Genomic DNA, 57294 nt, shown 5'->3' on the forward strand with positions numbered 1-57294 from the left:
GGTCACGGATAATCTGCTCCTGCCACGGGAGAAGCCAGAACCGCTTCCCAGCCCACTTGCCTTTGGTATGACGGAGCATCTCGATAAACTTCACAGCCCGATCTGCCTTGGTCGGATCGTAATGTGAAGTCGGAAGCATGTACTGGGTCGGATGATAGTCTGTGAGCTTTGGCATATCTGCGGGACGTTCCTCGCTTGCCATTACGAATCACCTCCCAGCAGATTTTCCATCTCATCAGTCGGTGCGGTATTCCCCTCATCCGCTATGAGGCGGGACCGGGAAGCAGGCGTAAGACCGAACTCTGCAGCGAACTTCCCCATCTGCTTCATATAGGTCTGTGCAATGGATACCTGTGGCACCTGTTGCCAGTATCCGGAAGGCGTCCGGACGATGGATCCGTGCTGGCTGATGAATTCCTCGGCTTCCTTCCATCTCGCATAGGACTGGCAGTAAGCAGCGAAGGCAGCCATATCAACCTCGGTGAGGATGCCGAGGGCTTCCATCTTCTTTGCGAGCCTGTGCCACTCCTTTCTTGCATCCTTGTCGAGCCACTTCGGACAGGATGGTGCTTTCCGCTCTGGCCTTGGTTCGTTTTCATTCAATTTCCGTTTTCCGGGATTTCCTTCCAGCTCCTTGATTGCTGTCGGAGTCGGCTTTCGACCTCTCGTCGCCATAGGAACACACCTCCTTCCTGCGTGCAAAACAAAAGGACCGCCGAAGCGATCCCGTTCCATGTGGTCTGTATCTGTACGAGAGAAAGAGCCATGCGGCCCTCTCTCGGAATTTTCATTCTAAAATGTAGTGCTACTTTGTAGTGTTTCCGGCAGTGCCGGTGTTAGTTGAATTCCTTCAGCAGGATGGCGTAGGCCAACTGACTTGCTTCATCCTCGGGCTCGATATCCCAGCCCCTGTCATAGTTCAGTGTCATTTCTCCGTTTACCGTAATCGTCAGCTTGCTGATCCTACCGCCGTCGATCCCGTAAGCCTCGCTTGGCTCATCAAAGTGCTTCACTCTGTATTTGCAGACGGTGTAGGTTCCGTCTCCGTTCGGTTCTGCAATGCTTCCCTCACTCCACATGGCTGTCTCCTTCCTTCAGGCAATGCTCATCTTGAAGGCGTGTCCCTTTTCGTAGCCCTTGCCCCAGAGGTCTTTCCGGAGGTTGATCTCGACCATCTCGCCGATGATGCAGCCGGCCTGCTTGAAAAGCCATAAGGTTTCAATGGCGTCGGTTGCCTGGCAGGAGTAGGTGAAGGCCTTGATGCCGTTCTCTCTCATGCAGGTGGTCAGGGCTTCGACATCCCGGTCCCAGATGATGTCGTTGAAGTCGAGGATCTCGTTCTCGTTGTCTCTTGATTTCTCGTAAGCCCTCCAGATCTTGCAGGCGATGTCGCCCTTCGCTGCCATCCGGTCCTTGGCTTCGCCGTAAGCCTTCTCTGCGGCATCCTGCCCCTCGTCGGTTGTGGCCTCCGCGTATGCCTTCCTTGCTGCTTCCATCGCCTCGTAGGTTTCTTCGAAAATGTTCATCATGGTTTTGTCCTCCTTGCTATGTGCTTGTTGCCTTTTCCTTTGGCATGTACATATATCACTCTGAATCCCTTTTATAGCAAGGAAATGTAGATCATAATCTGCACAAGATTCTTGTGCGAAAACTGTGTATCTTAGACCTCGCCCTTCATGATGAAGTTCGCGTATTCCTTCGCATGATCCATGAGGAAGATCACCAGCTCATAGTAGCCAAGGCGGTTAGCAATGCTCTGTACCATCGGCACATCGAACATGTTCGTCTCTCCGGTATCCCGGATTGCAAGGATCTGGTCCCGGACAGTCTTCGTGAACTCCCCGACCAGCAACCGACAACGGTCTGCTCCGTAGGCGACGTTCAAGGAAGACCCGTTGTCCCAGCGGACCATTATCGATCCGGCATCGTCTACCCCGATGACTGTTCCCTTGGTCCCTACAGGCGGTGCCTGTGGATCCTCCATCTGGATCATCTCAACCCTTGCTCCTGCTGGGTAGTGCTCCCGCAGTTCTTTCAGTTCTTTCTCACTTGGAAATCTCATAGTGGTTTCTCCTTTCCGAAGGGATACCCTTCTACCACCTTAAGCCCGCGACTCTCGCGGGTAAGGTAGCCGAAGGCTGTCTCTTCGGTTTATGCAACTCTTCCGTTTCGGAAGGAAGTGTCGCCTGCAAGGTTCCTTGTGAGGATTTCCCTTGCGGTTTCAAACTCGTCCCCGATGAAGCCCATCCGAAGGAGCCAGGTGCGCATCGCGTATTTCGGATTTTCGTGCTGCGGCTCTTTTGGGCTTGCGCTCTTCTGGATCTTCGCCGCTGCAGAAAGGGCGAGGCAAAGCTGGATGTAGCTCTTTAATTCTCCGGCGTGCAGGCCTCCGCGCTTGCCGTTTCCGGCGTCTGCAAACTGGAAGAGGCGGAATTCGATCGTGCCCTTTGTGAAGGTTGCGTGGAGGTTCAGCATGTGATAGCGGCTGGCATTGTAGTGCTCCCTTCTTCCGTAGCTTGCGTGGTTCTCTTCGTACCAGATGTCTGCAAGCTGCTGCATGGTTTCCGGCTTCTTCTTGTTGAGGCGGTTCAGGAATCCCTTGTCTACTGTCTGGCAGTAGCGGTCGATGCGGCTTCTGTCCAGCCGGAGGGCGCTGATCAGGAGGCTCTCGTGGCTTGCCATCAGGTTTGCCAGTGTCCGGAGCGTCTTTGCGTTGTGGCCGTTCGCACCGATGTGAATGTGAACTCCGCACATGTGGCTCGGGTCGCTCTTGGCTCCTGCGTGGCGAAGCTGCCGTACCAGTTCCTGCAGGCTCTCGATATCGTCCCAGGTGAGGATCGGCGTCACCATCTCGCAGGATTCTTCATCCCTTGCTGCCCGGATGCTGGCGTCCCGCTGGAATTTCCATTCCCGGCCCTGTGCGTCCCAAGCGCTCCATGCTCTGTATCCGTTTCGTCTTGAGGTATCCTCGTGTCTTCCGGTTCCGAAGAAGGTGGCGGCAACCTCAGCTGCCCTGCTTCTTGCGATTCCGTACATCTCGACCTCAACTCCGATCGTCTGCTGCTTCATGGTTTCGATTCTCTTCTCTGTATCCTTCATGGTTTGCCTCCTTGTTGGCTTATGTGTTTTCCCTTTTGCATGTGTATTAATCACTCTGAATGGCACTTATATCCAGTCAATTCGGAGGTGTATATCTCACAAAATCCCGGAGAAGAAATCGTGTATTTATTCCGGCTTGCTGCCGTTCCGGAAGGCGGAATTGCCGGTAAGATTCTGAAGCAGGATCTTCCTCGCCGGCTTGTATTGCGGTCCGATAAAGGCCATCCGGAGAAGCCATGTGCGGAAGGCGTACTTCTCGTTGTCTGTCTCTATCGGCCTGCTGCTCGCATGCTTCAGTTCCTTTGATAGCTTGCAGAGCTGGCTGATGAAAAGCGTGTAGGCCTTTGCCTCATCGGCGGTGAGCTCCCGGGTAAACCAAGGAAACTCGATCTTGTTTTCTGTCACCCGGATCCTTGTGTCGGTGATTCCGAGCGCCTTCTTGATGAGGCTGTCCTTGGCGCTGATCAGGTTGGTAAGCGTTCCGACGTTCGCAGCTGAAAGCGGCAGGCTGATCGTGAGCCCGGTCGTTTCTCCCTCAGGCTCCTGTGCCGGCTCTATGGCTTCCTGTACGGTTTCCTGCCCGGGCTCCGGGTCTGCCGGCTGCTCCGCATCCGGGTAATAACCCATCTGGCCAAGTCGAACCATCACCCTACCAAGCTTCTCTTCATCCTCGCAGATGACTGCGCCTTCCTTATCAACCGTGATGTTTCCGATCTTGTAAGCGCAGGTCGGTACGAACTGATACTCGGCTGCCTCTCCGGTGATCGCGGCAATGGCATCCACCAGCGCCTTCCTTTCTTTTCCTGTCATGTTGTAGTTTGCTCTCATGGTATGTACCTCCTTTGGTACGTACATAGATCACTCTTTCGGCGGCACATATCAACTCATTTCTGTAATAAGATTGCACAAAATTAAGTCGTCCTTATCGACGCGAATGTATACGTCTTCGAGGCAGTTCAGGATAATCGGAGCATCCTCTCCCATGTAGGGAAGAGCACGGATCGTGTTGTAATTCACCCATTCGGCAGCATCCTCATAGGACCAGCCCTCCGTATCCATCAGCCACTCAACCATGAGCTCATAGTCATAGACGGCTCTGCCATCATCGGTCACACCGATCAGAGCATCGTCGTAGCTGTAGTTCGTGAGATACTTGACTCCGTCATAGCCATTCTCCAACAGTCGCTCCTCGGCATTCATGCGGATTCCTCCTGCGGCATATCTGCTGCCGCCTCCTCAAACGTGAGCTTCTGGCCATCACGCATCACATACACATCCGATGTCTTGCCACCTTCGTGCTCGATGTATCTCTTGACGATCACGTCGACGAATTTCGGATCCAGCTCAATGCCTCTACAGATCCGGTTGGTTTCACAACAAGCGATCAGCGTACTGCCGGAACCAAGAAACGGATCCAGCACGATACCATTTGTCGCGGAACTGTTCCGAATCGGATAACTCATGAGCACCACCGGTTTCATCGTCGGATGGTCCTTGGAGGATCGCGGCTTATCGTATTCCCAGACCGTTGTCTGCTTGCGATCGGAGTACCACTTATGAGTTCCCTTCTGCTTCCAGCCATACAGGCACGGTTCATGAATCCACTGGTAAGGGCTGCGTCCCAGCACCAGACTGTTCTTTTTCCAGATGCAGCAGCCGGAAAGATAGAATCCGGCGTCCTTGAATGCCTTCCGGAAGTTCAGTCCTTCGGTATCTGCATGCCAGACGTAGATCGAACCATCATCGGCGAGGTTATCATGCATGCAGGTATAAGCTGAAAGCAGAAACTTGTAGAAATCCTCATCGGCCATGTTGTCATTCAGGATCTTGCCTGCTGTTTCTTCAACGTCTACGTTATACGGAGGATCGGTCAGCACCAGATTTGCCTTCTGACCATCCATCAAAGCAACATAGTTCTCTTCATTGGTGGAATCACCACAGAAGACTTTGTGCTTTCCAAGAAACCACATATCGCCGGGCTTACTCATGGTCGGCTTATTGAGTTCCTCATCCACATCAAAGCTATCTTCTTCCACCTCTTTATCGCAGACCTTATTGAAAAGCTGCTCCATCTCCGGAGGCTCAAATCCGGTGAGCGCCGTGTTGAAGTCGGACGCTTCGAGGTCCTTCAAGAGATCGGCGAGCAGGTCTTCGTCCCATGCGCCGGTGATCTTATTGAGGGCAATGTTCAGTGCCTTCTCGCGGGTCTTATCAATATTGACGACAGCGCACGGAACCTCAGTATAGCCAAGGTCCATCGCTACGGTCAGTCTCTGATGTCCGCCGATGATCGTCATATCGGAATTCACGACCAGCGGATCAGCAAAGCCGAACTCCTTGATGGAGTTCTTGATCTTCTCATATTCCTTATCACCCGGTTTCAGCTTTTTTCTCGGGTTGTATGCTGCCGGTTTCAGTTCCGTCACCGGTATGTTCTTTAGGATTGGTGTTTCCATTCTCTTCCTCCTTCATTCGTTTTCTGTGCCGCCAGCTGTTGTAAGCCCAGCGACATCTGTCTGAGCAAAACACCCGTGGCCTGCCCATCGGATTCCGTCCCATCGGCTTCCCGCACCACGGGCAGAACTGCTTTGCACAGGACGCGAGGAATTCCGAGAGGTCAGGTGTTTCAAAGTTCTCATCCATCACGCCCTCCCCGGCACCGCCGGATTCTCCGTACTCGAAAGTCAGAACGTACTCGAAAGTCTGCCGAGCGTGGAATGGAAATTTCTGCGCGAAATTCCAAGCTACTGCCGCGTCATTCCGCGCACGAAAAAACCGCAGAGAAGGCGCTTGTTTCCACGCTTTTCTGCGGTTTTGGTATGTAAATTTGTATCTGCCCGGGCGGGCCTTAACCCCCGGGGTATCAATTTCGCGGATTTCAACGGAAGAGGGGCCGGCGGTCCCTGGGGCCTCTGGCTTTAGAGATTTTTACCTCCCCCGCCTCGCTTAAAATCAGTAGCGATACGTTGGTGTCTCGTCCTGATTTCTCGTCTTCTTGTCGTGACACTTCTTGCAGAGTGCCTGCCAGTTGGAACGATCCCAGAACAGCTTTGCATCACCTCGATGCGGAACAATGTGATCCACGACCGTTGCCGGTGTTGCAATGCCTTTCTTCAGACACTCCTGACAAAGCGGGTGGAGCTCCAAGAACTTCTTGCTCTCGCGTCTCCATCTTGCGTTGTAGCCTCTTGCCGCTGCGGACCTTGTCTCCTCTGGGTGCAGGCTCTTGTGTTCCTCGCAGTACTTCTGCCCGGGTGGCACGAGGTTCGGACACCCCGGATGTCTGCAGGGGACCATTGGTTTGTATGGCATGTCCATCACCTTCGCTTCCCATAACAAAAGCCCCGGAGGTTTTCCCTTCGAGGCTTCCTTCATCCTATCTTGCTGATTCTACTATATCATAAGTGCCACCCTGACTTCCCAGGACAAAACCGGCACTTTTCAAAATTTATGAAAAAAGTTTTATTCGCCCATCTCTTCTGCACTCTCTGGCACCACCACATGCGTAAGAGCCCGTTCATGCCACCGGCGAATGGTCCGGTCGCTGACGCCAAGCTCTATACTGATCTCTGACCAGCTCATGTTCTTGAGGTATCGGTATGTGAGAACAAGACGCTCGTCCACATCGTTAACCTTGGACAGTACCTTGAGGATCTCCTGCTTTAAGAGAATCAGCTGACTGAGCTCTGTAGAGATCTTCTGCTCCATTTCCCAGATCCGCTCCAGTGTCTTCACGAATGGTGCGTCGGTCGGATGATTCGGATTGTTGTGCTCATCGAATCCGGGACTTCCGACACTTGCGGCAAGGGTCTTCAGGTTATCGAGTTCTGACTGCTCCAGCTGAATCCTTTGATCCAGCCGGTACGCCTGTGAGAGATATTGCTCCGCTGTCATCATGCCGCCACCTTCTCTCTCAGCTTCCGGATCAGATAATCCGGATCCACACCGGTCAAGACTCCGTACCAGCCGGAGTGGAAGAACTTCTCAAGCCGCATGGCTTCATCCATCGCCGTCCTGTTTTCCGGATTCTTTTTGAGCCTTCTCAGTGCAGTCAGATAGTCACGCGCTGCCTGTGCCACGATGGCATTTGCCAGATTTTCATACGGGTCGGATCCGTAATTCTTGTTCATATGCAGCCTCCTTGAAATACGTCACTTCAGTTCCTCGGATTGGCATATGTTTGTCGTTGATTTTCTCTGATTGACTCTGATTGGCTTACTTGAGACGTGCCTTTACGGCCCGGATCAGATTCTCCTGTGTGGTGTTCTTCCCATCCAGTGCTTTCAGGACATCCTCATCAATCGTGCCCTTCGTCACGATGTTGTGAATCGTCACGACCTCGGTCTGTCCCTGACGGTTGAGTCTCGCATCTGTCTGCTGTCGCATTTCCAAAGACCAGCAAAGCGAAAACCATATCAGGATATGACCGCCGTGCTGCAGGTTCAGACCATGCCCGGCAGAGGCCGGTGAAATCAGGGCAATCGGGATCCTGCCTGCATTCCAGTCAGCCATATCCTCTGCCGTCTTCAGATCCCGGACTTTATATCCCTGCTCTGAAAGGTATTCCAATATCCTCGACCGGTCATGCTGGTACCAGTAGGCAATCAGGACATTCTGGCCAACCGCCTCCTCGATAAGATCAGACAGCATTTCCAGCTTCCTGTCATGGATCCGGATCACGTCATGGTCCTCGTTGTAGACTGCGCCGTTCGCCATTTCCAAGAGCCTGCCGGAGAGAACGGCTGCATTGGCGGCATCGATCTCGGCATCACCGACCGTAAGAACCAGATTTGCTCTCATTTTGTCGTACTGCTTTTTCTCGGCAAGACTCATCTCTACGGTGTGAGTGACAGTCAGGCACTCAGGCAGATCCGGAAGATAATCCTTAGATTTCATCGATACACTGATGTCACTGATCTTCTTATAGATCGCCTCCTCGGCACCCGGCAGAGGGATGTATTCATAAACCACTCCGGTGTAAGGATTCTGTCTGCCGGGCTTGAAGTACGCCTCCCGATACCGGCTGATGAACCTGCCGAGGCGCTTGCCCTGATCGATAATGGCAACCTCACCGAAAAGATCCAGAAGCCCATTCGATGCCGGGGTTCCGGTAAGGCCCACAATCCGCTTCATGAACGGTCGGACCTTCCGGAGGTACTTGAACCGCTGTGATTTGTAATTCTTGAAGCTCGACAGCTCATCGATGATACAGAGATCGAACGGCCACGGCTGATGGCGCTGCTCAAAGCACTCTACCAGCCATTTGATGTTCTCCCGGTTTATGACATACACGTCTGCCTGCTTCTGCATGGCTGCAGACCGCTCCTTTGCCGATCCCACGATCACCGACATCTGAAGGAACCTTGTGTGCTCCCAGGTATCCCTGCATTCCTCCGGCCACACATCCCTTGCCACCCTGAGCGGTGCTACCACCAGTGTTTTATGGACCTCGAACGAATCAAACATCAGGTCCAGAACCGCAGTGAGGGAGATCGCCGTTTTTCCAAGACCCATGGAGAGGATCAGAATCGATTCCGGGTGGCTCTCAATGAAATTCACGCAGTAGTTCTGGTAGTCATGGAGCTGCTCCCGCTTCAACATCGGCGCACCTCCGCTCCTATGAGGCAGGTGATTTTGCCGACCGTATGGGAGATTGCGCTCCGGTCGAGATCCTTCTGGCAGATCAGATCCGCCAAGGTACCAGCCTCTGTCCGGAGCTCTTCCATCAACTGCTTATGGTGTGCGTGGTCCTCGCTGATCAGCTCGTTCAGCTCATGGATGCATTCCTCATCGTCTGCATGCTGCAAATCAATCTCGTTCATCCACTCGACGACTGCCTCTTTCATCTCTTGCCCCATCTGAGTTTCGATAAGATACAGGAGATCCTCACCAGAGAGAACCGTCGCGATTGTTCCATCTTTCAGCCTGATCAGATTTCCCATCATGCACCTCCCGCAATATCCGCAAGTATCTCCGGAATCTCATCCGGATCATCAAGGACGTAGACCCTGAAGCCGAGGGTCCGGAGGCGGATGTGCCTCCGGATCTGCAGCTTTCTCGGTTTCTGTCCCGGTGCCTTCACTTCCACAAATCCCATCTTGCCTTGCGGCATCAGGACGATCCGGTCCGGCATGCCATTGGTGCCGGGAGAGATAAACTTCGGACACCAGCCGCCTGCTGCCTTCACGGCAGTGACAAGGCGCTGCTCGATATCCCTTTCACACATGCCATCCATCTTCACCCTCCGTGTCGATTCCGTTCATAGCATTTGCCATGTGGTAGATCGAATCGTCGGCATCCGCCAGACTGTCAAAAACCGCAATCGGCATCCGGACCTGATCCTTCCCGGTACCACGGACGGCATACACGCAGGCCTTGCCGCACTTCATCTCGCTGGAGATCACGCCATCAAAGCGGTCCAGATTCACAATGGTTCCCATCTGTGTATAAGCAAACATTATTTTCTTCCTCCTTTGAACAGTGACTCGGACAGTTCATGTGCCATCTGCACCACTTTCCAGTCGACTTCGTTTCTTGTATCGTTTCTGACATCTCCGTAGAACACGTCGATGTATTCATTGCTGAGATCCGGGTGTTCCAGAAACATGCGATCCTCTGTATCGGAACAGACCTGATTCACTTTATCCATCGCCCGGACGATCTTTTCTACGTCCTTTTTCGGCATCACCTCTGACAGGGTGGTGATCACCTCGCCATATACCGTCTTGAACAGACGCAGCGCGGCTCCCGCTCTCATGTACCTCTCTACCGTTCTGTCTTTACGACTCTGCATCGTCATTTTTCCTTCCTTTGGGACAAACGGATGGACAACGGGTCAAAAATCCCCTTACGCGCGTATACGCGTATGCGCCCACATGCGCCCGTCCTTTTATTACTAAAATATTCATTATTTTGTGCTATATAGAAAAGAAACAGGGTTGTGCCATTTCAGCTCAGAAAGGCCCGTAAATAAAGGCTTTTCTGCCGGACAACCAGATTGGGACAAGGTGGATCTCTGCTTGTCCCGTCTGCCTCGTCCACGGGCTGCTTGTCCCATGAGATGTCACTCTTCGTCCGTTTTTCGGATATACACCCGCTGGCGACCATACGCATGATCAGCCCTCCTCTCACCTGTTTTTTCCCAGTTCTCCATCCGCTCCATGATGGCAGCGATGGCATAACTGTCTTTGGGCTCAATGTCCGCCTGCTTCTTGCCGAAGCATTCGCACCAGATCTCGATATTGCTCACGACCTGACGCTGAACCTTGCCCTGTGCCCGAAGAGGATCGTCGCCATAGAGGAAGTAGTTCCTTCTCTCGTCGATGGCCATCTCCTCCCAGTTCTCCGGAAGGAGGGTATCCAGATACTCTCGCACCATGCCTTCACGGTCGTCCTGTTCCATGGCTTCCTTCTGCTCGCCCTCGGCATAGCCCTCAAGATCCGCAGAAAGGTACAGCTTCTCATCCGGCTCCAGCACTTTGACCTCAGCCCAGATCTGATCGATGGTTTCCTGATTGAGGTCCCACGGGTGATACTTTCCCTGCCCGGTGACCTTCACGTTCCAGTAGCGCCGGTTTCCGGTGATATCCCGGAGATACCCTTTCTCTGCATTCGTCGTTCCGAAAAAGACACACTGCCTCGGATGGGGCTCGACCCTGCGTCCGAAACTGGCACGATACTTATCGTCCCGTCTGCTGACAAAGGACTTCACCTTGTCGAGGTCCGCTTTCCGCATACCAGCGAGCTCTCCGATCTCATGGATCCAATAGCCCTGTAGCTTCTCAGCAGCCGTCTTGTCGTTCATGTCCGACATACTGAGAGAATCCGAGAACCACTCCATCCCGAGCTTCGAGATGAGGGTGCTCTTTCCAATGCCCTGCGGTCCGTTCAGAACGATCATGTTGTCGAACTTCGCACCGGGATCCTTGATCCTGCGGAGAGCAGCGCACAGCTCTTTCTTCGTAACGGCATGCACATATGCGTTATCCTCAGCTCCAAGGTAATCGACAAGGAGAGTCTCCACTCTGGGAATTCCGTCCCACTCCGGAAGTTTCTGGAAGTAGTCCCGGATCGGGTGGTAGCTCCTATCGTCCGCCGCCTTGGTGACTGCAAGATCAAAGTTCCGCTGGGAAAAAGTTCCATAGTGTTCATCGATGTAACAGATAAGCTGCGCATCATCCGCGTCCCGCCAGTAACGGCCCGGATGTTTCCACGGAACATCACCGGCAATTTCCATGCCGTCTGCCAGCTGGTTGAAGACAATATTCTTCATATACGGGTCGTTCTTCATAATGAGAAGAAGGTTATGCAGGTTTCCGAGAAGTTCTCCTGTCCTCTTGTTCCGCTGGAGTTTCTTCATCCATTTGGTGTCGCCATTCGGGCTCTTGGCGCTGCCAGAACTGCCTGAACTACCAGCGCCACCGGAATCGCCAGAGCCAGAGTCGGAAGTTCCCTCTTCCTCTTCAGAAAAATCACCTACGGCTTCCTGCTTCCTCCACCGCATGGCTTCTTCCTGCGTCGCCTCATCGTTTGCCGCAAACTCCGTCATCTTCTGAAGAGACTTCTTCGGGTCGTCATCGCCAAAAAGGTGCACCCGCACAAGGTCAAAACTATTCAGCAGCTGACCACAGGCAGGATCCGAGGCGTGGTGGCTGTAGGCAAACTTATCGTCGTAGACCACCACTCCGGCAGAACTGGAGGCACCGATATAGTGCCAGCGGTCATCCCGGTCGCCCGGCTCATAGATGTTCTGGAGAATATGTTCCATGACATCCGTGATGGAGTGCGCCCGGCAGAAGTTCCCGACAAGACCATTCTTGGTCAGGGGATCCTCCTGCTTTTTCTGCTGCCTTGCAAACTCTCTCTTCTCATCCGGAGATACCGGCAGGGTTGTGACATCCCACCATTCCGGATGCGCTGCAAGGAAGGTATCCGGATTCAGAACGTCTCCGTCAAATACCTCGCAGATATACTCGCCATCGGACGGGCACGTCGGCCAGAACATGAGCTGATTGATCTCAAACGAGCAGACATCCACCTGACTCATGCCAAACTCCGCAGCCAGGTACCGGGCAATCGCGTTCGTCTCATCCGGTGTCATAGGGCGTGTCGTAGGAATCACAATCCGGCCTCTCGGCTTTTCCGGCGTGTGGCTGTGCGTCGTGTAGAACACCGAGGCATACTGGTGATGTTCCCGGTACCAGTCAAGGAAGCCGAGCTCCAGCTTATCCTCGTCCAGCGTGATCGCTGTGCGATACAGGACCTCTTCCTTTTTTCTCCGCTTGCCCTTGAAGATGCCTGCGACAAAGCCGCCTTTATCCTTGGCCTCATCACGCTCTGCCCGTGACATCTTCTGATATTCTGCGACCATCTCTGCTGTCCGGATCGGCTCCTGCAGCTTCTCGCAGAGATCGCCAAAGCTGATTTCCATCGGATTCCATGTGCCTGCCTTCCGGCTGTTTCCGACACTGATCTTCAGCATCAGGTCTTTAGGGTCGGGACTGTCCCGCCCGGTGTCCGAAGTTGTCCCGACTGTAGGTTCCATTACTGCTTCCATACTCAATCCTCCATCAGATATTCCTTGGCCTGATAGGCTTCCGGATTGTTGCGCTGTCTGCCTTTCCGGTACGGCTTGATCCATACCTCCCTGCCACTCTTGTAATGCCGCATGTGGCCGATAACACCCCAGCAGGGGCAATTCATATGCCTGATCGGGGCCGCATAGCGTCTTAGTTCTTCGTCATCAACGCGGATCATTCGGACCGACCGCTCCACGTGTTTCTTTGGAATATATTCACCGCTGTTGCCACACATCTGCTTTCTTCCGGTCGATGTATAGAACACAGTCGGGCGATGCTTTAAGGCACGCTGAATTGCGAGATATGACATCTTGATCCCCCGGAAAATCTCAAGCAGTTCCGGATTGTATCTGTCTTCCGCGATCATGCAGCCTTCCACAGTATCCGGATTGATCCAGTGAACATCCTGCCCGGTTGCGGTCATGGAATCTTTCCCTAGATGGATCCTTACCGCGTAGATCGTCAGGACAGCATCGATGGCATCGGTCTTATCGAAAGACAGATACGCATCGATGACGGGCTTTGTGATCTGCGTGCAGTCGTCTCCGACTGGAATAGTGACTGTATCCCTCATTGCTGAGCGCTTAAAGCGCACGAGCACCGAACGCGGATTCCTAAGCGGTGCCGGCTCACGGGCGCTTAATGTAAATTCTGGAAGTGCGGGTTTCTCCAGCAGATCAATACCGCGATCCTCCATAGTTTCAAACATGGCCACCATGTCATACAGGGCCTCTTCCGAGGTGTGGATCGTATCGAGCTTTTCAAATCCGGTCGGATGTGACCACGTGGCTAGTGCCCTTTTCTGATCCGCCTCTGTGTTGTCAAATCCAGGTGCCATCAGGGTCCGTTCCATGTTGATCATCCGACTACCTCCCGTCTCTGTTCATCGAGCACCTTTATCACAAACTTCAGAGCATTGATGATCGTGGTAAGCTCCGAATCTCCTGCCATCTCCAGTACAAATCCATCCACGTTGCCATCGCTGTCATGAGTCTCCTTCACTCTCATGTCGGTATCCATGATGTTCTGCAGGCGAATGTAGGTCCGGGAAGCGTGTCCATAGCTGTCTCCCTTATATCCATTCGTACCCGCCTCGACTTCGAGGATGTTTTCGCCAGATGCGACCTGCCTTTTGAATGTGTCAACCGCTACACGATTGACGTCTCTTTCTCCGCTGATTACTTCGTACATATCCATTCCTCCTGCCCTGTGGGCGTTATTCTGCGGACCGGTATTCCGAGCTTCTCTGCTTCCTTCATCTCCCGCTTCATTCCACCAGAGATCTCATCTCCGAAAGCCCAGAGCTCGTCGCATCTCTTTAAGAGAGCGAGGTCCATTTCGATTGCGGCATCTCTTTCCGTCTCTTCATCCAGAAAAAGCGGCAGGTAGAGATGCGGTGTTACGGGGATTGCTCCCCTGTCCACAACCATCCGGCTGTAGATCTTTGCCCGTTCCGTATTTAGGGAGATGTTTCCTGAATATGGCGAGCAGACGTATACAATCTATTTCTCACGCACATGAGTGCCTCCTTTCCGGAGCAACAAAAAGACTCTTATCTGTCCCTCCATAACTCACAGGACAGAAAGAGCCCATTTGAACAAAATCTGATGGTATTTTTTAGAAAAAATCGCTGTCCCGCTGGAACTTGTCCCGGGTCCCTCAGTCTTTCATGTAGAAATCGCAGGTGTAACCATCTGCCCGAAGGATAAGTCCCGGAATCCAGTCCGGCGTTTGTCCCATGCGGTCACAGATCTCATCGAGAGACACCGACTCTTTGCACTCAATCACCAGCTCATCATGGATGTGTGCGCAGATGAAAGTCTCCTGCAGATTCTTCATGGCATTGCAGAGAATATCTCGGCAGACCGCCTGTGTGATGTTCTCGACGAGCTTTGGGCCATAGGTCTGGACGCGATTCCAGTGCCTTGTGGAATCAAGCCCCATGTAGGTGATGCAATCGCTGCCAAATTGGTTGATACCGATCCTTGGCTGTACATAGGACAGCATCCGCCCAGACGGCAGCGTAATGAAAAGCATCCCGGACTTGCAGATAAAGCGGAACCCCCGCACCTCTGTGGCGGTGTGCTCCCGAACAGCTTTCATAGCCGCTTTATCGACGTCCCACCAGAATCGGACAACATGTGGATTTGCCTTACGCCACGCTGTCACGATCGGCTGCAGCTCTTCTTCCTTCAGGCCCATGTCCAGAGCTCCCATCGCCTTAAGAGCCCCCACAGAGCCGCCATATCCACAGGCCAGCGTCGCGATTTTGCCTTTTTGTCTGAGCTCGCCGTTGATGCCATGCTTCACGACCGGTTTATGGAACATTGCCGATGCGGTCGCGCAGTAAATGTCCTCGCCCCGGGCAAAGGAATCCATGGTATGCTGCTCTCCTGCGAGATACGCGAGCGTCCTTGCTTCGACACTGCTGTAGTCCGCCACATAGAATTTGTACCCGGGTTTCGGAACCAGCGCGGTACGGATGAGCTCTGAGAGAACTTCCGGCACAGAGTCATAGAGCATTTCCAGAGCAGCATAGTTTCCCGTCCGGACAAGCTCTCTCGCCTCTGCCAGATCCGGCATGCTGTTTCTTTTGAGGTTTTGGAGCTGGACAAGTCTCCCGGCAAACCGCCCGGTCCTCGGTGCGCCCATGAACTGGAACATGCCTCGAATCCTTCCGTCCGGGCAGACAGCTCTCTCCATCGTCTGGTACTTCTTGATGGATGACTTGGCTGTCTGCTGGCGGAGTTCCAGAACCTGCTTTACATGGTCTGGAGCTTCATTGATCAGGGCTGCCACCTGTTTCTTTCCAAGTGTATCCGTCTCAACACCCTGCTCCGCCAGGTATCCTTTCAGCTGCTGCACGGAACCGGGATTCTCAAGACCAGTGAGCTCTGTCATCTCCTCCATGTAGGCATCGTGCGTTTTTGCATCGATGGCGATCGCATTCTTCACAAGCTGCATGTCAATTCTGGTGCCCCGGTCGTTAATCATCTGGTCGATCCGGTATTCATCCCAGACGGAATCCGGCACTGGGTATTTCTTCAGCCGTTCCTGAATGGCGACTTCCACCTCCACATCGCGGATGTTGTAGGACTTGAATACAGCCCACTTATCCGCAGCATCGGAGGACCTGTTTCTTGTTCTGCCGCCATTCGATGTGGTCGGCTTGCAGGGCGTGCAAAAGTATCGGATGAGATCCTTGCCCTCGGTCATCTTCTGATCCTCGAGCTTTAACACTGCGCCTACCTGTGCCAAGGACATCGGAAGCCCCAGATAGGCAGACCAGACCATGGAGCAATGCCATGAGGTCGGATCAAGGTAATCTCCCACGGTATCCTCCGGGGAGCTGTAGCTTTTAAAGTACCGAGGGTATTTTCGACGCAGGTAGGTGGAAAGACACACGCGCTCGAAGTTGCAGTTGAATGCCCATTTGGTGACAGAAGGATCTGTCAGTACCTTCAGAATCTCCTCCGGGATCATCTCCCCGGATGCAAGGTCGATGGTCTTCACGGGTCCGTGATCGATGGAATAGCCGAACAGCAGAATCTCAAAATCCGGAGATGAGCAGTATCGATATACACCGCATTTATTCAGGTCGACGCTGGAAAACGTCTCCACGTCGATAGATATGTTTTTCATAGATACCTCCATAGAAAAAAGCCGGGCAGGATCTCTCCCGCCCAGCCCCGTCGTCATTATTCTCTGACCATCTTTGCCTTGATCCAGTGTCCCAGTTTTCGGAACAGCTTGATCAGGTTCTTGATGATGTACACCCAGCCGACAATGCAGCCTCCCATGCAAACACCAAACACGCATGCAATGATCATGTGAATCATGAATTCGTACATTGGAATTTCCTCCTTGGATTGTCAGGATCCTTGGACAGCAGGATCACGCCTGCCGTCCCGGATCGGATTATTTGCTCAGTCGAGAAAGCCCTCATCGTCGTCATCATCCACATCAGCGAAGTCATCCTGTGCGCTGCTGCGGCTGCCAAGCGGCTCGCCATCGCGGATCTTCTGCAGGTTGTTGAGGCCGCAGGCGATGCCACGATTACCAGAGCTGTTGAAGGCATAGAACGAAATGCTCGCTCTGCCATACACACCGCTGTAGACCTCGGAGTGATCGAGGATCTCCTGCCGGTCTGCATCCACGATGCCCGGTGCCGTTGTCGAATTGGCGTTGATGAAGTAGCATCCCTTGTATGCCTCATCATCCGGGCGCTCCGTATCGCCATCCCGGAGCGGAGTCTTGATTGCGGACAGCGGCGGCACCGAGCGGCCATTGCCCTTGAGCTTCCCCTCGCCCTCCTCGTAAGCGGCCTGAATGGCAGCCTTGATCTTCTTCACGGTCACGGTGTCAGACTTCGGGATGATCAGGCTCACGCTATATTTCGGCGTGCCGCCGTTGATACTCTTTGCCTGCCAAACATTTGCATAGCTCCAGCGGGTATCCTTACCAGTTACAACCTTTGTCGGATTTACGAATTTTGTAGACATAATCTTTTCTCCTTCTGCCCTGTCCGGGCTCTTGTCCTTGTTACTCATCTTTGAAATCATCTGCAGCCGAATTCATCTCCGGTCGCTTGTCGCTTTGTGGAACTAAGGTCGGTTTCCCGGAAGGCCGCTCCACAAGACCTCCCAGCAATTCATCGAACTTCTTTCTGCCGAGCAGAGATGTCATTGCTGTGATTCCCCTGAGTTTCTTCTCATAGGGGTCGTAGCCCGCTGCCGTAACTGCTTCTGCAACAGCATCCTCGTTGGTGTATCTCCGATTGGCTCTGCCCTCGACGAGTTTGAATCCCTGCCACTTTTTCCCGGACAGTGCCTTTTGCAGTGCGTAGTCTTTGATGTCATTTCCCCACGCGATCAGCTGGTCGACCTTGGGCAGAATCACCTCAATCTCGACATCCTCAAGCGTGGCGGGCATGGCAAAGTCGTACTTTGCAAGTTCCAGATTCATTTCGGCCCGCTTCCGGCAATTTGCCTTCACTGCACAGAACTGGCAGTGATCGCCGGCATGAAATTCACCCTCGCCGACAAAGGCGAGCTTTGCTGCCGGCACCAGCACCTCGTCCGCCCACTTCAGGAGATCCTCTTTACTCATCACGGTCTCGCTGATGTTGGACAGACGCGGCTGGAAGATCACCATTCGGACGTTTTTGATGTCATAGATGCCGTCGAACATATCCACACAGCCAAGCGCATAGCATTTAAGCTGCGAGGAACTGCTCTCAACCTTGATTCCGGTTCCGTACTTCAGATCGATGATCGTCAAGGTTTCATCGCCGGCAATCAGGCAGTCAGCGGTTCCGAAGGATTCCGGAATCCAGCGGGAAAGGTCCAGCCTCTGCTCTACCAATACGGTAGGATCACGACAGGTTTCCTTCTCCTTCTGTATCTGCTCCATCACATAGGTGGCGTAGTCATCCGTTGCGGAATCCATCTCCTGATCGAAGCAATCTAGATCCTCAGTAGGATCCCTGGCCTTCATGCCGAGCGCCTTCTTCAGCTTGTACTCGGCAAGGCTGTGTGCGCAGGTGCCCTGAACGGCGTACTCGGAAGTTCTCCCTCCGGTACCTGTGTTGAGCTTTGCGGAAGGCGGACAGGCGATCCAGCGGTTACTGGACGATGCCGACAGGAATGCGTGCTGATCAGGCATCGGGGATCACCTCCGCATCTTTCAGAAACCCTGCGTACTGTTCCGGCTTCAGCTCTGAGAGCTTATGCACACCGTACTTGGTGAGAAGCTCCCGGATCGCATCCGTATTGGCCTTGGAAACTCTTGTCTTCTTTGCCATGATGCCCCGAAGCTCCTCGAACGAGATCTGCTTTGGCGAATCCGCCTTAGGCTCCAGCTTCTCCGGTTCCGGTTTCTGCTCCGGCTCTGAGAAGAGCTGCCTCAGGGAATCGGAAACAGTAATCAGCTTCTCTCCACATTCCTTCAGCTCATTCAGCGTCAGATCCAGCTCGCTCATCTTTGACATGGCTTGTACCTCCCTTCTCAATCCAGCAGGTGATCCGATCGGTAAGGATCGAGACCACCCGCAGGAACGCGACGACATCGTCGTGATCAAATGATTTGTTTGTCATATCGCTTGACTGTCCTTTCTGGAGGGTGATTGGTTTTTGTTCTTAACCCCTCCATAACTCACAGGACAGTTCCGGATATTTTGAACAAACTCAGCTGAGAAGTTTTTTCAGGTTCTTGAGGGCTGCTCTCCGGCGATAAGAAACCGTGGTCTGTGCCATGCCAAGCTCTGCCGCGATAGCGTGATCAGATTTCCCATCCGAAAACAGCTGGAGAATTTTCTGATCCCGATCTATCAGTGTCGCCATTGCCGCATACAGCTGCTCATATTCCTCTTTCCGGATCATTGCTTCCTCCGGCGTTTCATAAGAAGCCGGAACCTCAATGCCATCCTCTGTCAGCTGCTCAAGGGAAAGCGGCGCACCGTCGCGGAGCCGGTCACACTTGGTGCAGTCGCCCATGCAGCGATGTCCATCAATCTTGCAGCGGGACGCTCTTCTTTCCTGCTGCTTCTCCGCCCAGTACGGCTGCTTATATGCGCGATATACTTTCTCGGTGACGAATACTGTCTTTGTCTCTTTTTTGCCTTCATCGTTCAGAACTGGTACATTGAGATAGAACTTCTTTTCTTCCATGATTTGCCTCCTGAGCCGGAGGCACGGAAGGCAGGAAGAAAGATCTGACCGGAAAGATCAAAGGACCCTTGGAGCCGATACGAGTGGGCACAAAAAAGGCGCACGAAAGTAAGGCTCCCGACATTCCAGATCCACCTATCCCGTAAGAGATAAGGAATCTGTTATGTCGACATCCTGCCTTCGTGCGCACTCTGGCTCGATATTCGATTTTTTTAATGTGATTGAATTGCTGACTACTGATCTGCAGTCAGGGACGACGGGTTACATTAGGTACTTCTGGTTGTCATGGTGGGTCTCTCATAGTTGCCTCCTTTTTGCCTTCATGTATATGCGGACCATTTGGAGCTGATTTTGAACGGGTCTCCGATATTTTTTCTGGAGAATAGCTGCCGGTTTGAGCGGTACATATCCTGCCATGTGTATGCGGACCATCCGGAGCAGAATCGGAAATCCTCTCAATAAGAACCATAAAAATCAACCGGCCTTTCTGCTTATCTACGGACACAAGCGACCCGTTTTTGTGTTGTTCGGGTAACATTTCTCTCTCAAATATCAGTTCAGAAATTAACCGCCTGCTTCTTCGCTCTCACAGTACGGACATTTGCTGTCCGGTTTGATGGGGTATCCATAAGAAATCTTTTTTTGTTTTCCTTACGATCACAGGCTATCACAAGGGCCCGTTTTGCCCGTTGGACTAACTCCAACACTGCAAAAGCGCATAAACACTTAATTTTCCAACTTGAAGTTATTTTGTGGGCCAGAAAAGGCACTAAATTTCGCGGATGAGTGTTGGAGAAAGTTCAACACCCGAATTTCAAAATTTTGAGCAAAAAAAATAGACCGGATTTCTCCGATCTATTTCATAGTAATGTTGATGTTCCGAGGTCAGATGGGTGGCTGGTGAATCAGGTATTCATAGTGCTCCTCTTTCAGCTCATCATATGTTTCTGAATAATCCATTGCCCAATTCATATGCAGAATCTGAGAATAAACACTGTTTTCCACGCCTTTATTTCCCGGAAGCAAAACGTTTAATGTAATCTCAGAAAGCTGAAGCATTCTGGCGCTTACACGAGACGGAATGTGAATTCCGAGGCATGCAGAAACGACATTTGATTTGTTTAGATTCTCTCCCTTCTTCAGATTGCTGATAGTGGTATTATCCAAACCGGTCTGTGATTTTAAATTTCTGATACTGACATTACAAATCTGATTGCTCATGAGCTTTGTGAGTGCTTCACCGAATTCCAAGCCGCCTATCGCCTTGAGCATCTCGGTAGAGATCTCACTAACGAGATGTAGTTTCAACTTATCCTCATCAGACAAACGTGATAATTCATCATAGTAGTTAAATGACTTACTGGCCAGAGATTCAGGCAATGTAAGGTAGTAGAGGTTTCCTTCGTCGTCTACCACAAATTGAAGGAAACATTCTTCTTCATGTTCCTTTGCGTAGGCGGTCAGTGCATAAGCGCCTTTCTCATCCCTCTCCAGATATTTCTTGTCTAATACACACAGCTTATTTTCAACATAAGCAAAACAGTCTGTATCAAAAAGACAGGCCAACGCTTTGCTTTCAGAATACCATTTCTTCAGCTTGCCTTTCTTCACTGATGTTGTGACATGCTTCCCGGCCATATTCTGTTCGGTGAGAACCACACCCACAGGTTTTCGCTGCTGATTATTATCGTTCGTAGTATGCTTCTGCTGGTCTCGTCGATCAGGGTTCTCATCATTTGAATATCTATCCGGATATGGATCCTGGCCTCCAGTGAGAAGAAACTGGCGCAGATAGAAGTCGACATACATAGCAAGCCGTGAAGTTCTATAATCATCGTGATAGACACTGATAAAAAATTCCGTAGCTTTCTTATTGTCGACACTTTCCTTCAGCTCATCAAACTTGCCATGCGCCTCTATCGTTTCAGCTGTTGGATTCTGTTCCAGAAGCTCTCTCAGAAGCCGTTCATAACAGCCTAGGCGTTTGACGACCCTTTTAATTCTGGCATTCTCCTCCCACTTCATCATTTCAGAAATATATTCTCTGAAAGGCTTTCCCGGAACAATATTGGCATCCCCGGCCTGAACATCGTGGATGAAGATCTTTGCGTACTTCTGTTCCTCCGGCGAAAGCATGGAAAAAGACTTATGTAAATCCGAAAGTGTTCTGTCCAGTGTCTCCTGATCATATTCACCTTGGATGACCTTAAGAAACTTTTCAAAACGGGAGTCCATATAATCAGCATCGATCTTTGCTGTATCATACTCCGTGATATGAATTGCAACGTCATAAGGAACGTCTCCTTCGCGCCCGCCTCCACCGCCGTGAGCCAGTTCCTTATATCTTGCCAGCATTGCCAGATAGGTCATTTCATCAAATTCCATGACTATCTGCGTTCCGTCATCAAACTGATAGATATCCTTATCCCAGCGGAATCCTTGGATTCTCGCCGCCTGAAGAAAGACATCAAACTGATTGAACAGTTTGGCAAACTTACGCTTAGCTGATGAATCATCCGGCAGACTTTCAAAGTCCTTGATATCAGCCGCGTCAAATATCTCCTTGATCTCTTCAAATGTTTTATTCAGATTCCGGAGATTCTTGGGAAGCTTGTCTACAAATAAACCCGTAGGAACGTTCCCGGAATATGCTTCTACCGCTGCCTCGATGTTTTTCTCCATCGTATTCGGTCGACGATAGTATTTGATAATACCGAACGGTTTCTCCGATTCATTGAACAGCCGGTTTGTCCGTGAAAAGGCCTGAATAAGATTTTCATATTCCATGACCTTATCCAGATAAAGCGTGTTTACCCACTTCGAATCGAATCCAGTCAGCATCTGATTGACGACAATCAGTAAGTCGATCTGCTGATCCTTCTGCAATCTTTCATAAGGTTTCTTATGAGCAAGTCGAAGACTGACATCCTTCCGGAACCTGTCGTAGGTCGGAATCGTAAATCTCTGGCCGAACTTATTATTATAATCATCAAGCATCTCAACGATGCCATCTTCTTTTTCAAGAGACCCGCCACCACCTTCGTTGTCGATCGTCGGGTCAAACATGGCTGTGATCGCGAGTTCCGGAAGTTCAACCTTCATCATCCGATAATATGCTACGGCTTCAGGAATACTGGATGTAGCAAAGATGGCGTGGAATTTTCCACCACGGCTATAAATAAGCCATTTGCTCTTGATATCGGAAATGACGCCTTCCTTATATTTCTGTGTTTGATACTGTTCGTTCGGGATAAAATCCTCAATACCGCTTATCCATTTGCCATCAACCTTCTCACCGTACATTTTTATCTGAGAAGAATCCATGTATTTATAAAAGATCTTCTGCTTCTTCTTATCCTTCATCACTTCTTCAACAGTTTCTGCCTTTGCCTTAGCGAGTGCAACTTGCTGACGAAGTTCGAAGTCATCATAGATCTTGACCATATAGGGGTCAAAGCCGAGAACATTCTTGTCTCGAATGCCGTCCGCCAAAGTATATCTGTGAATTTCACTTCCGAATAACGTGGATGTCGTGCTGTCCTTCTTAATATTTACATCCTGTATCGGTGTTCCGGTGAAGCCAAAAATAATAGAATGCTTGAATGTATCCTTGATGTCAGTGAGCATTTCACCAAATGTTGAGCGGTGACATTCATCAATAATGATGACAATTCTTTGAGCCTGAATCTTTCTAAAGTCTGCATCCTTTAATCCCTTCATATCAGCAGAGATATTGCTCAACTTCTGGATAGATGTCACGATCAGGGTGTCATCAGAATCATCACTCTTTAATTTTCCAATTAGTACATTTGTATTCTCCGTTGCCTGAACAGACTCCGTTTCGCTGGCGAATGCCCTGTATTCCTTAAGAGACTGTATTCCCAGTTCTTTTCGATCAACTAAGAAAATAACCTTATCGGCATCATGCGAACTAGCAATCAACTGTGCTGATTTGAAGCTCGTCATCGTCTTCCCTGATCCAGTTGTATGCCATACATACCCGCCGAGCTGTGCCTCCTTGGTATCGTCATCCCAGTTTCTCTTGGTGACACGATCAGCAATGCCAATAGCGGCGTAGTACTGATAGCTTCGCATCACCTTCAAGATGCCGTCGTCGGTATCGGCAACGGTATAAAAACCGATTAACGTGTGTGCCATCGGAATATTCAGCAGATTCGCCGTCACCCTATCCCATCTGTTGATAGGTACATTATCGAAATCTGCCCAGTGAAAGAAGAAAGCAGGATTGAAAACACCGTCTTCACCGGGATTTGCGAAATAGACCGTCTCCTCTGGTTCCATGGCGACAAACACTTGAACTAGCGAAAAGATCCCCCGGAAAACACCTTCATGGGAGTACTTGATGATTTGATTATATGCGTCACTAACCGGGACATTGCTGCGCTTCAGCTCAATGTGGATAACCGGCATGCCATTTATGAGTAGCATCAAATCGCCCCTGCGATCATTCAGGATCGGGGACTTGGTTTTGAAATGCGGTTGTTCGGCAATTTGGTATCTACTTTCACCGTAGGCTATCTCCTGACGGTCATATATCTTCAGACTGACTTCCTTCCCGAAATGTAATGTGTCATCCGGGTTATCTCTGGTGATAGATACACTTCTACCATTGATGAAGCCATTCAAATTCAGTGGAGTACGAAGGTTGATGACCTGCTCCATGATCTGCTGCATCTCGCTATCTGTCAGCGGACAATCATTAAGACGATTCTGCTGTCTGTTATTATTAAAGAGAATCGCTGCCCAGTTTCTGAGCAGATCTTCCTCCGAAGGGTGATAAATAACCTCCGATTCCCATCCATTTCGTACCAGCACGTCTATGACGGCTTTTTCAAAGTCAGATTCTTTTTCAAATGTCATTCACCGTCACACTCCTCAAACAAACATTTTCTCCAGGCATGCGGCCTTCAAATTTTTCAGCTTTTCGACTTTGGCCGACTGAAGTTCGATCAGCTTATCAAGCTGAACCAGTGTCTCAGCTATTTTTTTCTGTTCTTCAACAGATGGAAGCATAATCTGCACTCTTACAAATGAGTCCCAATAAAGGCGCTTTCGGAAATCCGTAACGCCATAAGAGAGATTATTTATCTGGTTTATTACTTCTTCCCGGCGCAAACAATAATCCATAAATTCCGGGAAGACCTCATCATTTGGAATCGCTGTAATATATGCAGGGCTTACCATTCCTTCTTTTGGCACAACACCGATCGCACCCTGCCACGCACGCATCATATTGAAAACGAGATCGCCTTTGTATGTATGCTTATATAATGACTTATCTTCGCTCCGCCTTACAGCTTTACCTAGCTCTGCAGAATCCAGTTCATCAGCAGATACGCCTGAATGTATGGAAACAGATAAGATGGGAAGATCATCGTTTCCAGCTTCTTTGCGCTCTGTATATAGTTCTCCAAGAGTCCAGTGCTTCCACGGTTTCGTGTAACCCTTGAATCGAACTTTTGGGGCATCAGCTTCCGCTGCTGGGAACATATTGCATAGCAGGGCTTTCTTAAAGTCACAAAGTTTATCGCACTTACGCTGATAAAGGGTAATAAGACGATCGAGATTCAAAAAATACTGTCCAATCAGCCCCTGTTCCCTTGTATTATCAGGATATCTGATAATTGTATCCTGCATCGCATTCTTTGAAATCGATGTGACCTTTATGCCTTGCATAAGTGGCTTGAGCTGTTCATGATATGAGTCTGAATTAAGGTAGAATCCAAGATATCCAGAGGCAAACTTTATATTCGGTCTAAGTGGGATCGTATGTAGTCCAGAAATCACTTTTTGATCCGACAATCCAATGATTTCTGTGCATTTTCCGACCGTTTCGTCCTCTGCCGTATCAGCAATAACTATATCCCCATTTTGTAGATACGAGGTCTTAAACTTATCGACGATATCCTTCTCTTCTATATATGGCAAGTGTTCCTTTGAGATATCCAGACACTCATTGAACTTGATAAGAACATCCCCGTAATGAACATTCATTGCCGCACCATTTTCATCATTCAAGTCAGCTCTCGACAATGTGTTATTTTGCAAAGAAGAAAAGCAGTCTCCAAGCTTACGCTGTTCCCAAGAATCCGTAAACCCTTTAAATCTTATTTCCGGTTCCGCCTTTCGATCCATCATTTCGTATTACCGCCTATCAATTTAATAAATTCATCGATTCCTTGCATATCTTGGTCATTTGCATCGAGCTCGCCAATCATCGTAGAAAGCTGCATCTCTGTTTCTCTTGTCTGATCTTCAATGTCGGAAAGCGGTTTAGAATACTTTTTCAAAAGCGAATTTAACTTCGCAATGAAATCATTTATCACGATGTCAGGTAACTTGATTAGATCATTATAAAGGGGTTTAAGCCACTTAAGCTCTACAATCTTCAGCGCCTCATCCTCGGAAAGCCCTTCAACAACTTCCTTGGTTTTTATCTGAAGTTCCTCTTTCTTTAGTTTTAATTCGCGCTTCTTGGCTGTTTCTTCTTCTGTAAGTTGTAATGCCGCTATTATTTTCGACTCAAATGAACCCGCAGGGAAGATATACTGCTGCTTTAATTCCTTGATCCTATTATTGATGACTGTTTTCTTATATGTGCCATCGGCATTTGAAGTCATTGCCGCCCAATCTGCTGCCTTATTTTCTTCAATGTATGCAATTTTATCCTTCTTAGAAGTGATAGCCAGATAATCAGAAAGCGTCTGGATCTCTGCACTGGTGACTTCTTTAAGTGCATCATCAACTGCGGCTTTTAATTCCTTCGTAACAAAAGCATCATTATTATCGTTAAGATAGCTTCCCTGTTTCTCGTCCTCATCAAACGAATCAATAATCTCTGTATATTCTTCACCTATCTCGGCAAGCCTTTTCTCTAAGGAATCGATCTCCCGCACTGCATCAGGCAGCAATTCTGTCTGAACAAGTTCAAATGGAAGAATATGCCCTTTCCATCCATCTTGTACCTCAGTGATCTCATCATCTTCCTTGTTATTTTTCTTAATTACCATATTCGGATCGACTTGAGTTATCACTTCAAAGCCTTCTGTTTGAAGCATCTCAATATCTCCGGAGATGACATTCCAATGCCCAGCAAATGACTGATATGCTGCGTACCTATCAATCAGAGGAATAGGGTCAACTCGACTGAAAATGTCCGAAGCAAGCTTTTCTTTTTCTGGCTCAATCTGAACATCCAAAACACCGTCAATCAATTCGTCATATAAGGTTTGATAAAATCCATTGAACGCGCTTGAAAACGCATCTTTATATGAAACAGTGCTTCCAAATTTCTGAACGTATTTTCCAATCTGCTCGACCGCTGGCGTGGAATACCCTTCTGACATTGGCTTGAAGATAGATTCCCTCAAACCCGGAAATGTATCCCAATACTCCTGCAGTTCGTCTATTTCTGCGTTGGGAATGCCTCCTATCATAGTCGCTCCAATATCCCATTTCTCTGGCTCGTCTGATGAATCGACATATCGAGGAATATTCAGATTGTAGCCATTCTCACGTATTGTATTCTTCGAGACTACTGCCGAATACTTGTCAACAGACACCCTATTCTTAACTGTATCGACAATTCTTTTAATGTCACAGTCCCTAAGCCGGTTATTTTTCCCAGCCTTCTCAAATCCCTTAGATGCATCAATAATGAGGATGTCTGTTGTCGGCCTATTCCGCTTCAGCACCATAATAATTGTGGGGATTCCCGTTCCAAAGAATATGTTTTCCGGAAGACCAATTATGGTGTCAATATTATTCTTCTCTACCAGATTTTCCCGAATTGTTGCCTCCTCACCACCTCTGAAAAGCACGCCATGCGGAAGTACAATCGTCATGATGCCGTCATCGTTCAAATGATAGAGATCATGCAGTAAAAATGCATAGTCTGCCTTGGTCTTGGGAGCAACACCATAATTCTTAAAACGTGGATCGAATTCTTTATCCTTAGGATCCCATTTCTGAGAATATGGAGGATTACTAACGACCGCATCAACTCGGACAAGCTCATATGTTGAATCCTTTTTATTCTCCTCAAAAAACGGCCAGTCATCCTCCAAAGTATCGCCATTGCGGACGTTAATGTTTGCTGGCTTTATACCACGCATGACCAGATTCATTCTGGTAAGGTTGTATGTGTTTTCCTTCAACTCCTGTGCATAGTAATCAATTTTTCCATCACCTGTGATGTACTTTGATGCGGCACGGCCAATATTGATTAATAGCGAGCCGGAACCGGATGTTGGATCGTATATCTTGATTTGCTTCTTGTCCTTCAGATGCTCAGCTACTATCTCGGACATCAAAACAGAAACTTCATGAGGCGTATAAAATTCTCCCGCCTTTTTTCCAGCATTTGCTGCAAAATTACTGATAAGGTACTCATATATAAAACCTAGCACGTCATAATCCTGCTTCCCATCCATGGGGATTTTCTTGATAAGACGCAGGAGCTTTTTTACAGATTTTGTCTGTGCTGCAGATGTTTCTCCGAGCTTAGACATACCTGTCTGAAGAGTATTGAAAATTTTAGCAAAAACCTTGTTATAAACTTCATCAATGTTCCGATCAAAGTCAGATAGAGCATCTCGAACATCTTTGATGTCAAAGTCGCTGCCCTTCTCGAGCCAGGTCGAGAATAAATTATTATATGAAATAAAGTATCCGAGTATCTGCCTTACATGCTTTGCATATTCAACGTCGGATTCATCAACTTTACGAATCTCCTCCTCACTTAACTTCTCTTTGCGGAAAAGTTCCAGTTCACGTTCGGACAGATATTTGTAGAAGATAAAGCCAAGAATAAAATCCTTATACTCATTTGCTTCTATCTTTGACCGCATCTGATTGGCCGATTCCCAAATCGTTGATGCAAGCTGCTGCTTATTCATTGATAAACCTCCCGATGATGTAATTACTTTATGTTTCAATTATCTGCCGCTTTGCCGCTGCGAGCCCATTCCTCAAGTTCGGAATATTTAAACTTCCATGCCTTCCCAATCTTCCTTCTTGGTATATCTTTACCTTTCCTGATCCAGTCGCGGATTGTGGCTGGCTTAACGTCAAGGAATTCAGCTGCTTCCTTCGTCCCTATCCAGCTCTCTTCTCTAAGATCTGATCCCATAGGTCTTCCTCCATGACATGAAAACATAGAAATCTCTACTTTGTATCATATGTATTTTTTTATCAGGTTTCAACGATTATTATCAGTTTGCGTGGTGGATTTAGAGCTTCAGTGGGGTATAATAGTCTCAGCAATCATCATCACAGTACGAATCAGAGATGGAAATCATGATATGGGCTTCCAAAGAAACCTTGCATACTTTTCCCGTTTTACTGGGTTTGGCGTGGCTTGGCAAGGCGTGGAACGCTACCTCCGAAAATTGATTAATTCGTTTGTAAGGAGGAAAAATATTATAAGTGAAATCACATTGAGAAGAAGAGCAGATAGAATTGGTTGCTGCGTTACCAAAGGCTTTCAGCATTGCGGTAGTGGCGTGTTCCATGATCAGAACGGCGATCGCTTCACCGGTTATATGATTCTGGATCAGTCTACCAATTTTGTGATTGAAGGCACAAATGAGGCCTTTGATTACTGCTTATCGTTGGTGAAGTTGAAGATATCTTGAAAGACAGATATCGGCAGCTTGGCCTCAGTTGGTAATATAGCTGAGAATTTCTGCGATTTGATTGTCAGAATGCCCCCGGCCCACTGGAAGGTAGCACCGGAGGCATTCGTCATAGAAAAACACAGAGGGCGGTACAGCATCACACCTGTACCGCCCTCTTTTCATACCTTCGTGATGGCGATCTGCCCGTCCTTACACTGGACCTTGACCTTGTCGCCTGCATAGATGCCGAGCTCATTCAGCCACTTTCCAGTCAAGTTGATCTGCGGATACTCGTGATAGCTTGTCTGCCATCCACGGTAATGAACCCTGGTGCGCGTGCCGACAGTGAGGGTGCGTTCTTCTTTCATAATGATCCTCCTTGGGATGATCGTGTACCGAGCGGTACAAAGATGTGAGAAATGTGTCCGGCATGGATTACCGGAAGATGTGTCTACCGTACCAAAGGATGAGAGTGAGCGCAAGCACTATTTCTGGCCGGTACTTTTATATATGCCGGAAAGAGGTGATCTCCTCAGAAAAATAAAGAAGACAGGCGTCATACCCCGGTGGATGTTCCGAAGCGTGATGCCTGTCGTGATTATGTGTGAAAATTGATGCGTAAGCACCGATATTGGGATAACGCATTCATCATGTTTCTATTCAACCTCAATAAAAATAGGCTATAACCGAATTGCTGCTTGGATAGATGAATACAGCAATTGCCTTCCCCTTTACATCTTCTTTCGGGTCGTAAAGCATTCCTTTGCTTCCGGCTGAATAAAAACTATCTTTCTGGCCGGGAGCCGGCTTTGGAATTTTATTATAATCCGTGTATTCCGTCCCATTCCATGTTATTGATTGGGTATTATCTTCACTCCCAACTATTGAAGTCCCTTTACCACATAAAAGCGCATTGCTGTTCGTTACCTTGTTTGCCTCCGCAAAAGTCAACAGTTTCCCATCAGTCGGATCATAGATATAAGTATGATCCTTAGATTTTGAATCAAAGTCAGTATCCATCAGCTTATAACATCCCGCTGCATAAGCGGGCCTGAGGTTTGCAAGATCGACTGCTTCCCTGCTCTTTTCCAGCTGAGAGGTGAAGATCGGAATGCTGATGGCTACGAGTACAGCAATAATGGCGACCACGATCAGGAGTTCTGCAAGGGTGAAGCCTTTTCTATTCTTGTTTATCAGTGTTCGTCTCCTTCCTTATGTTTCACGGAGTAATCGTACTCAACGGCATATTTATATCATCCCAGCTGTAAAATGTAGGATTTTTTATATCTGTACCCTCAATGTAATAACTTGCTCCACTGCTGAAGATAATGACGCCGCAGAATGAATTATTAACTTTCTTCTGCATCTTCTTAAGTGCGCTCATGTCAAACCCTGCCTGTTTTGCAACCGCTTTCCACATCGTGCCAATATCCATCTTATTTGTTGAACCATTGATGCTGACTTTTGTTCGATCAGCAGCTTGTAAGCCGTTGTTACTGGCGCTTAGCTGGTAAACGCCACCATCGAGATAAGGAGACAAGCCCACTCTGTTACCACTTGTTGACTTCTGGTAGTTATAGAGCATCAAGACAATCGCTGTTCTTGGATCCGTTATTTGAATGGTACCGTCAATCATCGATGTCGCCAATGCAGAACGAAGCGTACGGCAATTATCAACATCTACTGCTCGTCTGCTCTTCTCCAGCTGCTTGCTGAAGATCGGAATACTGATGGCCACGAGCACAGTAATAATGGCGACCACGATGAGGAGTTCCGCGAGGGTGAAGCCTTTTCTATTCTGTTTCATTGAGCGTCACTCCTTTCCGTTTGTCCCGGCTCACTGCCTAATATACACCATCAATATGGTAAGCGCTCAGTGTTAGCTGAGCGCGCTAACTTACTACCGTGAGATCTTTGGGTTTCCATCCTTGTCTTCGATAGTTGCCTTCGTGTCTATTGCGCAGAGTTTCTTCATCTTATCTGACCATGGCATCAGCTCTTCCATGCCCTCGGGCTCATGAACGTAGTCCGGCATGTAAAGGAGTACCGCCTGCAGATACTTGAAGACACTCAGGTTGTTAAGTTTTGCTGTCTGCGCCAGGCTGTAGATGATCGCGCTGGCTTCGGCACCGACCGGTGTATCGTGGAAGTAGAAGTTTTTCCGTCCCACGGCATACGGTCTCGCACCACAGCTTTCGGTGAAGTTGTTTGAAATCGGAATTCTGCCGTCCAGGAAATAGTTCTCCATGTACGGTTTCTGATTCTGGGCATACGTCACCGCTTTCCCCAGCAGGCTGGTTTTGCTTGCTGAGATCTGATCCAGGGATTCCCAGATCTGATTCCAGATCTCGTGTTCCTTGGATGCTTCTCGTTTGATTTTGCGTTCCTCCGCGCTTAGATCGATGAAGCCTCGCTCGATTTCAAACAGCTTCGAGCAGAGATTTACGATCTTTGCGGCAGGTGACTTGGACTTACCACTCTTGCGGTCCTCTGACGGTATTGCGTCATAGAACTTACGCCGGAAATGTGCCAGGCAGCCACATCGGAGGACGCCCTTCGGCAGATGATTGTATCCCTGATACCCATCTGCCAGGAAGTACTTGCCGCTGAACGACTGATAGAAGTTCTGCGGTACCGATCCTGCCCGTGAAGGATTGTACTCATAGAGCATGATCGGAGGCAGGCCATCGAGATTCGCTGAACAGTGGATCCACATGTAGGATTTCTGCTGAGCCGTCCGACCATCTTCCTTGAGCACCTGGCATGGCGTCTCATCTGCGCAGGTGACTTCTCGCTCGAGGAGGTGCTTAACCAGCGCATCGTACAGAGGCTTCATGTACTTCTTGCCACAGTAGATGCACCAGTTCGCCAGCGTTGCACGCTGGATCGATACGCCCATCTGTTTCCATTCCTTTTCCTGCCGGTACAGAGGCATGGAGTTGATGTACTTCTGGTACATCACATACGCAACGGTCGTCGGCGATGCCGGACTGTGCGGAATCAGCGGAGATGGAACCGCGGCGCGGGCAAATCTTGCGTATCCGGTCTCTTCGTAGCATTTCTGACAGCGGACCGTCTCCTGATAGATGTTCACGAGGCGGATCTGAGCCGGAATGACCTCCAGTTCGGTACGGACTTTCTCCCAGCCGACACGCTCCATGGTGTTGCCGCATTGTGGGCAGATCTTCGCATCCTGATCAAGATGACACAGAAGGTCTCTCGATGGAAGCTTGTCATACAGCTCCTTATAAGACGCCTTCTTCTTTTTCTCACCTTCCTGCTTGCGGATGTAGCCCTTGACGATGGTCTCCACTGTAGGCTCTTCAGCGTTCGGATCCGCTGCCAGCTCCGCTTCGTTGAAAAGGTCCATCAGTGTCAGCTGCTCAGGGTTATCATAACCGACGTGTTTCTTTTCGGATCGTGAGGCAAAGATCATACGCTTGAACTCTTCAATGGTCTCCTTAGCCTCAGCAAGCTCCTGACGGAGCTGGGCTGTCTCGCGTTCCATGGCGTTGTGCTCGTCGATGAGGTATTCGATTATTTCGTCTTTGCTTCGATTGCCGAAATCCGTAATGCTCATGGTGTGTACGTCCTTTCAAAACTGCTCTGATTATACCGCTGAAAGCACGTATTTCCTAGGCTGCGCGGGCCTTCCCGGAGGATAGCTTTATGTAATTTTTGAAAGTTTGTGCAACATCACCAAGGTTCAAAAGTCGTACTTTCCACGACTCTGCTGAATGGCGTTCGGCTGGTCGATGGAGAGGCCTTCGAGTAACCAGCGGAACTCCCGTTTCGTGAGGTTGCGAACTTCGGATGCGTGGCGTGGCCACTGAAACCGAAAGTGATCATTCGCTCCTTTCTCAAGGCGCTTGTACAGCAAACAGAACCCGTCCTTCTCGTAGTGGAGAGCCTTGATGCGATCGGCACGTCTTCCGCAGAAGAGGAAGACAGAGTTGCTGTACGGATCCAGCTCATAGGTGTCACGTACGATCGCCATCAGACCATCAATGCTCTTTCGCATGTCGGTATAGCCCGTAACCAGGTAGATATGGTTTGCGCTGGAGATGTCACCTAGCATCGGCTGTTCAGCATGCTCAGGATACTGGCAACCAGTGCAGTATCTGCCTGATTGGTCAGTTCCAGCGTGCCGCCTCCAAATGTGATGCGCATCGTTGCTTCAAATGAAGCAGGTGATGGTTCATCGACCACGTGGGAGACCGGATGCAGTCGATCCTCTCTGCTGATCGGGAGCTCTGATATATTTATCGGAACAACCTCCTGCTTGCACTCGAGCCTTTCAGATCTGGCCGGAAGCTCACAGGCCTGCTGTCTCAATCGAGCGAGTGCCCGGTAAAATGTACTGGTCGGGATGCTGTTATCTCTACAGTATTCAAAGTCGCTTAAGCCGGATGCTCTGGCAGCGAGTATGATCTGATGCCACTCTTCATCAGAGCGGCGAGGTGCACGTTTATTCATCATGGGACTTCCTCTCTTCTTAAGTAGAGTAAAATAGTCCCATAGTGGAAGCGGCAGTGTAGTGAAATGATCCACCACTGTGAATGCCAGTGGGAAGACTGAGACTAAAATACTCTCGTTTTCCATGATTATGGCATTTTCAAAAGTATCAAACTAGCCGCACTGACACTGAGCGCTTACTCAATATGGATTCTGTGGTTTCGACTTGTGATTATCATTTGCCTGAATCTGTTCGATGGTTCCATTTTTATCAAAAGTGTAAATATAGTGGTAGAAATAATAGTCTCCAAGCTTATAAGTTGTATTTATTGACAATGACGTATTAACATTCCATGTAGATATATCAATTGAAACTTTATTCACATCATTTCTATAACTTGCCGATAAGTTTGTTCTGTCACCTATTTTTAAATCTTTAACTATTATACCTGCACTACTAGTAGTTTTCGATTTTGCCACCTTCCCCGACCGTATATCATACGCAATCAGATCATAGGAAGGATCCTCGAGATATGCAGCACAGGCAGCTGCCTCTCCGGCTCTTGCGTTTGCCTGATTCACTGCCACGCGGGCTTTCTCTAACTGGTTATTGAAGATCGGAATGCTGATAGCAACAAGCACAGCAATAATGGCGACCACGATCAGGAGTTCCTCAAGGGTGAAGCCTTTATTCTGTTTTCTCTTCATCTGTGCTTGTCACCTGCCTTTTCATCCCGGCTTTACTTTTGCACAAATCGTGATTCTGTACCATTCGAAAATGCCTTCAGAACCTCTTGGTAGTAAGAATCTGTATTCTTTGGAAACGCGCAATAATATCCCGCAATCTCACCATTTGCTGGATTCATATGGATCGTCCAGATCTTTGCGACCTGATCACCAAGCTTTTTGCTATCGCTGACCTCGGTATCCACTGTCCAGTGAGATACATCTGTATCCGTATAAACCTTGCCGCCACTGTCACAAATCCAGCGATTGTTGCCGGATGAGTAATGGAAATTCAAAATTCCCTTTCCCACAGCCGGAAAATACGTATATGTCACCGTATCGTAATCTTCAGCACGGCCATGTGTAAAACTATTTGAAGAAGAAGTTCCATACTTTTCCATATTTTCCAGATATGCCGCTTCTGCCGCTGAGAACGCTGCTCTTCCATTAGCCTGATTTGCAGCAAGCCTTGCCTTCCTCAGCTGAGCATGAAAAATCGGAATGCTGATGGCAACGAGCACAGCAATGATAGCGATCACGATAAGGAGCTCCGCAAGAGTGAAGCCTTTCCTGTTGTTCTTGATCACATGCTCATCCCCTCTCATTACCATAAGCATACCAGAGCCGTAAAGGTCCCATCACCCTGCATTGCTACATCCCAGTAGCGGTACGTGCGGTCGGTGAGGACTGTAGAAGAAAAGCTACCATTCATCAACTTAGCCTCTTGATTTTCCTTCCACTCCGCCACATTGCTTAGTCCTAATCCATTTCCGCCGGGTTCATAACCAATGTTCGCAAAATTATTGTAATGAAAATCATCTACATCTTGTGGGCTCGTATTTTTTGTCTCAAGGTACTTGCAATGCCCTGTTGCCGTATCATATCTGAAATACATGTGTTGAGTATTAACTTTTATCGTTAATTCCTTATCCTTCTCCGGCGCATCAATGAACTCAGCCATCGCAGCAGATAGCGCAGCCCGCGCATTTGCCTTGTTTGCAGCCAGCCTTGCCTTCCTGATCTGGGCAGTAAAGATCGGAATACTGATGGCCACGAGCACAGCAATAATGGCGACCACGATAAGGAGTTCTGCGAGGGTGAAGCCTTTCTTATTCTGTTTATTCTGTTCGCCCTTCACTTGAAACATCCCCCTCTTGCTCAATCAATTCCAACACACAAAGATTGCGGAACAACTGCCATCTGCCTCGATGTAGCAGACCCAGAACGGATAGACACGATCTGAGAGGAAGGTCGATCCATATCCGAGATCATCATCCACAGTCCACTCAGATATCTGTTTAAATCTAGGTTTACGCTTTCCACCATCACTATGATACTTATATAGCTCTTCCGAAAGGATCGCACCGGCACTATGTCTGTATGTAACACCCTTTATTGCAGTTGGGTCACTCTTTGAATAGCCGAGGTCTTCGATCTTCCCTGTTTTACAGTCATACAACAGGTAGATGCGGCCATCCATAATTTTCTCATTTCTTACCTTCTCTAGTTCACTATCGTCTGCTTCATAGTAATACTGTACTGAAGCGGAAACAGCTGCTCTTGCATTTGCCTGATTAGTTGCAAATCTCGCCTTCTTTAGCTGCTTGCTGAAGATCGGAATGCTGATGGCAACAAGCACAGCTATGATGGCAACCACGATAAGGAGCTCCGCCAGTGTGAAGCCTTTATTCTGTTTTCTCTTCACCTGCGATCACCTCCTCCATTTTGGTTGACAAGAAAATCAAATCATCTCAGATATGAGCACTCCAAGATATGCTCCATATATAACCAGTACAACTGCAGCAATCAACGCTCCCGCTGTGAAGGATCTTTTCTTTCTCCATTGCGCCTTGATAATTGTCGTCATTAACAGGCTGAGCACAATGCCAAAAATAATGCCGCCGACATCATAATGCACCTTCACTCCGACAATGAGCGATACGATCGCAAGAACGCAGCCAAAGACACTAAGTGGGAATTTCTTACCAGACGAATTCTTTCCAGCCTTATTCGACGAGTAAATATACCCACCTTCCGGGAACTCCTTTCGAAGTTTGGAGATCGGCGTCCAAGGCCCCGATCCCTGTTTCACCAAGGTGCTGTCATTCAGCGTATGCTCTCGCATCAATCGGCAGATATTGTCCTTGTCACATGGACCGAAGTCGTGTCCGTTCAGCATGTAATGCCAGCCAAGAGAATTCCGGTACTTCAGTCCAGCAGCCTTATATTCTTTTTGCCTCTGGTCTCTCTGATACCAGTCTCGTTCTTGCATCCCCATATATCTACCATAAGCCCGGCTAGGTAAACCGGTCAACGAAATCAGCTCAGAAAAACGACTTCTTGTGCAATCAATCCGCGCACAGGTTCATAAATCCGTGGAAAACGGGCTATTTACGCGCAAATGTGTAGAAGGTCTGAGCATGGACTGATAAGAGATCAAGAAGTTGACCTTCAACGATTGCGCGGAATAAATCGAATTATGCGCATAGGTTCATAAATCTGTGGAAAACAGGGTATTTACGCGCAAATGTGTGGGTTCAGGCAGAGGGTATGGACAGACGCGTGTAATTGTCATTTTATGAAGAAACCTTTACAGTAAGCTTTACGATTATCTCTATAAGGAAAATCCCCCATCACGAGGATGAGGGATCCTAAGCAAAAACTGTTAAGCAACTATATTACTTTGCAAAATCGACGGTAACCTTACCATCTGCGCTACCAGTTCCGGGCGCATATGTTACTTTTATGACGGCGCCAGACTCAGCTTTACCAGCATATGTGGTCCAGCCCAGCTCCGGATTAGTACTCTGCCAGCTAGTCTGAGTAGCTTTTCCTTTGATTCCTTTGCTTGCATCAGTGCTATCTGCAGCAACCAGCTTACCGTCAGAAGTATAAATCTTAGTCCAACCAGTAGCCATATCGTCCTGAGTCAGAACCTCTGCAGTTCCTTCAGCATATGCTGCACGAAGGTTTGCTACATCTGTTGCCTCTCTAGCCTTCTCCAGCTGTGCTGTGAAGATCGGAATGCTGATCGCAACCAAGACGCCAATGATTGCTACAACAATGAGCAGCTCAGCAAGTGTGAATCCCTTCTTGCTGTTTTTTAATTTCTTGAACATTTTTCAGGTCCTCCTCTTGAACATTACTTCCTCTTAGACCAAGGAAATAAAAATTATTACTGGTATTATAATATATGCTTTTTCGTTATTTGACAAGTCTAGTCATATGAATTACTGCCCAAATTTTGCCGACTATTTTAATCAATCTAGACGAAATTAGATAATCGGCGAAATTTAATGGGCCTCATTCAGTATGATGCAGCGGAACTTGAAGTGGTATCGTCTGACTGACTTTCGCCGGATGAACTATCGACGATGATACCGTTGGTGTCTGTCGCTCCCTGGAGCGTCTCAAAGAAGGTCACCTTCATGGATACGCTGACCGGTCCGCTCTGCAGAACGCTGCTGTCGCTGCCGGCTGCGATGTCGAGATCGCTGATCAGGCAGCGGTATTTACAGGCGTAGAGGCTGCTGATGATTTTTTCCGCCTCCGCATAGCTGTCGGAGGTGAATGTGATGTTGATATTTCTGCGAACTGTACTGTCTGTCGCCTCCGGCTCCGCGAAATCGAAGTTATAGACGGAGGTTCCGGAGAAGATGTTGTTCAGCTCTGTCATCTCGTTGCTGAGGTTGTTGTAGGTGGCGACCTCGCCGGAATATGCCACTGTGCCGTTGGCGATGTCCTGCTTCATCTGGCTGATCATTGCCGCTCTCTTCTGCTCCAGTGTGATCTGGCTGTCAAGATCCGTGGTGTCATAGCTGCGGAGCTGTGACTCGAGGTAATCATAGGTGAAAAAATAATAGATGAATCCCAGCAGGGCAAAGGTCAGTATCAGGATGAGGACAGTTTCTCTTTTGGAAAATTTACGATTGAGTTTCATTGATTTTCCGTTCCCTCACTTTCTGCTTCCTGCTTCTTGGCCGCAAGCTGATCCGTCAGCGATGGCTCCTCGTCACCGGACGAACTGGATACGGCACCGGTCGGGGAGGTAAAGGTGATGGTGATCTCCGCCGTCACAACGCCTGTGTCTGTGCTGTCATCTCCTGTTGATGCGGTAGAAGGCGAGACATACTGTACGATGTCGCTGCTCTGGAGTGCCTGGACCACGTCGGAGACTTCAGACAATGTCGTCCGCTCGATGGTCAGCGTCGCGGTGTTGCCGGTAATTGATATGCTCTTGATTCCGCTGTCGACCTGAACATCCTGGTCAATCACCTGCATCATTTTTGCCCGGTCCTGCATGCCCAGCTCGTCGGAATTCATGTATCCGGTTCCGTAGTGGCTGTACTGACCGCTCACATCGTCATAGACGCTGTTAGACGATACAAGTTCCCTGAGCTGTTCCTGCTTCGCGCCGTATTCCGCCTGTGCGGTATTGATCTCGTTCAGCTTGTCCAGCACCATGAACTTGGTGAAGATCCCGAGTGCCACGAGAAAAATGCCAAAGACCACCAGATCGAAGGCGATGCGTTTTCCGTTGTTCTCGTGGAAGACCAGATTGATGCTTGTCTTTGTCGGGTATTTTCCTTTTCCCCGTGCGCCGGTGCTGCTCTTTTGCGGCTTTTTGCCGCTTCCGGAAGCGCCGGGGCCGATTTCCATACTTAACAGATCTTTCAGGCTCAATGCTTATTCCTCCCCTTAGAACATGGTGATTCCGACCGACTGCGGCCCGAGGATCATGCTCTCATCAAACTCCGGTTTCGTCTCGATGAGATCGGCGATGCTGATCTGAGGCAGCTCGACGTTCTCTGCAATTTCCTTCATGAGTCCGTCGATTCTCGATCCGCCGCCGCAGTAGTACAGCTTGTCGATGTTGTTGTTCGGATTATTGAAGCTGTAGAAATTGAGCACACGCATGATCTGAACGGCCATGCTGTTGTACAGGTCCTGAATCTGCTGGTCATCCTGGATGATGTCCTTCTGATCGTCCAGACTGCTCATATCGATATTTTTTACCGTTTTCTCATTCAGGCCGACCGCTTCCGCGTAAGCCTTCGCCAGTTCGTGACATCCCGGCTCCATGCTTCGTGTGATTTCGTACTCTCCCTTCGGAAAAAAATGAAGATTGATGGTACGGTCGCCGGCATCAAGGATGACATAGTCTCTGCTTCCTTTTTCGATGCTGTGCCGTTTCTCGAAGTCCTGAATAATCGTGCGGAAGGCGATTACCTCCGGAGCGATGATTTCGAGTCTGAGGCCGGCTCTTCTGCACATGGCGGTGTAGTTCTGAATCAGATCTTTACTGGCAGCCACCGCAAGGAGCTCCATTTTCTTCTCGTTTCGGCCGATTACCGCATAATCGTAGATATATTTGTCGAGATCCTCTGTGATATAATCGTGAAATTCAAAGGGAAGGTTAACCTTCAGCTGACTGATCGTCATCAGCGGAAGTTCCATCCGCCGGATATAGGCTGTGTTCTCCGGCATCGCGACAGCCGCTGTCCGGCAGCTGATGCCGTTTGCCTTCATCAGCTCCTTGATGAAATCTCCTGCCGCGTCCCAGGATGTGACGCGTCCGTCCTTTACGAGGTGCTCCGGCACCCGCTCGCTCACAAATCGGACCGGGACATTGTTCTGGCACAGCGTCATCTTGATCCGGTAATTCCCGATATCGATTCCCAGTATCTTATTCTTTGGCATAGCACGCCCTCATTCCCGTTATGTTTTTTTCCTCGTGATACAGACTATTCTCTATTATAGCAGATCAGATCAAGTTCATATACCCTTCTGTTTGTCATATCGCACAGATCAGGTACTTCCTATTGTGAAACGATTCGAAAAACGTTTATGAATTCCTCTTCTTTAAATCTTACCGCGCGGATCAGGTACTTCCTGTCAGAACAGGCTCAGGTACCACCCGGTTACGGCTTGGCCGAACAGGATGCTGATCCAGCTTGCGATGGAGATTGCCGGGCCGAAGGGGATTCTGTGTTCTCTGCGGATCACGGCAAAAATGAGTCCAACAATGCAGGACAGGATCAGATTGAACAGTCCGGTTACCGGTCCGGTGAAGAGCCCCACCATAAAGAAAAGCTTGATGTCTCCGCCTCCGAGTCCTTCCTTGCCGGTGACCCTGTCAAAGAGAAGTGAAAGCAGAAGCAATGCCCCTGCAATGACGGCTCCGCCCAGAAGGCCCGAGATCAGCTGGTCTTTGATTTTTTCCCCGGTGAAGGGAAGGGTAACCGCCCACAGCACAATACCTGCCACGATGAAGCCGTTCGGAATTTCAAAGGTATCCAGGTCGGTCAGGGAAAGTCCGAGAAGGATACAGGACAGGATCATGTACCGAATCGTGAGAATGCTGATCCCGTATCGGAGATATACACCTGTGAAGGCGCAGGCGAGAATCAGCTCCGCGATCATGTACCGCGGGGAAATCTTCTCATGGCAGTACCGGCATCTGCCCTTCAGGAACAGGTAGCTGAAGATCGGCACCAGGTCCGCCGCTGAAAGCGGATGACCGCAGACCGCACAGTGGCTTCTGCCCTTCAGCACGCTCTCGCCGTGCACAATCCGCCACGCAAGGCAGTTGATAAAGCTGCCGAAGACGGCGCCGAAGACGAAGCTGACGACACCGCCGTATATTGTCAGAAATAGAGTCGGTTCCACCTCGATTCCCCTTCTTATCAAATGCACAGTTCAAATACACAACTCAAATACACAGCTCAAATAAACAGCTCAACTTCATGAAGATGCAGCCGCGCTGAGACCAGCGATTTTCGTCCCGGTTTTCGCGGCATCTTTCTCGATCTGATCCTTCTGCTCTGTGTTCAGCCGACGTCTTTCACTGACGGTCATGAGGGTGTAGTCGTAGGCGGTCAGTGTGTGTCCCTGCCATCTTGGGTGAACCACCGTCCCGTTGTCCTCCACGGATAGCGCGAGAAGCTGCCCGCCGTTCTTTCCTCCGAGATTTGGAATACCGAGTGCTCCTGTCTCACCGTTCGCGTTGTGCCTGCGGTCGGAGCGCCCGTACCCCTCGATCTTTCCGATCTCATCCCAGCCGAGCATCCGGCTGTTGACAGCGTCGAAATAGTAGGTGACATCACCTCCGAACCCGTCTTCCATGTACTGGACCTTCGCTGCCTTGATAGCATTCTCGACCTGGTTCCGGTCGAAGGTCATCTTCGCATCGTTCAGGTGGCGGATATACATTCGGACCGCAAACATGCCGCAGAAAATAATCACCGCGATCAGAAGAACTGCGGTCAGGTTCGCGATTCCCCGCTTATTTCTGATTATCGATCGATTTCGCTTCCCCATTCTTGCCGTTCCTCAGTTTCCATTCGTTCTCTGATCTGCCGTTCCCCTGCTTCAGTTCATTCTCTGATCCGCCGTTCCTCTCTTACATCAGGTTGTACATCGTGAACATCGGCAGGTAGACGGAGATGACGATGAACCCGGCAAAGAAGGCCAGGAAGATCAGGAGCGTCGGCTCCAGCTTTGCCAGTGCCTGTTTCGTCCTGTAGTCCGCTTCGTTGTTGTAGTACTCTCCGATTGTCTGAAGGGTATCCTCCAGCGAACCGGTTTCCTCTCCGATCGCGGTCATCTGTTTGAGGTTGTCCGGAAAATAGACGCTCGCCTCGATGCATTTGCCCAGGGGCTGTCCTTCCTCGATCTTCGGCTGCATGGCCGCTACGTCACGCCGGAACAGCTCATTGTCCATGACCTTTGCCGTTACCGCCACGGCATTGTTGACCGTAAGGCCGGATGCCAGAAGCACAGACATTGTATCCGCGAACTGAGCAGCACTGTTGGCTGTGTTGATTTTTCCCATGACAGGCATCCGAAGCTGGAGCTTTCCCTTGACAAGCGCGCCCTTATCGGTCCGGAAGTACACAGACAGTCCAATCACGGCTGCCAGAATGACAATCACAAACAGTCCCCACCACTTTGCGAAGAAATTTGAAATTGCGATGGTGATCTGTGTCATCATGGGCAGATTGCCGCCGAGTGACTCAAAGGTGCTCGTAAGCGTCGGGATCACCTTCGCCATGATGATGATCAGGACAATGATCGCTACGATGACGACAAAGATCGGATAAGTCATCGCCGCCTTGATCTTCTCCTGATTTTTGCTTGCGTTTTCATAATAGATCTGCATCTTGGAGAAGGAGTTCTCGATGGTACCTGACTGCTCACCTGCCCGGATTGTTTCAATGAAGGTCGATGGAAAAACGCCTTTCCCGTTTCGTTCGAGGCTGGACGCAAGGCTGCTTCCATCCTCAACTTCAGCGGCAACCTCCTGCAGCATCTTCTTCAGTTTTTTGTCCTCGGTCTGTTCGGCGATCATTGAGATGCACCGCCCGACCGGCATACCCGATCTCAGCATTACGGCAAACTGGGAGCAGATAACGGAAAGCATCTTGGCGTTTACCTTCGGTTTCCCGCCGAACTCCATGGACAGCACATTACGGGATTCTTTCACAGCGGAAATCTCAGTGATGATCGGGCAGCTCTGCCGGATCTTCTGCACCGCTGAATACTCATCCGGCGCCTGCACGACACCACGGATTGATTTGCCGTCGGTATCAATGGCGCGGTACTGGTATGTAGTCATATGCTATTTCCCTCTCAGAACATGAATTTCTTCTTCATATAGTCGGTATCGTTGCAGGCCTCCAGTGCGGTCTCCGGCGTGATCTTGCGGTCCGCAGCGAGCTCGAGGAGGAAGTTGTCCATTGTAACGCTGCCCTCCGCTGCAGATGTGAGCATCGCAGAATGCATCTGCGGTGTTTTGCCCTCGCGGATCAGATTTCGTATCGAAGTCGTGACGATCATGACTTCCGCCGCAAGAATCCGGCCCTTGCCGCCTGCTCTGGGCAGAAGCTGCTGCGAGAGAACCGCATTCAGTGTGGTCGACAGCTCCATACGGATCTGCGGCTGTCTCTCTTCCGGAAAAACGCCGACCATGCGGTCGATGGAATCGACGGCGGAGTTCGTGTGAAGCGTCGCAAAGACGAGGTGACCGGTCTCTGCTGCCGTCAGTGCCGTCTCGATTGTGGTCAGATCACGCATCTCGCCGATCAGAATGACATCGGGGTCTTCCCGCAGAACCGCCCGGAGTCCGTCCTCGTAGCTTCTGGTGTCTGTTCCGATCTCTCTCTGGTTGATGATGCTCTTCTTCGGCTCGTACAGGTACTCGATCGGATCCTCCAGTGTTACAATGTGCTCTGCCCGTGTTTCATTGATGCGATTCAGAAGCGCTGCGAGTGTTGTGGATTTTCCGGAACCGGTCTCACCGGTGACGAGCACGATGCCTTTCCGGTAATTGGCAAACCTCTCTGCCGCCTTCGGCAGTCCCAGCTCCTCGACCTCCGGGATATGATTGCTCAGGATACGCAGTGCTGCTGAGATATGGCCTCTCTGGTGGAACAGGTTGATACGGACACGCTCACCGCCGATGGACGCCGCCATGTCCAGTTCTCCGATATCACGAATGGAATCGTAATGCTCTCCCGCCAGTTTCTCGGCTATTTTTTTGCAGTCATCATCGCTCAGAACATCACTTGTCAGATCCTGAAGTATTCCGTCCACACGAATTTTCGGCGGAAGTCCGCAGATCAGGTGGATATCCGATGCGCGCATCGCTGCTGCTGTCATAACCATTTGGTCGACCTTCATAAATTAAATCCTTTCGTTTGTCATAGGCGGAAACCCACTACCTTCAGGTGGTGGGAGGAGCCTGGTTGTGGTATAATTGACACTGAGCTACCTATACAAGAGAAAACCGTTAGTTCCGGCTCAGAACGAGGCACTCTTTGTTCCTTGAAAAGTATATATGAGGTTTTAATGTGAAATCCTAGCATTATGTAAAATATACTAAGGTTTAACATGTTTGTACTGCACGGGAAGTTTTAGTACCTGATACAGACAGTAACTACGAAATCGTAGTTACGGCAGAGCAAGCTCTGCCGTAAAGGGTGCTGTCAATCACCCCATGATGTAACGCCACTCTAGATAGCAGTATCTATTGGGGTTAAAGGTCGGAGACGTAAGTCGTTAGTACGACTGGGCAGTTACAAGCCCATGACCTTTAGGTCGTGGGTAGTTGACCATTTCTTTATGCCTCTCATTTTCCGAACCGCTCTATTCATGTCAACTGTCCCTGCAATTCTATTCAAGTCGGCTGTCCCTGCAATCATAAATAGATCCCGGATTTCAAATAAGCTTATGAACTCCTGGGTTGCTGCAAAGCAGACCGTCTTCACATCCATTACTTAATCTGTAATACTTATCGTACGAATAATTTCATCAACTGTTGTGATTCCGTCTTCTACCAGTTTATCTGCATGTTCCAGCATTGTCACGTAGTTTGTTTTTTCTGCCAGCTTCGTGAACTCCTGTTTGTCACCGCCGGAGGTGATGCAGTGACGGAGCTCATCGTTCATCATCAGGATCTCGAATACGCCGATTCGCCCGCGGTAGCCGGAATGGTAGCAGTTGTCGCAGCCCCTTCCGTGGTAGAACTTTCTTCCGGGATAATTGTGAATTCTGGCGAGGGACAGCGATGCCGCCTCGGGCGTGTATTCTTCCTTGCAGGTGGGGCAGATTCTCCGCAGAAGTCTCTGAGAAATGATGCCTCGAAGGCCGGCGGAAATCAGGTACGGAGCGACGCCCATATCCTTCAGACGGTCGATGGCTGATACCGCGTCCTCCGTGTGAATGGTCGTGATCACGAGATGTCCGGTCATTGCGGCGCGCATCGCAATCTCTGCAGTCTCGCCGTCACGGATCTCGCCGACACAGATGATGTCGGGGTCCTGTCGCAGAATCGAACGAAGTCCGCTGGCGAATGTCAGTCCGACTTTCTCGTTGATCTGCACCTGAGTGGCGCCCTCGATGTGATACTCCACCGGATCCTCCAGCGTGATCAGGTTCGTGTACTCACTTAACAGCTCCTGCATCAGGGCATACATCGTCGAAGATTTTCCGCTTCCGGTTGGACCCACGATCATGATTACCCCGCTGGTATTCTTGAGCAGTCGGTCGATCTTCGCGTTCTCGTCCTGCGGAATTCCAATTCCCTCTCGGGTCAGCATGGAGCCCTCTGTACCGAGAATTCGGATTACGATTTTTTCTCCATAGATCGTCGGAAGCGTGGACATACGCATATCGACATCGTTCTGTTTCAGCTTCAGAACCGCCCGGCCGTCCTGCGGGATTCTTTTCTCAACGATATTCAGATGTGCCATGACCTTCAGTCTGGATGTTACCGAGCCCATCAGGTCGCCGGGGATCGTCATGATCCTGTGAAGCCGCCCGTCTACACGAAGGCGGATGACCATTTCCGTCTCGGTCGGCTCAAAGTGAATATCGGATGCCTTCTCATTGTAGGCGCGCTCGATGATCGAATTCACCAGTCGGATCGTCGGCGCATCCTCGACATCCTCTTCCTCCGGTGTCTTGATCTCGTCCTTTGTCAGCCCGGCATCCGCCATCATCTGCGCCATTGCCTCGGCGGCGCCCTCGTTGCTGTAGAGTACATTGATCGCATGCTCCACGGCAGCCTGCGAAGCGATCATCGGAATGATCTTCTTCTTCGATGTATCATGCGCCTCCTCCAGCGCCATGAAGTTCAGTGGATCCGCCATCGCCAGGAACAGCGAGTCCTTGGAGACGGAAACCGGAACAATCAACGCTTTCTTCGCCAGAGACTTTGGAATATATTTTGACATCGTCGGATCAATATCGGCCTTGCCCAAATCGATGTAATCGATACCGAGCTGAATACGAAGGGTATCGATCAGCTGCGCCTCCGTGATGAATCCGTTATCAATGAGAACCTGTCCGAGCCGCTTCTTCTGCTCCTTCTGCATCCGAAGCGCCTGATTCAGCTGATCCTCTGTAATCACATGCGACGAGACAAGCATATCTCCCAGTCGTTTATTCTTCATAAACAAAGTCCTTTCGTTTGCTGCAGACGGAAAACCACTATCTTCAGGCGGTGGGCAGTTGACTCCACATCCCCTCTATCGCCAAGGTTTTTATCCCATATATTCATCATGCCAGAAACTAAACCCAAATATACAACAAACCCAAAATACTGTCAATTTCAGCGGATGTGACGATGAACTGCACCACGATGAGCCGTACCACGATGAGCTGAATCACGTTGAACTGCACCACGATTACCTGCGTCACGATGACCTGCACAACAGGTCGCTATTTCTCTGCTTTGCCGCAGGGTATTCCGAGCGTCTCCAGAAGAGCCTTGAAAGTATCCTGACCGTCAAGACAAGTGTCTGTCAACCATCCTTTTTCTTGTTTCCAGTTCGCCAAGCCGCGATAGTAGAAAGCTTTTTTGCTGTCCTCAATGAGAAATGGCACGATGTTGTAACGGAGGCACTCTTTTAATGCCACAAGTCTTCCAACTCTCCCGTTCCCGTCCTGAAACGGGTGAATGTATTCAAACTCCGCATGGAAGGCGATTATGTCATCCATCGTTACCCGCCTTACCTGTTCGATTCCATTATAACGGTGAAGAAGATCGCTGATCCGTTTATGCACCTCCTCCGGTCTTGCCGTCTCGTGTCCTCTGACCATATTGGGGCGTTTCTTGTAATCCCCGACAGCAACCCAGTTCAGCGCGGCGTCCCTTGTATCATATTTCAGAATATAATGCAGTTGTCGGATAATCTCCTCTGTCAGTTTTTCCTCTGCATGATCAATCACATAATCGATTGCCCGAAAGTGATGTATGGTTTCCATAATATCATCCACAAGTACGCCTTCACCCGCATCAATCGTATTCGTCTCGAAAATCAGCCTTGTCTGATCTTCCGTCAGCCTGCTGCCCTCGATATGGTTGGAGTTATAAGTCATGCGAACCTGAAGCTCGTGGTAGAGACCGCCGGAAATCTTCGCCTCTTTCTCATCCCTGAGTGTCTGAAGAATGATGTTATCAGAAACCTCCCGCATAAGTTCTGCCGAATCACATCGGAGATAATCCGCAATTCTCTGCAGGGTTCTCCCTGAAAGTTTCTCCCCCTTCCCGATCTTTGCAATCGTCCGGCTGGAGAGACCGATGCGTGCTCTCAGATCAGTTTTTGTAACTCCCTTCTCTTTCAGTTTTCGGTTCAGTCCATCGTAATTGAACACCGGAAATTCGAACCTCCTTTTAAATGCTTTACTTATTTTAGCATGATCCCGGAATATTAGTAAAGTTTTCTGGCCGTTCGATGTTTCAAAAGTAAAGCATCGGCTACTATTCTGCCTGCACCGTACGTAATCCGTGTACTTCCCATGATATGACCTTCGCGCCATTTCACCACTCACAAGCAAGGCCGGTGAAATGGATGCAAGGATGATAAACTGGAGTAAAAGTTCTGTATCTGATACCGATAAGAAGAAACGGGCCGGCATACTGCCGACCCGGTAATTGCTTCTTATTTACGCGAACAGTGAGCCGCAGCCGAATGCGAAGTATTCGTGTGCGGCGAGCGTCGCGATAGCGAGATAAAACTCGCGCAGCGTGTTTTATCTCGTTTCCCTTTGAATCTTTGTAATTGGTTTACGAATTCCGTCCTTCTCATTGATTCGCAAATCCAGACCTTCTGACTGGTTTACGAATCCTGATTTGAGATTTCCTTCGACGCCTTGTCCACATGGGCGAACAGTGGATCTGCCTTGTTGCCGGATTTTCCGGTGTAGCCGAATTTTTCCTCAGAGATCTTGTCTATAGTCTCCGATACGGCCTCGTATACCCCCGGATAAGTGCTCTCCGGACCGCCCATCGTTGTGCTCGGAATGAAATACATGTTTCCGCATGCTTCCACCACGCCGCGGACCACCTGTTCGATGCCCTCTCTCGTCCAGTCAACGCGATCCACCTTCCCGTTATCGATGCCGCCCTGGAACGAAATCTTTCCGCCGTATTTCCGGATCAGCTCCGGCACATTGTTGGTACTCATGACGCCCTGCCAGATATCCACACCCATCTCGATCATATAGGGCACAAGTGTTGCCGCATAGGAATCGCTGTGATGAACGATCAGCTGCACGCCATGATCCTTGTAATAGCCATAGATCTTCTTGTAGGCAGGAAGAATAAACTCTTCAAACATCGCCGGGCTCATAAATGTGGATTTCTGGCTTCCCCAGTCATCATGGTGGAACAGTGCATCCGGATGGAGATGACGGATTACCTGCTCAGCGCATTGAATCTCCCAGTCTGTCAGGAAATCAATCAATTCATGCATTTCGTCCGGGCTCTCATAGAAGGCCATCATGCACTCCTCCATGCCCATCAGATAATGGAGTTTTTCAAAGATTCCGGGCGCAATGAAGTTTGCGACGAAATACTCATTCCGGTCAATAGATTCCGCCTGCTGCACAAACGGTGCCCATGCTTCCTCCGGAAAATCTACGGCAGGCGCCTTGACATAATCTCTCCAATGCTCAATATCCTTGATGACTACCTTTTCCGGGCTGGTATCCGGGAACGGACCCGGCACGTAATCCGGGAATTCGATCGTCACACCCCAGCCGTTCACCGCCGTTCCACCTCTCGGGCAGTTGCCAAGCGCGTTCAGCAGCACCGGATCAAACACCTGCTGCATGTACTCATACTGATTGACCAGCCGGTCCGGATGACCGCCGTGAATCGTCTCCAATAAATTCTGTCTTCTTGTCAGCATATAATCTCCTCCTTTTCGCTTCACCAATATTTCCATTCACAGATATAATGCCATTCACCATTTTACTGCGCAGATATGATGTTCCTTCACCTTTTCTCTTCGAAGATATGTTGTTCCTTCACCTTCTCTCTTTACAGATATGTTGTTCCTTCACCTTCTCTCTTTACAGATATGCCGCTCATTTCAGATGCGGTTATCCATATTCTGCTCTTTATTTTTCCGTATTTTCTCTGCCCAGCCGGTAGCCGAAAGCAAGGATCACTGCGCCTGCAATTACTACAAGAGCAGGAATGATCATAAAGCCAATGCAGATTCCCCGTTTCATCTGCTCCGTAGCCTGTGAGGGATCCACCGTTGCCGAAAAACCGCCGATCGCAAGGGCTGCGGAAATCAGGATGCCCCGCATTACGATTCCAAATTTCACTGGAACGGTGAGAAGACCCATGACAGTTCCGGTCGTATCAAACCCGGTTTTTGCCGAGCTGAATTGAGCGCACGTAGCAAAAAGTTCCGGATCACAGGTGGTAGTGATATTCATGGCGAAAAAAGTAACAGCCATCAGGATGATCACCGGAATCCATTTTTCGTAAATCACAAATGCAGCAAGCATGGCGATTCCCATGATGAGATATGCGCACACGACGGTCTTCTTGGCCCCTGCTCTGGCGACGAAGAATCTTGAAATGTACGATGCCAGAACTCCCAGGAGATTTGTGATCAGCATGAATGCCGCAAACATTGCCGGTTTCAGTGCTATATACTGGAAGTAATAAATCGCAATACCATTTACAAGAAACAGAACCATGTACTTTGTAGTGGAAGAAAGCATTAAAGCCAGCAGATGCGGATTACATCTGACCGCTGCGATTGCACTCACCTTCGGCACGCTTTCTGCCTGCTTCTGCTTTGCAATCCGGGCGAGTTCCTCCTCCCCGGTTTCCTCATAGCCCTTGAACATCTTGAAATGCGCGAAGTATGCAGCAGCCATGAATGCGCCAAATACAAATACAAATGCAGTTGCCGCATAAGCATTTTTCTCACTCAGAGCCGCAGTAAAACCGGCTACAACCATCGGTCCGAGATAAGAATAAACAACACTGCCAAGCGCGGTCCACACATTTCGGATCGAAGAAAGCGCCATCCTGTCTTCTGTTGTCTTTCCAGCGATATTGATCATTGAGATATTCGCAATATACGGAATATTCCATGCAATCCGGCTTGTGATCATGGCAATGGTCATCACAACTACCATCACAGTCGTATTGCCGAGTTTTACAAATTCGAACATGTAAAGGAACGGCACCATCCACGGCGTAAGCACCAGCCATGAACGGTATCTCCCCCATTTGCCCGGCTTGATCTTGTTCATCCATGCCCCGTAGAGACAGGAAAGGATCAGATCGACGACCGCAGAAATCGTCGTGATCACCGACACCGTCGCCAAAGGCAGAAGCGCTATGTTAATGAAAAAATAAGAAGCATAAAAGGTATCGATATTCGTCATCAATGTAAAGCCGAAATCTCCAATACCAAAAAATGTTTTCAACGACCTGCTTAAGGGTTTCGCCGGCCTTACCTGTGATTCTGTCTGCACAAATATCCCTCCTCCCGTTATATCCAACGAAGTCCACATCTGACTGCTGCTATTTTCCCCTCTGTCCTGTTCTCCGCAGCAGTTCCCTATCGTCAGCTGTATGTCAATCTGCGGCGCCGTTCCTTCATACAACTGCTTTTGATATTTCCATAGTACATCCTCACCCGCATACCGAAAATGTCGAAAACGCACATGATTAATTGATTTTTTCATTAATTACATATGCAACTACAGCACTATTGTATCTCTAAATATTGTTTTCTCTGACCGCTTTCGTTAGAATAAAACTGCACCCGTAAAACCTGAGCATGACAGGACTATCTGAAAAAATCAGAGAAACAACAGGAAAAACCGACGAGGATAAGAAATGAAACTTAGTATGTGGATGATTGCCAATCGTCTGATGCCGTTGATGGCAGATGACCTGACGCTTCAGATTCGTGATACCGCGAAAGCTGTTCTGAACAGTGCCCGGCTCGCCTACGCGACCAACTGTGTATATGTGTACGAAGAAGACAACTCCGTCATCTTTAACGGGGAGGGAGACATCATCCGGGTGAAAGGACTCAGAGCCATAGAAGCCTTTGAGCTTCTCCAGGGTGTATTTGACTATTATCAGGACTGGGAATCTCAGGTGGAAGACGATGCAGAGCATGGAAGGTTCCAGAATATCGTTGATCGCTCGGAACGGATTTTCCAAAACCCGCTGCTGATCCAGAATGCAAACAGCCGTGCTCTCGCCATGTCACATGTGGACGACCTGTCCCAGATGGACGCGGAATGGCAGTACATTGCCCGCACCGGCTACTCTTCTCTCCAAAGCATTCATCTGATACGCTATGATAATGCCGCTATGGAATCGAGACTTCAGAACGGGAGTCATACCTTCCAGTGGCGAAAAAATGAGCAGATGACACTCAACGGTCTGACGGAGGGACTTGCCTTTGACTCTGCCGCCTGCGGCAGAATCACGCTTCTGGAGAAGAACAGACCTGTAAACCCTGGAGACGCACAGCTTCTCCACCGTCTGGGGCAGATTCTTCAGGCATATATGGGAAAAACAATAAAGAACGAGAATGATTCCGCCAATGTATTTTTTCGCCTGATCCAGAAAAAAGCAGTCAATCCCAACGATCTGAAAACACAACTTCAATTTTATAACTGGAAGGACGATGATGTCTTTCAGGTCGTCCTGCTGAAACCCCAACAATTCGGTGACAGCTACACGGACCAAAAAGCTCTCAGCATCATACAGCACTCGATTCAACAGACCTTCCCGGAATGCGTCTGCCTCAGAATCTCCGAATACGTGGTGCTGGTTGCTGTGGAAAGCACGTTCATGCGAACAGAGTTTATGTCCTTCCTGAAAAGTTTTTCCGCGCGTAATCTTGTGGCCATCGGCTTCAGTCTCCCGGAACCGGGCCTTCAAGAACTATCCTATATGTTCCGACAGGCGGAATTCGCTCTAAATCAACGCAGAATGCCTCGGAACAATATCCCGCAGGTGACCGGGGCCGAATGCTGTTCATCTTCAGACCGCCCTGTTTCCAAGAATACAATTTCTGTTCCAACCGATGACTTTCCAGTTTCGGGAAACTTTTTTCCCCTTTCTGGCGACAATCTGATCCGCAATTTCCGCTCCTACGGGAACCGCTTTCTACTCGGGAGTGATCCGGCAGACGAAAAGCTGCATTTCTGCGATCCTGTCATCCGCTATCTCTGGAAACAGAAAAGTAATGGAAAGCCAGAGCTTTTCGACACGCTGAAATCCTTTCTGAACCATAACCAGTCCACGCAGAAAACTGCCGATGCCATGTTTCTGCATCGAAATACTGTGAACAAAAGAATCCGGACCATAAGAAACCTTATGCACTGCGATTCTTTTGGCCCGGATCTGTCCCTCTACCTGCAGCAGTCCATTCTTCTGCTGGAAATGAGCGGACAAACAGCAATTAGCACGGATATAAACACAGATATAAAATATAAAAGCGATGAATAATAATGAATACAACAGAACGCACAATGAAGTGATTTCCGGAGCGTCTTATACCAGGAGATGAACAGGAGAGGGGAATCAGAAGTTCCAGTACACGGCCACTTTCACGATAAGGAACACTCAGAAGTTCCCCCACATGACTTCTTTCACGATACCGAGACACTCTCTGAGGATGTTATTTGGAAGATACAGCGGTGTGGAGCCCGCCGCAATCCCCCGGCAGTTCCGGTATCCGTATTTCTTCGCGAGCTTCAGGCTGCGGAACACATGAAAATTGTTCGTCACAATTCCCACGGAATCCTCCTTCCGGTTCAGAAACCGGCTGCTGAATTCCAGATTCTCCACAGTTGTCGTGGATTTGTCCTCCTCCAGGATCTGGTTCTCCGGGATGCCTTTCTGGACAAGATATTCCTTCATTGCCTCCGCTTCCGTGCAGGGCTCATTCGGTCCCTGCCCTCCGCTGACGATGCATACCGTATCCGGGTTCTCCGCCAGATACGCCGCCGCTGCATTCAGCCTGCTTCTCAGCACCCGGCTCGGTCCTGACTCTCTGACCTGCGCGCCGAGAACGATAATCTCGTCAAGTCCGTCCGGCGCCCTGTCGTGGAAATGAGTCATGATGCATGCCGTTCCTGCTGCCACGATAACCACAGCGGCAGTGACCAGAACCGCCAGAGCGATCCGGACGACAGGCGGAACGGCGTGCCAGTGATTCCCATTCGTCATATATCCCGCCCAGATAATAAATGCCCCGATCAGAAACCATATTGCAAAAAATTTCGTACCCGACGCCGCGGCAAGGATCAGAAAGCCGTAACCTATGGCAGCCGCTCCGAGTATAAATAACAAAATGCCCACTTTCTTCACCTCATGCTCTCCTCAAAATCAGTCTTCCGGTTTGTTAGAACAGACAACCTGTCTGCGTTTTCGACGGGCTTATATAGAAAAAAAGAGGACCTCCAAACGGAGATCCTCAAACAATCGGGGTAACAAGATTCGAACTTGCGACCTCACGGCCCCCAGCCGTGCGCTCTAGCCAAACTGAGCCATACCCCGGTAATCAGATGCTGTAGATGAACATTGATCATAGTACCCTTGCTCACAGCACTTGATCATTATAACGCAAAGATCACACAATGTAAATCTATTTTTTCAATCCGACATTATCCTATATTAATTCGTACATCTATCGTCAGTTTTCTTTGTAGTACCAGGTCTGTGCAAATCCTGATTAAAAATATTTCAAGTACCCGACCTGTCGGCTTGATAGGTAGCCTATTATCGCTTGACGCAGGCGTATAATTATATTATAATTATAATGTAATTATAGAAGGGCGGTGAATCTGTGGATTTTCAGTGGGACCAAATCAAAAATGAAATAAACCAAAAGAAGCATGGAGTATCATTCGAGGAAGCAAAAACCGTGTTTTATGATGAACAGGCCTTGTTAGAATATGATGAGTTACATTCAGACAGCGAGGACAGATTTCGTATATTGGGACGCAGTGCCAGAGGTAATATTCTTCTTGTCGTACATTGCATACGAGAAGAAAAGATAATCCGTATCATATCTTCCAGAAAAGCTACTGCAACTGAAAAAGCGGGCTATGAAAGGAGCATACAATGACAGAAAAAGATGATTTTTTAGAAAAAGAATTTGATTTTAGCAAGGCGGTTAAAAATCCATATGTAAAGGCCCTGAAAAGGCAGGTAACAATTAACCTTGATGAAAATGTCATTATTTATTTTAAAGGTAAAGCAGACCAAACAGGCATTCCTTACCAGACATTAATTAATCTTTACCTAAAGGATTGCGTAACAAATAACCGTAATCTTGAGCTGACCTGGAAGTAAGTGCACTTTAATATTCTGACGAAAAAGTGCTGTGGGATTTTCCCGCAGCACTTTTGGGTCAGGCGACAGCCGAAGCCTTCGGCTGCTCCTCAGTTCTCCTCGTTGATGTAGTTGACGAGGCCGCCGGCAGAGATGATCTTCTGCATGAACGGCGGGAATGGCTGTCCCTGATACTCCGTACCCTTTGTCAGGTCGTAGATTTTCCCGGAGTCGAAATCCACCTTCACCTTGTCTCCGTTCTCGATCGCCTTTGCCGCCTCCGGACATTCAATGATTGGCAGTCCGATATTGATCGAGTTGCGGTAAAAAATTCGCGCAAAGGTCTCGGCGATGACGCAGCTTGCGCCTGCGGCCTTGATGGCCAGCGGCGCGTGCTCACGGGAGGAGCCGCAGCCGAAATTCTTGTTCGCCACGATGATATCGCCCTTCTGGAATTTGTGCACAAATTCCCTGTCGATATCCTCCATGCAGTGTGTCGCGAGCTCCGCCGGATCTGAAGAGTTCAGATATCTGGCGGGAATGATTACGTCGGTATCTACATTGTCACCATATTTGAATACTGTTCCCTGTGCCTGCATCTTACTTCCTCCTTATAAGCCGAGCTCTGCCGGAGAGCTGATCTTTCCAGTGACCGCGCTTGCCGCCGCTACCGCCGGGCTTGCGAGGTAAACCTCAGATTTCACGTGTCCCATCCGTCCTACAAAGTTACGGTTTGTCGTGGAGATGCATTTCTCACCCTCTGCCAGGATTCCCATGTATCCGCCGAGGCAGGGTCCGCAGGTCGGTGTGCTTACGACAGCGCCGGCCTCGATAAAGGTCCCGATCAGTCCTTCCTTCAGTGCCTGCAGATAGATCGCCTGCGTCGCCGGAATGATGATGCAGCGGATGTTCTTCGCCACCTTGCGGCCCTTCAGGATTTCCGCAGCCTCACGAAGGTCCTGAATTCTTCCGTTCGTACAGGATCCGATGACGCTCTGATCAATCCGGATCTCTCCGCAGTCATCGATGGTATGCGTGTTCTCCGGCAGATGCGGGAAGGAAACCGTGGACTTCAGCGCAGAGAGATCAATCGTCACCGTTCTCTCGTACTCCGCGTCCGGATCCGCTTCATAGACAGTCCAGCTCTTTGTGGAATGCTCCTTCATATATTCGATGGTCTTGTCGTCTACCGGGAAGATTCCGTTCTTGCCGCCCGCCTCGATCGCCATATTCGAGATCGTCAGACGGTCATCCATTGTCAGATCCGCGACACCGTCTCCGGTGAACTCAAGGGACTTGTAGAGTGCTCCGTCTACGCCAATCTCTCCGATCAGGTGAAGGATAACATCCTTTCCGCTGATCCATTTATTTTTCCTGCCGGTCAGAACGACCTTGATGGCGGAAGGCACCTTGAACCATGCCCTGCCGGTGGCCATTCCCGCAGCCATGTCCGTGCTTCCGACGCCGGTGGAAAATGCTCCTAACGCGCCGTAGGTGCAGGTATGGGAATCCGCTCCGATGACAACGTCGCCGGCAACCACGAGTCCCTTCTCCGGAAGAAGCGCATGCTCGATGCCCATCTGTCCGACGTCAAAATAATTCGTGATGTCATACTTCTGTGAAAATTCACGCACCTGCTTGCAGTGCTCTGCGGATTTGATATCCTTGTTCGGGATAAAATGATCCATTACCAGTGCGATCTTGTCCTTGTCAAAAACCTGCTGCTTTTTGAAGCCGTCCATGACGTCGATGGCTACCGGTGTGGTAATGTCATTTCCAAGTACGAGATCCAGCTTCGCCTCAATCAGCTGACCGGCAGTTACACTGTCCAGTCCGGCTGCGTGCGCGAGGATCTTCTGTGTCATCGTCATTCCCATCTGTTTGTCCTCCATAAACATTCATGTAAAAAAATGCAGTAACCGCCATGCTCTGCCCTGCTGCATAACGAGATTCGGGCCGGCTCTCATTCCGGCATCCTGTTCCGGGTATCGATATACAGTATCATCCAATGCCATACAATATATCATGCAGTGCCATACTGGCTGCATCACGAATACGGCCACGACACTGTGCATAACGCCAGATCCTGTATATTTTACAACAATTCGCGGATTCCGGCAACGAGATAAAACACGCTGCGCAAGTTTTATCTCGCTATCGCGACGCTCGCCACAAACGAATACTTCGCATTCGGCTGTGGCTCACTGTTCGCGTAAACTAAAACAAGCCAGGGGCATTCTCAGCCCCCGGCTTATATGGATACTTTTGTATATGTGGAAATGGGGATTAGTTGTTGATCAGCTTGTCCTCATCGTTCCAGCTGTACAGCTTGCGGATCTCAGCTCCGACCTTCTCTGACGGATGCTCGGAAGCGAGCTTACGAAGCGCCTTGAAGTGTGCCTGGCCGCCTGCCGGGCTCATGTCAAGCAGGAAGTCCTTCGCAAAGGTACCATCCTGAATGTCGGACAGAACTTTCTTCATTGCCTTCTTTGTCTCAGCGGTAACGATCTTCGGTCCGGTGATGTAATCGCCGTACTCAGCAGTGTTGGAGATGGAATATCTCATTCCTGCGAAGCCTGACTGATAGATCAGGTCTACGATCAGCTTCATCTCATGGATGCACTCGAAGTATGCGTTTCTCGGATCATATCCAGCCTCGCACAGAGTCTCGAATCCAGCCTGCATCAGAGCTACAACGCCGCCGCAAAGAACAGCCTGCTCACCGAACAGGTCAGTCTCTGTCTCGGTTCTGAAGTCGGTCTCCAGAAGTCCTGCACGGGCTCCGCCGATTCCTGCGCCATATGCAAGGGCAAGATCCTGTGCATGTCCTGTGTAATCCTGCTCAACAGCGATCAGGCAGGGAGTTCCACGTCCTCTGAGGTACTCGGAACGAACAGTATGGCCTGGTGCCTTCGGTGCGATCATGGTGACATCGACATTCTTCGGCGGGATGATCTGGTTGAAATGGATGTTGAAGCCATGAGCGAACATCAGCATATCTCCCTCTTTCA

63 protein-coding genes, 1 tRNA gene and 1 pseudogene (1 of these 65 only partly in view) are annotated in these 57294 nt (G+C 49.5%); 4 read left to right on the top strand and 61 right to left on the bottom strand.

The window, feature by feature from the left end; genetic code table 11:
- The 32 genes and pseudogenes from ACTQZS_RS11930 to ACTQZS_RS12085 form a co-directional block, all read right to left on the bottom strand.
- Positions 1-202 (bottom strand): annotated as a pseudogene (locus ACTQZS_RS11930) (terminase large subunit); the annotation flags it as partial.
- Positions 202-675, bottom strand: coding sequence for a phage terminase small subunit P27 family (locus tag ACTQZS_RS11935; RefSeq protein ID WP_441476008.1), 474 nt, complete (start codon positions 673-675; stop codon positions 202-204). The pseudogene ACTQZS_RS11930 and the gene ACTQZS_RS11935, both read right to left, overlap by 1 nt.
- 161 nt (positions 676-836) lie before the next feature.
- Positions 837-1079, bottom strand: coding sequence for a DUF7678 domain-containing protein (locus ACTQZS_RS11940; RefSeq protein ID WP_441476009.1), 243 nt, complete (start codon positions 1077-1079; stop codon positions 837-839).
- Positions 1080-1094: 15 nt separating this feature from the next.
- Complete coding sequence (locus ACTQZS_RS11945; protein WP_441476010.1) at positions 1095-1529, bottom strand: DUF7698 family protein; 435 nt, start codon at positions 1527-1529, stop codon at positions 1095-1097.
- Between the two features lie 131 nt (positions 1530-1660).
- Positions 1661-2062, bottom strand: coding sequence for a DUF4314 domain-containing protein (locus ACTQZS_RS11950; protein ID WP_441476011.1), 402 nt, complete (start codon positions 2060-2062; stop codon positions 1661-1663).
- Between the two features lie 89 nt (positions 2063-2151).
- Positions 2152-3099 carry an amidoligase family protein gene (locus ACTQZS_RS11955; RefSeq protein ID WP_441476012.1) on the bottom strand — a complete coding sequence of 316 codons (948 nt, stop codon included), beginning with the start codon at positions 3097-3099 and terminating at the stop codon, positions 2152-2154.
- A gap of 126 nt (positions 3100-3225) precedes the next feature.
- On the bottom strand, positions 3226-3927 hold the full coding sequence (locus ACTQZS_RS11960; protein WP_441476013.1) for a virulence protein: 702 nt from the start codon (positions 3925-3927) through the stop codon (positions 3226-3228).
- Between the two features lie 51 nt (positions 3928-3978).
- Positions 3979-4299 carry a hypothetical protein gene (locus ACTQZS_RS11965; protein WP_441476014.1) on the bottom strand — a complete coding sequence of 107 codons (321 nt, stop codon included), beginning with the start codon at positions 4297-4299 and terminating at the stop codon, positions 3979-3981.
- Complete coding sequence (locus tag ACTQZS_RS11970; protein ID WP_441476015.1) at positions 4296-5555, bottom strand: site-specific DNA-methyltransferase; 1260 nt, start codon at positions 5553-5555, stop codon at positions 4296-4298. Before ACTQZS_RS11970 ends, ACTQZS_RS11965 begins: the two co-directional genes overlap by 4 nt.
- Positions 5556-6051: 496 nt before the next feature.
- Entirely contained in the window at positions 6052-6411 is a 360-nt protein-coding gene (locus tag ACTQZS_RS11975) for an HNH endonuclease (RefSeq protein WP_441476016.1), read from the bottom strand.
- A gap of 150 nt (positions 6412-6561) precedes the next feature.
- On the bottom strand, positions 6562-6996 hold the full coding sequence (locus ACTQZS_RS11980) for a sigma factor-like helix-turn-helix DNA-binding protein (protein WP_441476017.1): 435 nt from the start codon (positions 6994-6996) through the stop codon (positions 6562-6564).
- A complete protein-coding gene (locus ACTQZS_RS11985) occupies positions 6993-7229 on the bottom strand; it encodes a hypothetical protein (protein WP_441476018.1) in 237 nt (78 codons plus the stop codon). Before ACTQZS_RS11985 ends, ACTQZS_RS11980 begins: the two co-directional genes overlap by 4 nt.
- An 85-nt stretch (positions 7230-7314) precedes the next feature.
- On the bottom strand, positions 7315-8700 hold the full coding sequence (locus tag ACTQZS_RS11990; RefSeq protein WP_441476019.1) for an SNF2-related protein: 1386 nt from the start codon (positions 8698-8700) through the stop codon (positions 7315-7317).
- Positions 8694-9041 carry a hypothetical protein gene (locus tag ACTQZS_RS11995; protein ID WP_177964986.1) on the bottom strand — a complete coding sequence of 116 codons (348 nt, stop codon included), beginning with the start codon at positions 9039-9041 and terminating at the stop codon, positions 8694-8696. Before ACTQZS_RS11995 ends, ACTQZS_RS11990 begins: the two co-directional genes overlap by 7 nt.
- A complete protein-coding gene (locus ACTQZS_RS12000; protein ID WP_441476020.1) occupies positions 9041-9325 on the bottom strand; it encodes a VRR-NUC domain-containing protein in 285 nt (94 codons plus the stop codon). The genes ACTQZS_RS11995 and ACTQZS_RS12000 overlap by 1 nt, the downstream gene beginning before the upstream one ends.
- Entirely contained in the window at positions 9318-9557 is a 240-nt protein-coding gene (locus ACTQZS_RS12005; protein ID WP_441476021.1) for a hypothetical protein, read from the bottom strand. Before ACTQZS_RS12005 ends, ACTQZS_RS12000 begins: the two co-directional genes overlap by 8 nt.
- Positions 9557-9892, bottom strand: coding sequence for a hypothetical protein (locus tag ACTQZS_RS12010; RefSeq protein WP_441476022.1), 336 nt, complete (start codon positions 9890-9892; stop codon positions 9557-9559). Before ACTQZS_RS12010 ends, ACTQZS_RS12005 begins: the two co-directional genes overlap by 1 nt.
- A gap of 270 nt (positions 9893-10162) precedes the next feature.
- The gene (locus tag ACTQZS_RS12015; RefSeq protein WP_441476023.1) at positions 10163-12655 is read right to left on the bottom strand and encodes a VapE domain-containing protein; all 2493 of its coding nucleotides are present in this window, start codon (positions 12653-12655) and stop codon (positions 10163-10165) included.
- 2 nt (positions 12656-12657) lie between these two features.
- Positions 12658-13539 (bottom strand): hypothetical protein, encoded by an 882-nt coding sequence (locus tag ACTQZS_RS12020; RefSeq protein WP_441476024.1) that lies wholly within the window; start codon positions 13537-13539, stop codon positions 12658-12660.
- A complete protein-coding gene (locus ACTQZS_RS12025) occupies positions 13536-13868 on the bottom strand; it encodes a hypothetical protein (RefSeq protein WP_441476025.1) in 333 nt (110 codons plus the stop codon). Before ACTQZS_RS12025 ends, ACTQZS_RS12020 begins: the two co-directional genes overlap by 4 nt.
- On the bottom strand, positions 13856-14179 hold the full coding sequence (locus tag ACTQZS_RS12030; protein WP_441476065.1) for a DUF7768 domain-containing protein: 324 nt from the start codon (positions 14177-14179) through the stop codon (positions 13856-13858). Before ACTQZS_RS12030 ends, ACTQZS_RS12025 begins: the two co-directional genes overlap by 13 nt.
- Positions 14180-14336: 157 nt before the next feature.
- Entirely contained in the window at positions 14337-16319 is a 1983-nt protein-coding gene (locus ACTQZS_RS12035; protein ID WP_441476026.1) for a DNA polymerase, read from the bottom strand.
- A gap of 56 nt (positions 16320-16375) precedes the next feature.
- Positions 16376-16528 carry a hypothetical protein gene (locus ACTQZS_RS12040; protein ID WP_441476027.1) on the bottom strand — a complete coding sequence of 51 codons (153 nt, stop codon included), beginning with the start codon at positions 16526-16528 and terminating at the stop codon, positions 16376-16378.
- Between the two features lie 75 nt (positions 16529-16603).
- Positions 16604-17179 (bottom strand): DUF2815 family protein, encoded by a 576-nt coding sequence (locus ACTQZS_RS12045; protein WP_441476028.1) that lies wholly within the window; start codon positions 17177-17179, stop codon positions 16604-16606.
- Positions 17180-17219: 40 nt separating this feature from the next.
- Positions 17220-18341 carry a DUF2800 domain-containing protein gene (locus ACTQZS_RS12050; protein WP_441476029.1) on the bottom strand — a complete coding sequence of 374 codons (1122 nt, stop codon included), beginning with the start codon at positions 18339-18341 and terminating at the stop codon, positions 17220-17222.
- Positions 18334-18666, bottom strand: a complete 333-nt coding sequence (locus ACTQZS_RS12055) for a hypothetical protein (protein ID WP_441476030.1) — start codon at positions 18664-18666, stop codon at positions 18334-18336. Before ACTQZS_RS12055 ends, ACTQZS_RS12050 begins: the two co-directional genes overlap by 8 nt.
- Positions 18629-18772, bottom strand: a complete 144-nt coding sequence (locus ACTQZS_RS12060) for a hypothetical protein (protein ID WP_441476031.1) — start codon at positions 18770-18772, stop codon at positions 18629-18631. The genes ACTQZS_RS12055 and ACTQZS_RS12060 overlap by 38 nt, the downstream gene beginning before the upstream one ends.
- 90 nt (positions 18773-18862) lie before the next feature.
- Positions 18863-19345 carry a LuxR C-terminal-related transcriptional regulator gene (locus tag ACTQZS_RS12065; RefSeq protein ID WP_178321059.1) on the bottom strand — a complete coding sequence of 161 codons (483 nt, stop codon included), beginning with the start codon at positions 19343-19345 and terminating at the stop codon, positions 18863-18865.
- Positions 19346-20230: 885 nt separating this feature from the next.
- Complete coding sequence (locus tag ACTQZS_RS12070) at positions 20231-24226, bottom strand: type I restriction endonuclease subunit R, EcoR124 family (protein WP_441476032.1); 3996 nt, start codon at positions 24224-24226, stop codon at positions 20231-20233.
- A gap of 15 nt (positions 24227-24241) precedes the next feature.
- Entirely contained in the window at positions 24242-25504 is a 1263-nt protein-coding gene (locus ACTQZS_RS12075; protein WP_441476033.1) for a restriction endonuclease subunit S, read from the bottom strand.
- Positions 25501-28263 carry a type I restriction-modification system subunit M gene (locus tag ACTQZS_RS12080; RefSeq protein ID WP_441476034.1) on the bottom strand — a complete coding sequence of 921 codons (2763 nt, stop codon included), beginning with the start codon at positions 28261-28263 and terminating at the stop codon, positions 25501-25503. Before ACTQZS_RS12080 ends, ACTQZS_RS12075 begins: the two co-directional genes overlap by 4 nt.
- 35 nt (positions 28264-28298) lie before the next feature.
- Complete coding sequence (locus ACTQZS_RS12085; RefSeq protein WP_178321055.1) at positions 28299-28496, bottom strand: helix-turn-helix domain-containing protein; 198 nt, start codon at positions 28494-28496, stop codon at positions 28299-28301.
- Between the two features lie 94 nt (positions 28497-28590).
- Between ACTQZS_RS12085 and ACTQZS_RS12090 the strand changes: the two genes are divergently transcribed.
- Positions 28591-29001, top strand: a complete 411-nt coding sequence (locus ACTQZS_RS12090) for a hypothetical protein (RefSeq protein ID WP_441476035.1) — start codon at positions 28591-28593, stop codon at positions 28999-29001.
- A 161-nt stretch (positions 29002-29162) separates the two neighbouring features.
- Here ACTQZS_RS12090 and ACTQZS_RS12095 read toward each other — a convergent pair whose 3' ends face one another.
- The 24 genes from ACTQZS_RS12095 to ACTQZS_RS12210 form a co-directional block, all read right to left on the bottom strand.
- Positions 29163-29351, bottom strand: a complete 189-nt coding sequence (locus ACTQZS_RS12095) for a SymE family type I addiction module toxin (protein WP_441476036.1) — start codon at positions 29349-29351, stop codon at positions 29163-29165.
- Between the two features lie 298 nt (positions 29352-29649).
- A complete protein-coding gene (locus ACTQZS_RS12100; protein WP_441476066.1) occupies positions 29650-30180 on the bottom strand; it encodes a type IV pilin protein in 531 nt (176 codons plus the stop codon).
- Positions 30181-30202: 22 nt separating this feature from the next.
- Positions 30203-30790, bottom strand: a complete 588-nt coding sequence (locus ACTQZS_RS12105) for a type IV pilin protein (RefSeq protein ID WP_441476037.1) — start codon at positions 30788-30790, stop codon at positions 30203-30205.
- 93 nt (positions 30791-30883) lie between these two features.
- Positions 30884-32563: an IS66 family transposase gene (tnpC, locus tag ACTQZS_RS12110; RefSeq protein WP_441476038.1), complete on the bottom strand. Its 1680-nt coding sequence runs from the start codon at positions 32561-32563 to the stop codon at positions 30884-30886.
- A gap of 126 nt (positions 32564-32689) precedes the next feature.
- On the bottom strand, positions 32690-33061 hold the full coding sequence (gene tnpB / locus ACTQZS_RS12115; protein WP_410044064.1) for an IS66 family insertion sequence element accessory protein TnpB: 372 nt from the start codon (positions 33059-33061) through the stop codon (positions 32690-32692).
- Positions 33055-33462: an IS66 family insertion sequence element accessory protein TnpA gene (gene tnpA, locus ACTQZS_RS12120; RefSeq protein WP_441476039.1), complete on the bottom strand. Its 408-nt coding sequence runs from the start codon at positions 33460-33462 to the stop codon at positions 33055-33057. The genes tnpB and tnpA overlap by 7 nt, the downstream gene beginning before the upstream one ends.
- A gap of 177 nt (positions 33463-33639) precedes the next feature.
- Positions 33640-34146 (bottom strand): type IV pilin protein, encoded by a 507-nt coding sequence (locus ACTQZS_RS12125; protein WP_441476040.1) that lies wholly within the window; start codon positions 34144-34146, stop codon positions 33640-33642.
- 32 nt (positions 34147-34178) lie between these two features.
- On the bottom strand, positions 34179-34751 hold the full coding sequence (locus tag ACTQZS_RS12130; protein WP_441476041.1) for a type IV pilin protein: 573 nt from the start codon (positions 34749-34751) through the stop codon (positions 34179-34181).
- A 17-nt stretch (positions 34752-34768) separates the two neighbouring features.
- Positions 34769-35302 carry a type IV pilin protein gene (locus ACTQZS_RS12135; RefSeq protein ID WP_441476042.1) on the bottom strand — a complete coding sequence of 178 codons (534 nt, stop codon included), beginning with the start codon at positions 35300-35302 and terminating at the stop codon, positions 34769-34771.
- Positions 35303-35326: 24 nt separating this feature from the next.
- Positions 35327-35869, bottom strand: a complete 543-nt coding sequence (locus ACTQZS_RS12140; RefSeq protein WP_441476043.1) for a pilin — start codon at positions 35867-35869, stop codon at positions 35327-35329.
- Between the two features lie 36 nt (positions 35870-35905).
- Positions 35906-36436 carry a DUF4339 domain-containing protein gene (locus tag ACTQZS_RS12145; RefSeq protein ID WP_441476044.1) on the bottom strand — a complete coding sequence of 177 codons (531 nt, stop codon included), beginning with the start codon at positions 36434-36436 and terminating at the stop codon, positions 35906-35908.
- Between the two features lie 406 nt (positions 36437-36842).
- On the bottom strand, positions 36843-37283 hold the full coding sequence (locus ACTQZS_RS12150; protein WP_441476045.1) for a type IV pilin protein: 441 nt from the start codon (positions 37281-37283) through the stop codon (positions 36843-36845).
- A 188-nt stretch (positions 37284-37471) separates the two neighbouring features.
- Positions 37472-38104: a hypothetical protein gene (locus tag ACTQZS_RS12155; protein WP_441476046.1), complete on the bottom strand. Its 633-nt coding sequence runs from the start codon at positions 38102-38104 to the stop codon at positions 37472-37474.
- Positions 38101-38847: a hypothetical protein gene (locus ACTQZS_RS12160; protein ID WP_441476047.1), complete on the bottom strand. Its 747-nt coding sequence runs from the start codon at positions 38845-38847 to the stop codon at positions 38101-38103. The genes ACTQZS_RS12155 and ACTQZS_RS12160 overlap by 4 nt, the downstream gene beginning before the upstream one ends.
- Before the next feature lie 15 nt (positions 38848-38862).
- Positions 38863-39864 (bottom strand): pilus assembly protein PilM, encoded by a 1002-nt coding sequence (gene pilM, locus ACTQZS_RS12165; RefSeq protein WP_441476048.1) that lies wholly within the window; start codon positions 39862-39864, stop codon positions 38863-38865.
- A 195-nt stretch (positions 39865-40059) separates the two neighbouring features.
- Positions 40060-40833 (bottom strand): prepilin peptidase, encoded by a 774-nt coding sequence (locus tag ACTQZS_RS12170; protein ID WP_441476049.1) that lies wholly within the window; start codon positions 40831-40833, stop codon positions 40060-40062.
- Between the two features lie 75 nt (positions 40834-40908).
- The gene (locus tag ACTQZS_RS12175; RefSeq protein ID WP_441476050.1) at positions 40909-41484 is read right to left on the bottom strand and encodes a hypothetical protein; all 576 of its coding nucleotides are present in this window, start codon (positions 41482-41484) and stop codon (positions 40909-40911) included.
- Between the two features lie 82 nt (positions 41485-41566).
- Positions 41567-42781, bottom strand: coding sequence for a type II secretion system F family protein (locus ACTQZS_RS12180; RefSeq protein WP_441476051.1), 1215 nt, complete (start codon positions 42779-42781; stop codon positions 41567-41569).
- Positions 42782-42795: 14 nt separating this feature from the next.
- Complete coding sequence (locus tag ACTQZS_RS12185) at positions 42796-43845, bottom strand: type IV pilus twitching motility protein PilT (RefSeq protein WP_441476052.1); 1050 nt, start codon at positions 43843-43845, stop codon at positions 42796-42798.
- Positions 43846-44240: 395 nt separating this feature from the next.
- Positions 44241-44438, bottom strand: a complete 198-nt coding sequence (locus ACTQZS_RS12190) for a hypothetical protein (protein WP_441476053.1) — start codon at positions 44436-44438, stop codon at positions 44241-44243.
- Between the two features lie 3 nt (positions 44439-44441).
- Positions 44442-46118: a GspE/PulE family protein gene (locus ACTQZS_RS12195; RefSeq protein WP_441476054.1), complete on the bottom strand. Its 1677-nt coding sequence runs from the start codon at positions 46116-46118 to the stop codon at positions 44442-44444.
- Between the two features lie 268 nt (positions 46119-46386).
- A complete protein-coding gene (locus ACTQZS_RS12200) occupies positions 46387-47322 on the bottom strand; it encodes a Fic family protein (RefSeq protein ID WP_441476055.1) in 936 nt (311 codons plus the stop codon).
- Positions 47323-47786: 464 nt separating this feature from the next.
- Positions 47787-48860: a uroporphyrinogen decarboxylase family protein gene (locus tag ACTQZS_RS12205; protein WP_441476056.1), complete on the bottom strand. Its 1074-nt coding sequence runs from the start codon at positions 48858-48860 to the stop codon at positions 47787-47789.
- 211 nt (positions 48861-49071) lie between these two features.
- Entirely contained in the window at positions 49072-50454 is a 1383-nt protein-coding gene (locus ACTQZS_RS12210; RefSeq protein ID WP_441476057.1) for an MFS transporter, read from the bottom strand.
- Positions 50455-50821: 367 nt separating this feature from the next.
- Between ACTQZS_RS12210 and ACTQZS_RS12215 the strand changes: the two genes are divergently transcribed.
- Positions 50822-52453 carry a PucR family transcriptional regulator gene (locus tag ACTQZS_RS12215; RefSeq protein WP_441476058.1) on the top strand — a complete coding sequence of 544 codons (1632 nt, stop codon included), beginning with the start codon at positions 50822-50824 and terminating at the stop codon, positions 52451-52453.
- Between the two features lie 117 nt (positions 52454-52570).
- Here ACTQZS_RS12215 and ACTQZS_RS12220 read toward each other — a convergent pair whose 3' ends face one another.
- The gene (locus ACTQZS_RS12220) at positions 52571-53317 is read right to left on the bottom strand and encodes a YdcF family protein (RefSeq protein ID WP_441476059.1); all 747 of its coding nucleotides are present in this window, start codon (positions 53315-53317) and stop codon (positions 52571-52573) included.
- A gap of 114 nt (positions 53318-53431) precedes the next feature.
- A tRNA-Pro gene (locus ACTQZS_RS12225) sits at positions 53432-53506 on the bottom strand.
- Positions 53507-53795: 289 nt separating this feature from the next.
- Between ACTQZS_RS12225 and ACTQZS_RS12230 the strand changes: the two genes are divergently transcribed.
- Positions 53796-54077 (top strand): BrnT family toxin, encoded by a 282-nt coding sequence (locus ACTQZS_RS12230; protein WP_441476060.1) that lies wholly within the window; start codon positions 53796-53798, stop codon positions 54075-54077.
- A complete protein-coding gene (locus ACTQZS_RS12235; RefSeq protein WP_441476061.1) occupies positions 54074-54304 on the top strand; it encodes a CopG family antitoxin in 231 nt (76 codons plus the stop codon). The genes ACTQZS_RS12230 and ACTQZS_RS12235 overlap by 4 nt, the downstream gene beginning before the upstream one ends.
- Positions 54305-54393: 89 nt before the next feature.
- Here the strand turns inward: ACTQZS_RS12235 and leuD are convergent, their stop codons facing one another.
- The 3 genes from leuD to ilvC form a co-directional block, all read right to left on the bottom strand.
- Positions 54394-54882 carry a 3-isopropylmalate dehydratase small subunit gene (gene leuD / locus ACTQZS_RS12240; RefSeq protein WP_441099969.1) on the bottom strand — a complete coding sequence of 163 codons (489 nt, stop codon included), beginning with the start codon at positions 54880-54882 and terminating at the stop codon, positions 54394-54396.
- A 12-nt stretch (positions 54883-54894) separates the two neighbouring features.
- Positions 54895-56160: a 3-isopropylmalate dehydratase large subunit gene (leuC, locus tag ACTQZS_RS12245; RefSeq protein WP_441476062.1), complete on the bottom strand. Its 1266-nt coding sequence runs from the start codon at positions 56158-56160 to the stop codon at positions 54895-54897.
- A 409-nt stretch (positions 56161-56569) separates the two neighbouring features.
- A protein-coding gene (gene ilvC, locus ACTQZS_RS12250; protein ID WP_441099967.1) for a ketol-acid reductoisomerase crosses the window boundary here: on the bottom strand, positions 56570-57294 show its 3' portion. The gene runs 295 nt beyond the window's last position; only the last 725 of its 1020 coding nucleotides appear in the window; its start codon lies off the right edge, out of view; it ends in the stop codon at positions 56570-56572.

Origin of the sequence: Bilifractor sp. LCP19S3_H10 (assembly GCF_052119185.1) — a bacterium.
In the GTDB taxonomy this organism is placed as follows: Bacteria; Bacillota; Clostridia; order Lachnospirales; family Lachnospiraceae; genus Bilifractor.

Coding starts and splice junctions, on each gene's coding strand:
- ACTQZS_RS12085 (WP_178321055.1), bottom strand. CDS start 28,496: ATGGGATCAGATCTTAGAGAAGAGAGCTGGATAGGGACGAAGGAAGCA.
- ACTQZS_RS12175 (WP_441476050.1), bottom strand. CDS start 41,484: ATGGGGAAGCGAAATCGATCGATAATCAGAAATAAGCGGGGAATCGCG.
- ACTQZS_RS12235 (WP_441476061.1), top strand. CDS start 54,074: ATGACAGAAAAAGATGATTTTTTAGAAAAAGAATTTGATTTTAGCAAG.
- leuC (WP_441476062.1), bottom strand. CDS start 56,160: ATGGGAATGACGATGACACAGAAGATCCTCGCGCACGCAGCCGGACTG.
- ACTQZS_RS12145 (WP_441476044.1), bottom strand. CDS start 36,436: ATGCAAGAACGAGACTGGTATCAGAGAGACCAGAGGCAAAAAGAATAT.
- ACTQZS_RS12095 (WP_441476036.1), bottom strand. CDS start 29,351: ATGAAAGAAGAACGCACCCTCACTGTCGGCACGCGCACCAGGGTTCAT.
- ACTQZS_RS12070 (WP_441476032.1), bottom strand. CDS start 24,226: ATGACATTTGAAAAAGAATCTGACTTTGAAAAAGCCGTCATAGACGTG.
- ACTQZS_RS11970 (WP_441476015.1), bottom strand. CDS start 5,555: ATGGAAACACCAATCCTAAAGAACATACCGGTGACGGAACTGAAACCG.
- ACTQZS_RS11935 (WP_441476008.1), bottom strand. CDS start 675: ATGGCGACGAGAGGTCGAAAGCCGACTCCGACAGCAATCAAGGAGCTG.
- ACTQZS_RS12045 (WP_441476028.1), bottom strand. CDS start 17,179: ATGTCTACAAAATTCGTAAATCCGACAAAGGTTGTAACTGGTAAGGAT.
- ACTQZS_RS12010 (WP_441476022.1), bottom strand. CDS start 9,892: ATGCAGAGTCGTAAAGACAGAACGGTAGAGAGGTACATGAGAGCGGGA.
- ACTQZS_RS12020 (WP_441476024.1), bottom strand. CDS start 13,539: ATGATCAACATGGAACGGACCCTGATGGCACCTGGATTTGACAACACA.
- ACTQZS_RS12025 (WP_441476025.1), bottom strand. CDS start 13,868: ATGTACGAAGTAATCAGCGGAGAAAGAGACGTCAATCGTGTAGCGGTT.
- ACTQZS_RS12190 (WP_441476053.1), bottom strand. CDS start 44,438: ATGGATGTGAAGACGGTCTGCTTTGCAGCAACCCAGGAGTTCATAAGC.
- ACTQZS_RS12005 (WP_441476021.1), bottom strand. CDS start 9,557: ATGTTTGCTTATACACAGATGGGAACCATTGTGAATCTGGACCGCTTT.
- ACTQZS_RS11995 (WP_177964986.1), bottom strand. CDS start 9,041: ATGGGAAATCTGATCAGGCTGAAAGATGGAACAATCGCGACGGTTCTC.
- ACTQZS_RS11940 (WP_441476009.1), bottom strand. CDS start 1,079: ATGTGGAGTGAGGGAAGCATTGCAGAACCGAACGGAGACGGAACCTAC.
- ACTQZS_RS12015 (WP_441476023.1), bottom strand. CDS start 12,655: ATGGAAGCAGTAATGGAACCTACAGTCGGGACAACTTCGGACACCGGG.
- ACTQZS_RS12180 (WP_441476051.1), bottom strand. CDS start 42,781: ATGACTACATACCAGTACCGCGCCATTGATACCGACGGCAAATCAATC.
- ACTQZS_RS12105 (WP_441476037.1), bottom strand. CDS start 30,790: ATGAAACAGAATAGAAAAGGCTTCACCCTCGCGGAACTCCTCATCGTG.
- ACTQZS_RS11980 (WP_441476017.1), bottom strand. CDS start 6,996: ATGATGACAGCGGAGCAATATCTCTCACAGGCGTACCGGCTGGATCAA.
- ACTQZS_RS11975 (WP_441476016.1), bottom strand. CDS start 6,411: ATGCCATACAAACCAATGGTCCCCTGCAGACATCCGGGGTGTCCGAAC.
- ACTQZS_RS12195 (WP_441476054.1), bottom strand. CDS start 46,118: ATGAAGAATAAACGACTGGGAGATATGCTTGTCTCGTCGCATGTGATT.
- ACTQZS_RS12060 (WP_441476031.1), bottom strand. CDS start 18,772: ATGACAAACAAATCATTTGATCACGACGATGTCGTCGCGTTCCTGCGG.
- ACTQZS_RS12055 (WP_441476030.1), bottom strand. CDS start 18,666: ATGTCAAAGATGAGCGAGCTGGATCTGACGCTGAATGAGCTGAAGGAA.
- tnpB (WP_410044064.1), bottom strand. CDS start 33,061: ATGCTAGGTGACATCTCCAGCGCAAACCATATCTACCTGGTTACGGGC.
- ACTQZS_RS12065 (WP_178321059.1), bottom strand. CDS start 19,345: ATGGAAGAAAAGAAGTTCTATCTCAATGTACCAGTTCTGAACGATGAA.
- ACTQZS_RS12035 (WP_441476026.1), bottom strand. CDS start 16,319: ATGAAAAACATATCTATCGACGTGGAGACGTTTTCCAGCGTCGACCTG.
- ACTQZS_RS12185 (WP_441476052.1), bottom strand. CDS start 43,845: ATGAAGGTCGACCAAATGGTTATGACAGCAGCAGCGATGCGCGCATCG.
- ACTQZS_RS11960 (WP_441476013.1), bottom strand. CDS start 3,927: ATGAGAGCAAACTACAACATGACAGGAAAAGAAAGGAAGGCGCTGGTG.
- ACTQZS_RS12000 (WP_441476020.1), bottom strand. CDS start 9,325: ATGTGTGAAAGGGATATCGAGCAGCGCCTTGTCACTGCCGTGAAGGCA.
- ACTQZS_RS12075 (WP_441476033.1), bottom strand. CDS start 25,504: ATGATGGATCGAAAGGCGGAACCGGAAATAAGATTTAAAGGGTTTACG.
- ACTQZS_RS11950 (WP_441476011.1), bottom strand. CDS start 2,062: ATGAGATTTCCAAGTGAGAAAGAACTGAAAGAACTGCGGGAGCACTAC.
- ACTQZS_RS11990 (WP_441476019.1), bottom strand. CDS start 8,700: ATGTTGAAGCGGGAGCAGCTCCATGACTACCAGAACTACTGCGTGAAT.
- ACTQZS_RS12040 (WP_441476027.1), bottom strand. CDS start 16,528: ATGTACGAATTCATGATTCACATGATCATTGCATGCGTGTTTGGTGTT.
- ACTQZS_RS11985 (WP_441476018.1), bottom strand. CDS start 7,229: ATGAACAAGAATTACGGATCCGACCCGTATGAAAATCTGGCAAATGCC.
- ACTQZS_RS12150 (WP_441476045.1), bottom strand. CDS start 37,283: ATGTTCAAGAAATTAAAAAACAGCAAGAAGGGATTCACACTTGCTGAG.
- ACTQZS_RS11945 (WP_441476010.1), bottom strand. CDS start 1,529: ATGATGAACATTTTCGAAGAAACCTACGAGGCGATGGAAGCAGCAAGG.
- ACTQZS_RS11965 (WP_441476014.1), bottom strand. CDS start 4,299: ATGAATGCCGAGGAGCGACTGTTGGAGAATGGCTATGACGGAGTCAAG.
- ACTQZS_RS12050 (WP_441476029.1), bottom strand. CDS start 18,341: ATGCCTGATCAGCACGCATTCCTGTCGGCATCGTCCAGTAACCGCTGG.
- ACTQZS_RS12205 (WP_441476056.1), bottom strand. CDS start 48,860: ATGCTGACAAGAAGACAGAATTTATTGGAGACGATTCACGGCGGTCAT.
- leuD (WP_441099969.1), bottom strand. CDS start 54,882: ATGCAGGCACAGGGAACAGTATTCAAATATGGTGACAATGTAGATACC.
- ACTQZS_RS12080 (WP_441476034.1), bottom strand. CDS start 28,263: ATGAATAAGCAGCAGCTTGCATCAACGATTTGGGAATCGGCCAATCAG.
- ACTQZS_RS12155 (WP_441476046.1), bottom strand. CDS start 38,104: ATGAAACTCAATCGTAAATTTTCCAAAAGAGAAACTGTCCTCATCCTG.
- ACTQZS_RS12215 (WP_441476058.1), top strand. CDS start 50,822: ATGAAACTTAGTATGTGGATGATTGCCAATCGTCTGATGCCGTTGATG.
- tnpA (WP_441476039.1), bottom strand. CDS start 33,462: ATGATGAATAAACGTGCACCTCGCCGCTCTGATGAAGAGTGGCATCAG.
- pilM (WP_441476048.1), bottom strand. CDS start 39,864: ATGCCAAAGAATAAGATACTGGGAATCGATATCGGGAATTACCGGATC.
- ACTQZS_RS12125 (WP_441476040.1), bottom strand. CDS start 34,146: ATGAAGAGAAAACAGAATAAAGGCTTCACCCTTGAGGAACTCCTGATC.
- ACTQZS_RS11955 (WP_441476012.1), bottom strand. CDS start 3,099: ATGAAGGATACAGAGAAGAGAATCGAAACCATGAAGCAGCAGACGATC.
- tnpC (WP_441476038.1), bottom strand. CDS start 32,563: ATGAGCATTACGGATTTCGGCAATCGAAGCAAAGACGAAATAATCGAA.